The organism is Pseudomonas sp. PDM16 (genome assembly GCF_014851865.1).
Taxonomy (GTDB): Bacteria; Pseudomonadota; Gammaproteobacteria; order Pseudomonadales; family Pseudomonadaceae; genus Aquipseudomonas.
Genome location: NZ_JACVAM010000001.1, coordinates 1 through 57,671 on the forward strand (window position 1 = coordinate 1; position 57,671 = coordinate 57,671).

Here is a 57,671-nt window from a genome sequence, read left to right on the forward strand (position 1 = left end):
ATTCTACAGCGATCAAAACCACTGTCAACCACCTCTTTAAACCGCCTTCGATCAGAGCCGATCGAAGCGCCAACAAGACCAATCCAGCACCTTGTCAGCCCGGCGCATTCTACTCGAATTCGCCGCCGGCGCAACCCTTAATTTCGTATAACTTCTTGTTTATAAAGGAGTTTTCAGATCAGGCCGCGCCGGAACAGGTGCGCATTATAGGGAGACAAATCTAACCGTCAACACTTTTCTGAAAACGTTACTCAGACTTAAGCGTAATGCGCGCGAAGGCCTTCTTTCCAGCCTGGCAGACATGGTTGCAGCCCAGTTTAAAGACGAAGCCGCGCTCAACCACCTCACCATCGACCCTCACGCTACCCGCGCTCAGCAGGTCACGAGCCGCAGCAGCGTTCTTCACCAGGCCTGCCTTATTAAGGACAGATGAAATCAGCATATCTTCGGCAGAGAGCAGCACCACCTCAGGCAGATCATCTGGCAGCTCGCCATCCTTCAGGCGATTGCCCGCTGAACGATGGGCATTCGCCGCAGCCTCTTCACCGTGGAAGCGCGCAACAATCTCTTCGGCCAGCTTGATCTTGATGTCACGCGGATTGGCACCCGCCGCGACGTCGGCCTTAAACTGCTTAATCTCTTCCATAGAACGGAAGCTCAGCAGCTCGAAGTAACGCCACATCAGCGAGTCAGGCATCGACACCAGCTTGGTGTACATGACGCCTGGCGCTTCCTGGATGCCTATATAGTTGCCCAGCGACTTGGACATCTTCTTCACGCCATCCAACCCTTCCAGCAGCGGCATGGTGACGACGCACTGGGAAGACTGACCGTAGGCGCGCTGCAACTCACGCCCCATCAGCAGGTTGAATTTCTGATCAGTGCCGCCGAGTTCGACGTCTGCGCGCAGAGCCACCGAGTCATAGCCCTGCACCAGCGGGTAAAGGAACTCATGGATAGCAATCGGCTGGCTGCCTTCGTAGCGCTTCTGGAAGTCATCACGCTCGAGCATGCGCGCGACAGTGTACTGCGACGCCAAGCGAATGAAGTCAGCAGGAGTCAGCTTGTCCATCCACGTGGAGTTGAAAGCCACCTCGGTCTTGGAGGGATCAAGAATCTTGAACACCTGATTTTTGTAGGTCTCGGCGTTATCCAACACCTGCTCGCGGGTCAGCGGCGGGCGAGTAGCGCTCTTGCCACTGGGGTCGCCAATCATCCCGGTGAAGTCGCCTATAAGGAAGACCACCTGATGACCCAGCTCTTGGAACTGGCGCAGCTTATTAATAAGCACAGTGTGACCGAGATGGAGATCGGGAGCAGTGGGATCGAATCCCGCCTTGATGCGCAGTGGTTCACCGCGCTTGAGCTTTTCAACCAGCTCGGACTCGACTAGGACCTCTTCTGCACCGCGCTTGATCAGCGCCAGCTGCTCTTCAACCGACTTCATGACAGGACTCTTGCTACCCGCAGACCAAAAGGGAACCAACCATACAAGATCACTGACCAATTACAAGCTTTACGCCCCAGCAGCCGCTCGACAGACAGGGCAGGCTTAGGGTTGCCTACTGCGGATTATGATTATATTTTAGGCAGTTAATGCACTATTCCAAGAAACACCCCGAGCCATGACCCAATCCTCTTCAAAAGCCACGTCATATCCGCGGAGCCACTTGCTGGCCGCCAGCGGCATTGCAGCGCTACTGAGCCTGGCCTTGCTGGTGTTCCCATCCCGCGAGGTTGAAGCACGGAAGACCTACCTATCCATGGAGCTGGATAACGGTGCCGAACAAGCACCGCAGGGAAAAGAAGGCCTTCAGGCAGAGCAAGTGCTCGGAGCCAACGATGCATCCCCTTTTGCAACTGATTATGCAACGCCGGGCAGAGATGCTCTGGCCACTGACAACAAGGCGGAAGGCAGCCAGGCATCTCCGCTAGATCCGCTGCAGAAGAGCGTTATCGTCGCCAGCGGCGACACGCTCTCCACCGTATTTTCACGCGTTGGACTCAACGCGAATGCGCTGCATGAAGCTATCGATAGCAGCAAAGAGGCGAAGCGCTTCAGCCGCCTGCATGTCGGACAGACATTGGATTTCCGGCTGAGCACTGACGGCCGACTTGATCACCTGAGCAGCAAGCTCAACGATCTCGAGAGCATCTCTCTCACTCGCAGCGAAAGTGGTTTCTCCTTCAAGCACGAGCAGGTCAAGCCTGACGTGCGCACAAGCTATGCTCGCGGCGTCATCAATAGCTCGCTATTTCTTTCCGCCAAGCGAGCGGGGCTGTCACATAATCTGACCATGGATCTAGCCAATGTCTTTGGCTACGACATCGACTTCGCTCAGGACCTGAGAGAGGGTGATGAATTCGAGATGGTCTATGAAGAGCATGTGGTAGACGACAAGCGTGTCGGCAACGGCAACATCCTGTCCGCGCGCTTCACCAACCGAGGCAAGACCTACACGGCCGTCCGCTACACCAGCAAGCAGGGCGTGACGAACTACTACAACGCCGATGGCATGAGCATGCGCAAGGCGTTCATTCGTACCCCAGTGGACTTCGCGCGCATTAGCTCCAAGTTCTCCCTGGGCCGCAAGCATCCAATTCTGAACAAGATCCGCGCGCACAAGGGCGTCGACTACGCCGCACCGCGAGGCACGCCGATCAAGGCGGCCGGCGACGGTCGCGTATTGCTGGCAGGCCGCAAAGGCGGGTATGGCAACGCAGTGGTCATTCAGCATGGAAACAGCTACCGCACCCTCTATGGCCATATGCAGGGCTTTGCCAAGGGCGTGCGCACAGGTGTGAATGTCAAGCAGGGCCAGATCATCGGCTACATCGGTACCACCGGCCTCTCGACGGGACCACACCTGCACTACGAGTTCCAGGTCAATGGCCGCCATGTTGATCCGCTGAGCCAGAAGCTGCCGATGGCCGACCCCATCGCTCGCAATGAAAAACAGCGTTTCCTGGAGCAGAGCAAACCACTGATGGCTCGCATGGATCAGGAAAAAGCCACGATGCTGGCGGCCAACAAGCAGCCCTGATATGCCGCGCTATCTGGGGGTGATGTCCGGCACAAGCCTCGACGGACTGGACATCGCCCTGATCGATCTGGGCAGCCGCCCCACCCTTATCGCCCATCATTACCTTCCCATGCCCGACGCCTTGCGCGTCGAGTTGCTGTCACTCTGCACTTCCGGTTCTGACGAATTGGCGCGTACCGCTATCGCTGAACAAAACTGGGTCGAACTGGCAGCCACGGGCATCAATGCGCTGCTACGACGTGAAAGGTTAAGCGCCAGCGAGATCCGCGCCATTGGCAGCCATGGCCAGACCGTACGCCACGAACCGGCACGCGGCTTTACCATTCAAATCGGCAATCCTGCCTTGCTGGCAGAATTGACGGGCATCGACGTGATAGCTGACTTTCGGCGCCGAGATGTGGCTGCTGGCGGCCAGGGCGCGCCCTTGGTGCCGGCCTTCCACGAAGCCTTGTTCGAAAGCAGTGCACAGCCCAAAGCAGTGCTCAACATCGGCGGTTTCAGTAACCTCAGCCTGATCGAGGCCTATCAGCCAGTACGCGGCTTCGACTGCGGCCCGGGCAACGTACTGCTGGATGCCTGGATCGACAAACATCAGGGTAAGGCCTTCGACCGCGAGGGCGCCTGGGCGGCCGGCGGCACGCTGAACGATACGCTGCTGAACCGACTGCTGAGCGACCCCTATTTTGCCGGTCTGGGCCCGAAGAGCACTGGCCGCGAGCTGTTCAATCTGCCCTGGCTGGAAAACCATCTGAGCATGATTCCGACGCTGCCTGCGGCCGACGTTCAGCGCACACTGCTGGAGCTGACCGCACGCAGCATCGTCGACTCGCTACAACAGGCGCAGAACGGTACCGCCGAGCTGCTGGTCTGCGGTGGCGGCGCCCATAATTTTACGCTAATGCAGCGCCTGCAGGAGTTGCTGCCAGCCTGCCAGGTGGCCAGCACCGCCGCACGTGGTGTGCCTCCTGATTGGGTCGAAGCCATGGCCTTCGCCTGGCTGGCCCACTGCTGCCTGGAACGGATCCCCGCCAACCGCCCCAGCGTTACCGCCGCCAAGGGACTACGGGTGCTCGGCGCGATCTACCCGGCGTAACGAGCGCGCTAGATCAATCGAGCCCCAACAAAAAAGCCGCGCAGATGCGCGGCTTTTTCATGGCCTGAAACTCAGATCGAGAAGGACGAACCGCAACCGCACGTCGTGCTGGCGTTGGGGTTGTTGATCACGAAGCGCGAACCTTCCAGGCCTTCCTGATAGTCCACTTCGGCACCGGCCAGATACTGGAAGCTCATCGGGTCGACCACCAGGCTGACGCCCTCACGCTCGACGATCGTGTCGTCGTCGGCCACGTCCTCATCGAAGGTGAAGCCATACTGGAAGCCGGAGCAGCCACCACCGGTGACGAAAACACGCAGCTTCAGGCGCGAGTTGCCCTCTTCATCGACCAGGCTCTTCACCTTGTTCGCCGCGCCCTGGGTGAAAATCAGAGGGGTTGGAGTGAAGGTCTCGACGCTCATCTTGCTGCTCTCCTGGCGCCAGGCGCCATGTTACGTACCACACACGGGCGGCGATTATCCGCTTACCCGAGCAAATCGGTCAATTATTGGGCGACAACGCAGCCGCTGCCCAACTGCTTAGATGGGCGCGCCGGCGGCGAATTCAAGTCACCGCGGGCGCACAGGCTTAGGGCAGCATCGCGGCGTGGGACAGGCCCAGGCGTTCATCCAGATCGAAGAGAATGTTCATGTTCTGTACCGCCTGGCCGGACGCGCCCTTGACCAGGTTATCGATGGCCGAGAGCACGACCACCAGCTCACCGCCCTGGGGACGGTGCACGGCGATGCGGCAGACGTTGGCGCCCCGCACGCTGCGAGTCTCAGGGTGGCTACCGGCCGGCATCACGTCGACGAAGGGCTCGTTGGCGTAGCGCTTCTCGAACAACGCCTGCAGGTCCACGCCGCGGTCGGCGACGGTGGCGTACAGGGTGGCGTGGATGCCACGAATCATCGGCGCCAGGTGCGGCACGAAGGTCAGGCCGACCTGGCCACCCGCGGCGCGGCGCAGGCCCTGGCTGATTTCCGGCAGGTGACGGTGGCCCTTGACCGAGTAGGCCATCATGCTCTCACTGGCCTCGCACAGCAGCGAACCGACCTTGGCACCACGGCCGGCACCGCTGACGCCGGAGGCGCAGTTGGCAATCAGGCGGCTCGAATCAGCCAGGCCGGCCTCGAGCAGCGGCAGCAGGCCGAGCTGGGTGGCCGTCGGATAGCAGCCTGGCACGGCAATCAGGCGCGCGCTCTTGATCGCCTCGCGATTGACTTCGGGCAGGCCGTAAACCGCTTCCGGCAACAGGTCTGGCGCGCCGTGCGGCTGGCCGTACCACTTGGCCCACTCTTCGGCATCCTGTAGTCGGAAGTCGGCGGACAGGTCGATGACCTTGGTGCCAGCGGCCAGCAGCTCGCCGGCAAGGGCGTGGGCCACACCGTGCGGAGTGGCGAAGAACACCACGTCGCAGGCGCCCAAGGTGGCCACGTCCGGCACGCTGAAGGCCAGGTTGTCATAGTGGCCGCGCAGGTTGGGGTACATGTCGGCGACCTTGACCCCGGCCTCGGAGCGCGAGGTGATCACCGCCACCTCGGCCTGCGGGTGCTGGGCCAGCAGGCGCAGCAGCTCCACTCCGGTGTAACCCGTGCCGCCGACGATTCCGACCTTGACCATTGCATACTCCCGCTGCGTGACCGTTAAGAAAGACTGCCGATGATAAGGCCCAAGGCTGCGGCGGCCAACCTCAAGGGTGACGCGCGGCCATGGCTTTCTCTACTATCGGCGACAAATCTCTCGCTGGATGTCATCGATGCTCTATCTGTGGGTCAAGGCCCTGCACATCATCGCCCTGGTCTGCTGGTTCGCCGGCCTGTTCTACCTGCCGCGCCTGTTCGTCTACCACGCCATGGCCGAGGATCAGCCCAGCCACGAACGCTTCAGCGTGATGGAACGCAAGCTGTATCGCGGCATCATGAACCCCTCGATGATCGCCACCCTGCTGTTCGGCGCCTGGATGCTCTATCTCAATCCGGCCTGGCTGAAGATGGGCTGGCTGCATGCCAAGCTGCTGTTGGTGGCACTGTTGGTCGGCTATCACCATGTTTGTGGCGCCCAACTCAAGCGCTTCGCCCGCGGCAAGAATGCCCGCAGCCACGTGTTCTACCGCTGGTTCAACGAGGTGCCGGTGCTGTTCCTGCTGGCCATCGTGATATTGGTGGTGGTGAAACCCTTCTAATTAACGACAAGAGGAAAGCCCATGTCTCTGCCCGCTCTGTTCGACCAGCGTCTGCTCCTACCTGTGGTGGCCGCACCGATGTTCCTGGTGTCCACTCCGCCGCTGGTCCAGGCCTGTTGCAACAACGGCGTGGTCGGCAGCTTTCCGGCGCTGAACCAGCGCGAGAGCAGCGGCTTCAAGGCATGGCTGGAAGAGATCGAGGCGGGGCTCAAGCCGGACGCGGCGCCCTATGCGGTCAACCTCATCGTGCATGGCAGCAACCCGCGCCTGCAGGCCGACCTGGCCATCTGCGTCGAACACAAGGTACCGGTAGTCATCACCAGCCTCGGCGCGGTAAAAGAAGTGGTCGACGCCGTACACAGCTATGGTGGCCTGGTGTTCCACGACGTGACCACCCGCCGCCATGCGGAGAAGGCCGCCGAGGCCGGCGTCGATGGCCTGATCGCAGTGGCCGCTGGTGCCGGCGGCCATGCCGGCACCTGGAGCCCGTTCGCCCTGATTGCCGAAATCCGCCAGTTCTTCGACAAGACCCTGCTGCTCTCCGGCTGCCTCAACCACGGCCATGAGATTCTCGCCGCCCAGCTGCTGGGCGCCGACCTGGCCTACATGGGCACCCGCTTCATCGCCACCCAGGAGAGCAATGCCGACGGCGACTACAAGCAGATGATCCTCGACGCCCGCGCTGCCGACATCGTGCACACCCCGGCGGTGTCCGGTGTGCCGGCCAGCTTCATGCGCCAGAGTCTGGAGAAGGCTGGCTATGACCTGAAGCAGCTGCAGAACAAGGGCGACATCAACTACGGCGAGAAGCTCAAGCCGATCAACGACGAGGCCAAGGCCTGGAAGACCGTCTGGTCCGCGGGCCAAGGCGTGGGCGACATCAGCGACGTACCGACAGTTGCCGAGCTGATTGCCAGGCTCGACGCGGAGTACCGTGCAGCACACAGCCGCAGACAGCATCTGGCTGGAGCGTGGCCGCACTAAAAAACAGAGTTGCCGGACGCTTGTTCGCGCCCGGCAAAGCCCCTAGGCTCAACGCATTTAAAATACTGAACAGGGATGCAGCATGACCGACACACGCTACAAGATCGTCTTCGAAGGCCAACTGATGCCGGACCAATCACTGGAGACGGTGAAAGCCAATCTGGCCCGCCTCTTCAGAAGTGACCAGGCCAAGATTGATGTGCTCTTTACCGGCGGCCCGGTGGCTCTCAAGCGTGACCTGTCGGAAGCCGAGGCGGACAAGTACCTCGGCGCACTGCAGCAGGCAGGTGCCCAAGTGCGCAAGGAGCAGGACCTGGCGGCCAAACTGAGCCTGGTAGACATCGAGCAGGAAGCCGTGAGCAACGAGAGCATGGACTGCCCCAAATGTGGCACTCAGCAACCCAAGGCCGTCGCCTGCGCCTCCTGCGGCATCGTCATCGAGAAATACCTGACCCGTCAGGCCCAGATTGCGCAGAACCCACCAGAGCCAATTGCCAACGCATCACCCTACGGCACACCGAAGTCCGACGTGGGCGAGAGCATGCCGGAACATGGCCGGCTGAAAGTATTCACCACTGACGGACGCATCGGGCGCCTGCGCTATCTGGGTTGGTCGATGGCGCTCCTGCTGCTGGCCATGGTGGCCTATCTCATCGCCGCTGGTGCCATGGCCGTTTCGCCAATCGTCGGCGGCATCCTGATGATTCCTGTAGTGATAGGCACCGTAGTGATCAGCGTGATGATCGGAGTACAGCGTCTGCACGATATAGGCTGGTCCGGCTGGCTGTGGCTGCTCAACCTGGTGCCACTGATCGGCAGTATTTTTGCACTGTTGATGCTGGTTGTACCGGGTAGCCAATCTGCCAACCGCTACGGCCCGCCGCCGCCGCCAAACAGCCCCGGAGTGATTGCCATGGCTTGGGGTGGCCTGGTGCTCTGGCTAGTTGCAACAGTAGGCATTCTCGCGGCCGTCGCTATCCCCGCCTACCAGGATTACGTCGAGCGTGCGCAACAGAGCCAATCACTGCAATACACCCCAGAAGGCGAGGAGTAACCCGTTGAGTGGTTACGCCCTGATCACCGGCGCCTCAAGCGGCCTCGGTCTTTCATTGGCCGAGGCCCTGGCCCGGCGCGGGCATAACCTGATCCTGGTCGCTCGCCAGCGTGATGCTCTGGAGAGCATTGCCTGCGAGCTGAGTCAGCGCTTCGGTATCGAAGCGCTGTTCCGCGTCTGTGATCTTTCCGAGCCGCTGCAACTCACTGGACTGATCCAGGAGCTGGAGCAAGGCGAGCGGCAGATCGACCTGCTGGTGAACAATGCTGGCATTGGCAGCGCCGGGATTTTCGTGGACCAGGACTGGGCGCTCGAGCAGCAGCTGATCGAGCTCAATATCCTTGCCCTCGCCCGACTCTGCCATTCGCTCGGCCAAGACATGAAGCGCCGCGGCAGCGGACAGATTCTCAACGTAGCCTCACTGGCCGCCTTCCAGCCCGGTCCGCTGATGGGCAACTATTTCGCCAGCAAGGCCTACGTGTTGCACTTGTCGGAGGCACTGCGCAACGAGCTGGCACCGTTTGGCGTGAAGGTATCAGCTCTATGCCCGGGGCCGGTGGCCACCGCCTTCTTCCGTCGTGCCCAGCTGTACAGCGACGGCCTGGAACGGCACCAGCAGCTGGCCCGTCCCGAGGAGATCGCGCTGATAGCAATGAACGGCCTGGACAAGGATCAGGCCATCATCATTCCCGGCTGGCGCCACCGTCTGGTGCCACAGTTGCTGCGGCTCACTCCACGCGCGCTGGTAAGGCACATCGCCATGAAGATGGTTCGCCCGCTGCTGCCCCGGACAGGCACCGATCAGGCCTAGCTGGCGCTGACCGTACGACCGTCCGCCCAGGCACGCAGCGCCGCGAGATCCTCGGCCATGACCACGGACAACGGCGCCGTGCTCTGAATGTTGCTGAGCAGCAACCCTTGATCGACCGCTTGCTGACGCGCCTGGGCCGCGTAGAGCGCGCTAACCACGACCTGCTCGATTTCCGCCCCGGAGAAGCCATCACAAGCCGCAGCCAGCTCCGCCAGATCGAACTGCTTCGGCTCCAGCTCGCGACGGCGCAGGTGGATGGCGAAGATATCCGCACGCACCCCGGCATCCGGTAGGTCGACAAAGAATAATTCGTCGAAGCGCCCCTTGCGCACCAGCTCCGGCGGCAGGCGATGGATCGCGTTGGCGGTGGCAACCATGAATACCGGCGCCTTGCGCTCAGCCATCCAGGTCAGCAGGGTGCCGAGTACGCGCTGACTGACCCCATCGTCGTTGTCACCCGTGGCGAGTCCTTTCTCAATCTCGTCCATCCACAACACGCAGGGCGCCATCTGGCTGGCCAGCCTCAGGGCCTCTCGCAAGTTGCGCTCGGTCTCGCCGAAGAACTTGTTGTACAGGCTCGCGAAGTCCAGACGCAGCAGCGGGAGGCCCCACAGTCCGGCCACCGCCTTGGCGGCCAGACTCTTGCCGCCGCCCTGCACACCGACCAGTAGCATGCCGCGCGGCACATCAGCACCCTTGCCATTGAGGAAGATGTCCTGGCGCTCACCCAGCCAGCGCTTCAGGTTGCTCAGCCCTCCCACCTCGGCAAAGCGCGCGGTGTCGTACTCGAAACTGAGCACCCCCTCCAGGTCGAGCAGTTGGAACTTGGCTTTGTTCAGCTCGGGTATATCTTCCTGAGTAATCGCACCGTCATCACAAATAACATTGCGCGCCAACGCCCTGGCCTCGGCATGGGTCAGGCCTCGCAGATTCTTCACCATCTGCTGCAAGGTGCGGTTATCGGTACGAACCCGGGCCCCGCGGTTGCGCTCGCTCCATCGCGTAGCCTCCTCGCGCACGATGGCCAGCAGCTCGTCTTCGGTCGGCAGCGCCAGACTGAAGCGGGCCGCATAGCGCTGCACCTCGGCCGGCAGCTTCACGGCGTGCGACACCAGCACCAGAGTGGGCTTGTGCGCCGCCTCGCTCATGGCGACCTCCTTGAGCAGACGAACCAGCTTCGGGTTGTCGCCCAGGAACGGATGCAGATCGCACATCACGTAGAGATTGGGCGACGGATCGGCCTTGATCAGACGCAAGGCCTCCTCAGGCTCGCGGCTGTCCTGGCTTCCAATCGGATCTCCGCCAAAGGCCAGCCGCTGTAGCCCTTCCGTTACGGACCAGGTATGGATGCCCTGGCCGCGCCTGATCGCCAGTGAGGTGAGTGTTTCCAGAACCCTCGGTTCATCCCAGGACTCGATCACCACCAGCTTGACGCGGGACTCCAGGACCAGACTCAAATCGTGAACATCGTTCTTCAACACGCACTCCTTGTGCTGCCGGCATGCACTATTAAACTCGCAGGATATCCAAAGCGGCTGGAGGAAAGTGCATGGACTGCCTGTTCTGCAAGATAATCGACGGCTCCATTCCCGCCCGCAAGCTCTACGAGGATGATCAGGTACTGGCCTTCCATGACATCGGCCCGCAGGCGCCAGTGCATTTCCTGGTGATCCCCAAGCGACACATCGCCACTCTCCATGAGCTGAGCGAAGCAGATCGACCGCTGGCCGGGCACATTCTCTACACCGCTCAGCGCCTGGCCGCCGAGCAGGGTTGTGCAGAGGGATTCCGCGTGGTGATGAACTGCAACGACCTGGGCGGCCAGACCGTGCATCACATACACATGCATGTGCTCGGCCAGCGGCAGATGAACTGGCCACCGGGCTGAAGGACATATCCAGAGAACGGCCTTTCATTGATATTCGTGTGCCGCCTACGCCCCAGAGCAACATTGGCTCAGGGCCAGCGCCGGGGCATCTGGTCGCCAGACGGGTTTCTGCCTGGGGGTTCAGGTAAACTGCCGGCATGCTTTCCGTGGAGACGGCCATGACCAACGAACGCCAGTTTTCCCCCCTCGACCGCCTGCTGATCCAGGCCGACGCCGCCATGCGTACCCTGCTGCCGTTCAGTGGCGCACCGGCAAGGCCGTCTCCAGCCATCCTGCAAAACGAAATTGAGCTGAGCGACGAAGATGCTCGACACGTTGCCGGGCTGATGCGCATCAACCACACCGGCGAGGTGTGTGCCCAGGCGCTGTATCAGGGCCAGGCCCTGACCGCCAAGCTGCCGGAGGTGCGCAAAGCGATGGAGCATGCCGCCGATGAGGAAGTGGACCACCTGGCCTGGTGCGAGCAGCGTATTCGCGAACTGGGCAGCCACCCAAGCGTGCTCAACCCGCTGTTCTACGGCCTGTCCTTCGGCGTCGGAGCAGTCGCTGGCCTGATCAGCGACAAAGTCAGCCTGGGCTTCGTCGCGGCCACCGAGGATCAGGTGGTCAAGCATCTGGATGAGCATCTGGAGCAGATCCCAACCGATGATGCGAAGACCCGCGCCATCCTCGAACAGATGCGCGAGGACGAAGAGCAGCACGCCACCAGCGCCCTTGAGGCCGGAGGTCTGCGCTTCCCGGCACCGGTCAAGTTCGGCATGACTCTGTTGTCCAAGGTGATGACCAAGAGCACCTACCGCATCTGAATCGCAGGCATGAAAAAGGGCGCCAGACGGCGCCCTTTTTCATTGGTTCGCGCGAACGGATCAACCCAGCTCGACGATTTCGTAGTCGTGGGTGATTTCCACGCCGGCGCGGCCGAGCATGATCGAGGCCGAGCAGTACTTCTCCGCCGAGAGCTCCACCGCGCGCTTGACCTGGGGCTCCTTGAGGCCACGGCCCTTGACCACGAAGTGCAGGTGAATCTTGGTAAACACCTTGGGGTCTTCGTCGGCACGCTCGGCCTCGAGGAAGGCCTCGCAGCTTTCCACCGGCTGGCGTGCCTTCTTCAGGATGCTGACCACATCGAAATTGCTGCAACCGCCCAGGCCGATCAGCACCATCTCCATCGGACGCACGCCGAGATTACGACCACCGGCTTCTGGCGGACCATCCATGACCACCACATGACCGCTGCCGGACTCACCGAGGAACATGGCCTCACCGGCCCATTGAATGCGTGCTTTCATCACCTTGGCTCCACTACCGGAAAAAATGCGCGTCAGATTATCACAGCACTCTGAGCAGTCTTTTAGACCAACCGGTCAGCCATGCGCACCAAGGCACTGCAGACTGCGTCGCAAAATCGCATTGCCCCCGACCGCGCGTCTGTTAAGCTGCCGTCGGATAACTGGCACACTTGTTCGGATAACTAATAAGAAATTCGCCTGCTGGACAAAGGCTTACTCAAAAATTTCGGGACTCGGGCATGGTAGCTATTACCCTTACACCAAAGATCAAGAACATCGACAAGCTGCTCGCGCACTGTCACCGCCGTCGCTACACAGCCAAGAGCACCATCATTTATGCAGGGGATCGTTGCGAGACCCTGTTCTTCATCATCAAGGGCTCGGTCACCATTCTCATCGAGGATGATGACGGCCGCGAAATGATCATCGCCTATCTCAACGCCGGTGACTTCTTCGGCGAGATGGGCCTGTTCGAAAGGGAAGGTACCGAGAAGGAACGCAGCGCCTGGGTCCGCGCCAAGACCGAGTGCGAGGTGGCGGAGCTGAGCTACACCAAATTCCGCGAGCTGACCCAGCAGGACCCGGAGATCCTCTACGCCCTGGGCAGCCAGATGGCCGATCGCCTGCGCAACACCACGCGCAAGGTAGGCGACCTGGCTTTCCTCGACGTCACCGGGCGCGTAGCTCGCACCCTGCTCGACCTCTGCAAGCAGCCGGACGCTATGACCCACCCGGACGGCATGCAGATCAAGATCACCCGTCAGGAAATCGGCCGCATTGTCGGCTGCTCCCGCGAGATGGTCGGCCGCGTGCTCAAGTCCCTGGAGGAACAGGGCCTGGTGCATGTGAAAGGCAAGACCATGGTGGTATTCGGCACTCGCTGATCGGGCTGCTGCGCGTCGGCGAGTCGTTGTCGCAAGCTGCTTCGGGATGCTCATTTACTGCATGTAAACTCCGCTCCCTCAGCAGCTCGCTCCTAGCCTCGCTCTAGCTCGCGCTAGCCCGATGAATGAAAAAGCCCGCCAATCGGCGGGCTTTTTCATTCAGGACGGATCAGTCCGGGTCGACGCCCGGCACCACGCGGCTGCCAGCAAAGAACAGGCGCTTGAGTTCGGTGCCCGGTTCCTCTGCGCGCATGAAAGCCTCGCCAACCAGGAACGAGTACACCTCGTTGATCTCCATCAGCTCCACGTCGGCGCGGGTGAGGATGCCGCTCTCGGTGATCACCAGGCGGTCACGGGGAATGCGCGGCAGCAGGTCGAGGGTGGTCTCCAGGCTGACTTCGAAGCTGTGCAGGTTGCGGTTGTTGATGCCCACCAGAGGCGTATCGAGTGTATTCAGCGCACGCTCCAGCTCATTACCGTCATGCACTTCCACCAGCACATCGAGACCGACGTCCTTGGCGGTGGAGGCCAGCTCGGCCATGAGTACGTCGTCCAGCGCCGAGACGATCAGCAGCACGCAGTCGGCGCCCAGAGCACGGGCCTCAACGACCTGGTATGGGTCGATCATGAAATCCTTGCGGATCACCGGCAGCGAACAGGCCGCACGGGCCTGCTGCAGGTACTCGTCGGCGCCCTGGAAGAAGTCGATGTCGGTGAGCACCGACAGGCAGGCCGCACCACCTGCCTCGTAGCTCTTGGCGATCTCGGCCGGCACGAAGTGCTCGCGCAGAACGCCCTTGCTCGGCGAGGCCTTCTTCACCTCGGCGATCACCGCTGCCTGCTTCTGCGCCACACGCTCCTGCAGGGCACGGGCGAAGCCGCGCACAGGGTCGGCCTGACGGGCTGCAGACTCGACCTCCGCGAAGCTGACGCGGGCGCGGCGCTCGGCCACTTCCTCGGCCTTGCGGGCGAGGATCTTCTCCAGCACGGTTGGAATGCTCACCCTTCGTTCTCCACACGGAATACAGCGGTAAAGGACACCAGCTCTCCCAGTTTCTCCCAGGCCAGACCAGTATGCAGCGCGTCATGTGCAAGCTGCACACCTTCCTTGAGGCTAGTCGCCAGATCGGCAGCATAGAGCGCGGCACCCGCATTTAGCACGATCATGTCGGCGGCCTTCTGGCCATGCTCGGTCTTGCGCCGGCCGAGGGCGTCGCGGATCAGCGCCAGCGAGCCTTGGGCGTCTTCGACGGTCAGGCCCATCAGGGTCTGGCTCTTGATGCCGAAGTCCTCGGGCTGGATGCGGTACTCGCTGACCACGCCGTCCTTCAGCTCGGCGACATGGGTCGGCGCGGCCAGGCTGATCTCGTCCAGGCCATCCTGCGCATGCACTACCAGCACGTGCTGGCTGCCCAAGCGCTGCAGTACTTCGGCCATAGGCCGACACAAAGCCTGGCTGAACACGCCGATCACCTGATGCTTGACCCCGGCCGGGTTGGTCATCGGGCCGAGCATGTTGAAGATGGTGCGCAGGCCCAGCTCGCGGCGCGGGCCGATGGCATGCTTCATCGCGCCGTGATGGGCCGGGGCGAACATGAAGCCGACGCCGACGTTCTCGACGCAGCGCGCCACCTGTTCCGGCGTGAGGTTCAGGTAGACGCCAGCGGCTTCCAGCAGATCGGCGCTACCGCTCTTACCGGACACGGCGCGGTTGCCGTGCTTGGCCACACGCCCACCCGCTGCCGCGACCACGAAGGCCGCAGCGGTGGAGACGTTGAATACGTTCATGCCATCGCCACCGGTGCCGCAGGTATCGACCAAGCGCTCGGCATTGATGTTTACCGGCGAGGCCAGCTCGCGCATGACAGTGGCGGCACCGACGATCTCGTCAATGGTCTCGCTCTTCATGCGCATGCCCATGAGGAACGCGCCGATCTGCGCATCGGTGCACTGGCCAGTCATGATCAGGCGCATCACGTCCTGCATCTCGGCGGTGGTCAGATCCAACTGGGCGACCACCCGGTTAAGAGCTTCCTTGATGTCCATCAGCGCACCCCGCCCTGCTGCTTGAGGAAGTTGGCGAACAGTTCGTGGCCCTGCTCGGTAAGGATGGATTCCGGGTGGAACTGCACGCCCTCGATGTTCAAGGTCTTGTGGCGCAGGCCCATGATCTCGTCGACGCCGCCGTCAGCATGCTGGGTCCAGGCGGTGATCTCCAGGCAGTGCGGCAGCGTCTCTCGCTTGACCACCAGCGAGTGGTAGCGGGTCACGGTCAGCGGCTTGTTGAGGCCGGCGAACACGCCCGAGTCCTCATGGAACACCGGACTGGTCTTGCCGTGCATCACCTGGCGCGCGCGCACCACGTCGCCACCGAAGGCCTGGCCGATGCTCTGGTGGCCCAGGCACACGCCGAGGATCGGCAGCTTGCCGGCGAAGTGCAGGATGGTCTCGATGGACACACCCGCCTCGGTCGGCGTGCACGGGCCGGGCGAGACCACGATGCGCTCAGGCTTCAGCGCCTCGATCTCGGCGACCGTCAGTTCATCGTTGCGAATCACGTGGACATCGGCACCCAGCTCGCCCAGGTACTGCACCACGTTGTAGGTAAAGGAGTCGTAGTTGTCGATCATCAGCAGCATGGTTGGGCCCCTTACTCTACGGACTGTTCGGCGAGGCTGACCGCGCGGAACATGGCGCGGCGCTTGTTCAGGGTTTCTTCCCACTCCAGGGCCGGTTGCGAGTCGGCAACGATGCCGGCGCCGGCCTGCACGTGCAGCTCACCGTCCTTGATCACCGCGGTACGAATGGCGATGGCGGTGTCCATGTTGCCGTTCCAGGCGAGATAGCCGACGGCGCCGCCGTAGACACCACGCTTGACCGGCTCCAGCTCGTCGATGATCTCCATCGCCCGCACCTTGGGTGCGCCGGACAGGGTGCCGGCCGGCAGGATGGCGCGCAGAGCGTCCATCGCGCTCAGACCCTGCTTCAGCTGGCCGGTGACGTTGGAGACGATGTGCATGACGTTGGAGTAGCGCTCGATCACCATCTGCTCGGTGACCTTCACCGAACCAGTGGCCGACACGCGACCGGCATCGTTGCGTCCCAGGTCGATCAGCATCAGGTGCTCGGCGATCTCCTTGGCGTCGGACAGCAGGTCCTTCTCCAGCTCGATGTCGGCTTCCTCGGTAGCGCCGCGCGGACGGGTGCCGGCGATCGGCCGCACGGTGACCAGGTTGTCCTCGACACGCACCAGCACCTCCGGCGAGCTGCCCACCACGTGGAAGTCGCCGAAGTTGAAGAAGTACATGTAGGGCGTCGGGTTGATGCAGCGCAGCGCGCGATACAGGTCGATCGGCGCGGCTTGGAACGGGATCGACATGCGCTGGGAAATCACCACCTGCATGCAGTCGCCGGCCAGGATGTATTCCTTGATCGCGCCGACCGCGGCCTCGTAGTCGTCACGCTTGAAGCTGGAGACGAAGTCCGGCTCCTTGCCGGCCGGCTTGCTCAGGTCCACACCCAGGCGCGGCGTGATCGGCTGGCGCAGCTTGTTGAGCAGTTCGCGCAGCTGGGCCTGGCCTTGTTCGTAGGCGTCGGCCTGGGCCGGGTCGGCGAGGACGATGGCGTGCATCTTGCCGGCCAGGTTGTCGAACACCACCACGGCATCGGAGACCATCAGCAGGATATCCGGGGTGCCCAGCGGATCGGGGTTCGGGCACTGCGCCAGCTTCTTCTCCACGTAGCGCACGCTGTCATAGCCGAAGTAGCCGACCAGGCCGCCGTTGAAGCGCGGCAGACCGGCGATGGTCGGTACGTTGTAGCGCGCCTTGAACTGCTCGACGAAAGCCAGCGGGTCTTCGCTTTCCAGGCTCTCCACCTCGACGCCGTCGACACGCACGCTGACATGGTGGCCATGCACGCGCAGCACGGTGCGCGCCGGCAGGCCGATGATCGAGTAGCGGCCCCACTTCTCGCCGCCCTGCACGGATTCCAGCAGGTAGGAGTTGGGGGTGTCGGCCAGCTTGAGGTAGATCGACAGCGGGGTGTCGAAGTCAGCCAGGGTTTCGAATGCAAGCGGAATGCGATTAAAGCCGTCGGCGGCCAAACGCAGGAAGGCTTCGCGGGAAAGAGTTTCGCGGGTCATGCTCTGCCTCGTGGTATGAGGAGGTGAAACGGATGTTGGGCAAACGCGCCGGAACCAACCGGCCAGGACGAAATCAGGCGCGCCAGCGCCAGCGGGCCAGGGCCTTGATGACTTTCATCCATTGTTTGCTGGCAACTACCACGATGCTGTCTCGATGAGGCGGGTAATCGGAAGAGTCCGGCGACATTAGCGCAGCGCCATCGGCCGCGCAACCGGGGAGCAGCTGGCGCAGATCATCGAGCACCCGTGCGGGGTTCTCCTCGGCGATCGGCCGGCCATGGTTGTAGCCGTAGCTCAGGGCCACGCAGGGCACGCTGGCGGCGCGGGCGGCCAGCACATCGTTGCGCGAGTCGCCGATGAACAGCGCGCGCGCGGGCTCGACATTGGCCAGGCGCATGACGAACAGCAGCGCAGCCGGATCGGGCTTCTGCTGCGGCAGGGTGTCGCCACCGACGATCCAGCGGAAATAGCGGCCCAGCTTCATCTCGTCCAGCAGCGGGGCGACGAAACGCTCCGGCTTGTTGGTGATCAGCGCCAGCTCCACGCCCTGCTTCTTCAGCCACTTGAGGGTGGCGGTGACGCCTGGGTAGACGGTGCTCAGCGAGTGGCTGCCGGAGTAGGCCTCGTTGAACAGCTCGAGGGCCTGCTCGGTATCGGCGTCGCTCACCTCGGTGTGCTCGATGCCGCCGGCCAGGGCGCGGCGCACCAGCACGCGGGCGCCGTTGCCGACCCAGTCACGCACGCGCTCGACGCCGGCAGCCGGGCGACCGAGCTGCACCAGCATGCAGTCGATGGCGGCGGCCAGGTCGGGCACCGAATCCACCAGGGTGCCGTCCAGATCGAACATCACCAGGCGCGGCAGGCGCCCGTCGAACAGCTCGTGGATCACGCGCGCACCTGGGCCAGCTCGGCGCGCATGGCGTCGATCACCGCCTTGTAGTCGGGCTGGTTGAAGATGGCCGAGCCGGCGACGAAGGTGTCGGCGCCTGCCTCGGCGATCTCGCGGATGTTCTTGGCGCTGACCCCGCCGTCGATCTCCAGGCGGATGTCGTAGCCGGAGGCGTCGATCAGCGCGCGGGCTTCACGCAGCTTGTCCAGGGTGCCGGGGATGAACTTCTGCCCGCCGAAGCCGGGGTTGACGCTCATCAACAGGATCATGTCGACCTTGTCCATCACGTACTTCAGGCATTCCAGCGAGGTCGCCGGGTTGAACACCAGGCCGGACTTGGCGCCGCCGTCACGGATCAGCTGCAGCGAACGGTCGATGTGCTGGGTGGCTTCCGGGTGAAAGGTCACGTAGGTGGCGCCGGCGTCGATGAAGTCGCCGATGATGCGGTCGACCGGCGAGACCATCAGGTGCGCGTCGATCGGTGCGGTGATGCCGTACTTGCGCAGCGCCGAGCAGACCATCGGGCCGATGGTCAGGTTGGGCACGTAGTGGTTGTCCATCACATCGAAGTGGACGATGTCGGCGCCGGCGGCGAGCACCTTGTCGACTTCTTCGCCCAGGCGGGCGAAATCGGCGGACAGGATCGACGGAGCGATGGCGAAGGGTTGCATGGCGGCCTCAGGCTTCAATCACGGTGGTGCGATTGTAGCCTGAGAGCAATACGCAGCGGTTGTCGTACGTCAGTAAGGCGCTGCGACCATGGTCGAACGCCTTACTCGGGTACGGCGGTACGCATCTTCTCGCTGCGCCCGCGCAGCCATTCCAGGGTCAGCAGCATGACCACCGAGAAGGCGATCAGCAGGGTGGCGGCGGCGGCGATAGTCGGCGACAAGTTCTCGCGGATGCCGCTGAACATCTGCCGCGGCAGGGTGGCCTGCTCGGGGCCGGCAAGGAACAGAGTCACCACCACTTCGTCGAACGAGGTAGCGAAGGCGAATAGAGCACCGGAGATCACCCCAGGGGCGATCAGCGGCAGGGTCACCCGGCGGAACGCAGTGATCGGCGAGGCGCCCAGGCTGGCGGCGGCGCGCACCAGGTTGTAGTTGAAGCCCTGCAATGTCGCGGACACGGTGATGATGACGAAGGGTACGCCGAGCACGGCGTGCACCAAGATCAGCGAGGTGTAGCTGTTGCCCAAGCCCAGCGGGGCGAAGAACAGGTAGCTGGCCACACCGACGATGACCACCGGGGCGACCATCGGCGAGATCAGCAGGCTCATCACCAGCGCCTTGCCGCGGAACTCGCCACGGGTCAGGCCGATCGACGCCAGGGTGCCGAAGACCATCGCCAGCACCGTGGCGGCCGGCGCCACGATCATGCTGTTCTTCAGCGAGCGCATCCACTCGGCCGAGGTGAAGAACGACTCGTACCAGCGCAGGGAGAAACCTTGCAGCGGGTAGACCAGGAAGCTGCCGGAGTTGAACGACAGCGGGATGATCACCAGCACCGGCAGGATCAGGAACAGCAACACCAGCGCGCACAGGCTGCGATGGGTCCAGAACCAGGCGCGCTCGACGGGGGACTTGTAGGGGCTCAGCATTTCATTGTTCTCCTGATCAACCCAGACGCAGGCGGCTCGCGCCCACCAGCCAGCTATACACCACGTAGAGCAGCATGGTCGCCAGCAGCAGCAGGCCGCCCAGCGCCGTGGCCATGCCCCAGTTGATGGTGCTATTGGTGTAGAAGGCGACGAAGTAGCTGATCATCTGGTCGCCCGGGCTGCCCAGTAGCGCGGGGGTGATGTAGTAGCCGATGGACAGGATGAACACCAGCAGGCACCCGGCGCCAACGCCGGCCAGGGTCTGCGGGAAGTACACCCGCCAGAAGCTGGCGAACGGGTGGCAGCCGAGCGAGATGGCAGCACGCATATAGCTCGGCGAGATGCCCTTCATCACGCTGAAGATCGGCAGGATCATGAACGGCAGCATGATGTGCACCATGGCCACGTAGACGCCGGTGCGGTTGAACACCAGTTGCAACGGTTGATCGATCACGCCCATGGCGATCAGCGCGCTGTTGATCAGTCCACCGGACTGCAGCAGCACGATCCACGCCGCCACGCGCACCAGGATCGAGGTCCAGAACGGCAGCAGCACCAGAATCATCAGCAGGTTGCTGGTACGGGTCGGCAAGTTGGCCAGCAGGTAGGCCAGCGGGTAGGCCAGCACCAGGCAGATGGCGGTGATCACCAGGCCCATCCAGAAGGTACGCGCGAAGATGTCCAGGTAGATGGCCTGGTCCGGGGTAGCGGACGCCAGCTCGCCGAGATCGTCGATCCGGTGATCGAGGGACGCCAGCAGGAAATAGGGGGTGACACCACTGTCGTTGCGACGGATCACCTGCCAGTAGGCCGGGTCGCCCCAGCGCTCGTCGAGGTTCTCCAGCGCATCCTTGTAGGACACAGGCTCCTGCTTGAACGGCAGGGCACGACCGGTCTTGGCCAGCAGGCTACGGTAGCCGGCCAGCTCCATGTTCAGGCGTTTGGAAAGGTCGCCAATAGTCTGGTTCTTCCGTGCTTCGGCCAGGTCCTGGGCCAGGGCCTGGTACACCGGCTCGTCGGGCAGGCCGCGGCCATCCCAGGAAGAAATAGCCTCGACGGTGCGCGGCAAGCTGCCAACCACCTCGGGGTTCTCGACGCTCTTGTACAGCAGGATGCCGATGGGCAGCAGGAAGACCACGAAGAGAAACACCAGCAGCGGCAGGATCAGGCCCTGGGCCTTGAGCCGGTTGATGCGCTCGGCGCGGGCCAGCTTCTGCTTCAGCGTCAGGCCGGCGAATTCGGTGAGGGATACGGTAGTGGCCATCGCGGGCTCCAGAGGCACTGGGACAAAGCGCCCTCGCCCAAGGGCGGGCGAGGGTTCGGAGGGACGAGGGAGCGCCCCTCCACCAACTCCCCTTCACCAGGAAGGGGCACTGCACGGGATACTTACTTCGCCGCCCAGGCGTTGAAGCGCTGCTCGAGTTGCTCGCCGTAGTCGGCCCAGAAGGTCACGTTCATGGCCACCTGGTTGGCAATGTTCTCCGGTGTGGTCGGCATGTCCTTGAGCAGCGAGGGGTCGAGCAGCTCGACGGCCTTCTTGTTGGCCGGGCCATAGGCGATGTTCGACGAGTAGACCTTCTGCTGCTCGGGCTGCACGCTGAACGCGGCGAAGGCCTTGGCGGCGTCGGAATCCTTCGCACCACGCGGAATGGCCCAGGCGTCGAAGTCGTAGATGCCGCCGTTCCAAACCACCTTCAGGTTGCTCTCCTTCTGCACGGCAGCAATACGGCCGTTGTAGGCGGAACTCATGACCACGTCGCCGGAAGCGAGGAACTGCGGCGGCTGGGCGCCGGCCTCCCACCACTGGATGCTCGGCTTGATCTGGTCGAGCTTCTTGAACGCGCGGTCCTGGCCTTCCTGGGTGGCGAGCACGGTGTAGACGTCCTTCGGCGCCACACCATCGGCCATCAGGGCGAATTCCAGGGTGTACTTGGCGCCCTTGCGTAGGCCACGCTTGCCCGGGAACTTGGCTACGTCCCAGAAATCGGCCCAGCTGGCCGGCGCAGCCGACAACTTGTCGGCGTTGTAGGCGAGCACGGTGGACCAGACGAAGAAGCCGATGCCACAGGGCTGGATGGCGCCCTCGATGAAGTCTTCCTCGTTGCCGAACTGGGCCGGGTCCAGTTCCTCGAACAGGCCCTCGTCGCAACCGCGAGCCAGCTCGGGGGACTCCACTTCGACCAGGTGCCAGGACACGCTGTTGGTGTCGACCATGGCCTTCACCTTGGCCATCTCGCCATTGTATTCACCGGCGACGATCTTGCCTTTACCGGCCGCCTCCCATGGCTGGTAGAAGGCCTTGACCTGGGCGTCCTTGTTAGCACCACCGAAGGAGATCACGGTCAGGTCGGCGGCCATCGCCTGGGTGGCGCCCAGCAGGCCGATGGCCAGTGCGCTATGACGGAAGATGCTGCGGATGTTGCTCATTGTTGTTTTCTCCACTGTGCAGGGTTGGTGATACGCGGTGTCGTCACTCGACGACGAGTGGGTCTAACGCCCTTACGTGCTCCACATGCCAGCCGAGCGGCACCACGTCGCCCACACCCAAGGCGGGATCGAGCTCGGCGATCGGCTGCTTGACGAAGAAATTGGGGTTGCCACACACCTCCATGCGGATGCGTACGTGGTCGCCCAGGTAGATGAACTCGGCCACCCGGCCACTGAAGCGGTTGGCGCAGCTCTCGCTGGCGGCGTTGATGCGCACGCGCTCGGGACGGATCGACAAGCTGACCGGCTCACCGGTCGTTCCGACCTTCACCGCCAGCGCCTCGACCTGCTCGCCACGCGCGGTGCGCACGGTGCAACGCTCGCCGTCACGGCTGACCAGCTCACCGGCCAGGCGATTGTTCTCGCCGATGAAGTGGGCAACGAAGGTGTTGCTCGGCTCTTCGTAGAGGTCGCGCGGTGGGGCGATCTGCTGGATCTCGCCCTGGTGGAACACCGCCACGCGGTCGGACATGGTCAGCGCTTCGCCCTGGTCGTGGGTCACATAGACCACGGTCACGCCCAGGCGCTGATGGATGTGCTTGATCTCCATCTGCATGTGTTCGCGCAGCTGCTTGTCCAGCGCGCCGAGCGGCTCGTCCATCAGCACCAACTGCGGCTCGAACACCAGCGCGCGAGCCAGCGCCACGCGCTGCTGCTGGCCGCCGGAGAGTTGCGCCGGGTAGCGGTTGCGGAAGTTGTCGAGCTGGACCATGGACAGCGCGCGCTTTACCCGCTCGGTGATGTCGGTCTTGTTCATGCCGCGCACGGTGAGTGGGAAGGCCAGGTTCTCGGCCACCGTCATGTGCGGGAACAGCGCGTAGTTCTGGAACACCATGCCGATGTCGCGCTTGTGCGGCGGCACGTTGTTGATGGCACGCCCGGCCAGGAGGATCTCACCGGCGGTGGGCGTCTCGAAGCCGGCCAGCATCATCAGGCTGGTGGTCTTGCCGGAACCGGACGGCCCGAGCAGGGTGAGGAACTCACCCTTGCGGATATCCAGATTGAGGTCTTTGACGATCAGGCTTTCGCCGTCGTAGCTCTTCTGCACGCCCTTGAAACTGACGAGCACGTCGCTGGAAATATTCTCGGCCATCACCCACACCTTTGTTCTTGTTGCCGTGCTGTAAGACTAGAAAGCCCTGCAGCCGGCGCAAATCGGGCGGTATGAGAGATTGCTATAAGGCTTGCGGACGAGGCGCTGTAGGGATCGCCCTACAACACCTCTCCGCCAGTCACTGTTTGGCCCAGCGCTCGAAGCGCGCCTCCAGCGCCTCGCCGTTCGCGGCCCAGAACGCCGCATCCATGCCCACGCCTCCGGCCAGATTGGCCGGCGCGGTGGGCAAGTTGGCACTGATCTTCGGGTCCAGCGCGGCGATGGCGCGGCGGTTCACCGGACCGTAGGCGATATTTTCGGCAAAGCGCTGCTGCGGCTCGGGCTGGCTGGCAAAGACGACGAAGCCGCGCGCCTGCTCGGCCTTACCGACACCCTTGGGCAGCGCCCAGTAGTCGAAGTCATAGATGCCGCCGCCCCAACTCAGCGCCAGCTGCGGCTGCTCGGCCTGGGCGGCGGCGACCCGGCCGTTGTAGGCCGAACTCATGGCCACGCGACCATCAGCCAGCAGACGAATGGGCTCCACGCCAGTCTTCCACCAGTGCAACTGCGGTTTGAGCTCATCGAGCTTGCGGAAGGCACGATCCTGGCCTTCGACGCTGGCCAGCACGCCGTAAACGTCGCGCGCCGGCACGCCATCAGCCATCAAGGCAAACTCCAGGTTGTACTTGGCACCCCAGCGCAAAGCACGCTTGCCCGGGAAGCGCTTGGTGTCCCAGAAATCGGCCCAGCCCTGAGGCGCGCCTTTCACCTTGGCGCTGTTGTAGGCCAGTACCGTGGACCAGACGAAGATGCCGACGCCACAGGGCTGGATCGCACCCGGCAGAAAGTCCGCCGGATCGCCAAACTGGCTCGGGTCGAGCTTCTCGAACAGGCCCTCCTCACAACCACGCGCCAGCTCAGGTGCCTCCACCTCGACCACGTCCCAGGAAACATGGCTCATCTGCACCATCTTGCGCAGCTTGGCCAGGTCGCCGTTATAGGAGCCATGCACCACGCTGGTTCCGGTGGCCTGCTTGAAAGGAGCGTAAAAGGCCTTGCTTTGAGCCTCCTTGTTCGCGCCGCCAAAGGAAATCACCGTCACGTAGTCCGCGTAGGCGGGTAGCGTGGCGGCTAACAGGCTGGTCGCAAGGATCTTCTTGTACATCTTTTCCCTCATGCACAGAGCCCCGGACACACCGTCCAGACGGGCAAAAATGGCGCGCCAGAGCGGCCACCACAATGCTGACCAATCAGCCACGAAGCGAACGTCATGTAAAGAAATGAAACCAGCCAGATTGTCGCAGTGCATCCCCAAACCACGAGGCGCGGGGATGAGTCAGACCAGCTTGTGCTCGACGGCGTACTTCACCAGATCAGCCACCGAGTGCAGATTGAGCTTCTGCATCAGGCGCGCCTTGTGGGTACTGACAGTCTTGCTACTGACCGACAGCTGCTGGGCGATCTCGTTGACACCTTCGCCACGCACCAGGCGCTCGAACACCGAGAACTCGCGCTCGGACAGCAGCGAATGCGGCGGCCGCGAGTCGGTCAGGCCGACCTCGAAGACCATGCGGTCGGCCAGCTCCGGGTCGATGTAGCGACCACCGGCGGCGACCTTGCGGATAGCAGTCAGCAGCAGGGCAGGATCGCTGTCTTTGGTCGCATAGCCGGCTGCGCCGATCTTGAGCGCGCGGGCGGCCATCTGCGCCTCGTCGTGCATGGACAGCACCAGTACCGCCGGAGGCTCGCTGAGCGCACGGATGCGCGGAATCGCCTCAAGACCATTGACGCCCGGCATGGAGATATCCAGCAGCACCACCTCACAGGGCGTGTGGCGCAACGTCTCCATCAGCTGCTCGCCATTGCTCGCCTCGCCAACCACCGTCAGGTCCCTGGCCAGGCCGATCAGTTGCTTGATGCCCTCGCGGACGATGGTGTGGTCTTCGGCCACCAGCACTCGAATCACTTCACTCTCCCGTAGGGTGGATGGCCACCCCGTAACAAACCGCGCAGCGCTTTCCACCGCTGATGGTGGATGTGAACAGCGACATCCACCCTACTCCAGTGCCACTCGCACGCTCAGGGTGGTGCCCTCCCCCGGCATGCTGTCCAAGGCCAGGTTGCCGCCGAGCATCAGCACGCGCTCGCGCATGCCGACCAGGCCGAAGGATTGTGCGCGCTGCGCGGCTGTGTCGAAACCCCGACCATCGTCACTCACGGTCAGGCACAGTTCACCGCCCTGCACTTCCAGATTCACCTCGACGGTATGTGCTTCGGCATGTCTCAGCACATTGGTCAGTGCCTCCTGCAGCACACGAAACAGACCGATGGCCTTGGCATCGGAAAGCTGCGGCAGCTGTTCCGGCACCTGAACCAGGCATGGGATATGGCTGCGCGATTCGAAGCGCCGCGCCTGCCACTCGATGGCCGAGGCGATACCCGCGTCGAGGATCGGCGGGCGCAGGGCGGTAGCCACATCACGCACCAGCTGGAACAGGTTGGCGATCAGCTTCTTCATGCTGTCCAGGCGAGCCTGCAGGCCAGGATCAAGATCGGCGTAGGCCAGCTCACACATGGAAGTCTCCAGCTTGAGCACGGTCAGCACCTGGCCCAGCTCGTCATGCACCTCGCGGGCAATGCGTGCCTTCTCTTCCTCACGCACACTCTCCAGGTGGGCGGACAGCTCGCGCAATTGGGCGCGCGACTCGGCCAGTTCCAGCTCGATGGCCTTGTTGTCACTGATGTCCCACACCACGCCGTCCCACACCACATGGTCGGCACTCAGCTGGCGCGCGCTGGCTTTGATGTCGGCCCAGCGTACACGGCCGGCACTGGTGAGGATGCGCCCCTGCCACTGCCAGTCGCCAGATGCCTCGATGGCCGCATCCTGAGTCGCGTGATACCCCGCACGGTCCTGGGGATGGACCAGACTACGAATGCCGAAGTCGGCCGCCATGATGGTCGCCGCCGGGTAGCCGACAAGTTGCTCGCTGCCCTCGCTGATGAAAGCGAAGTCCACCGGCGCACCGGGAACCGGCCGCTCCAGGCGAAACACCAGCCCCGGCACATTGCCGGCGATGCCCTTGAGCCGCGCCTCGCTCTCCTCCAGCGCGGCATGGGCACGCCGCCGCTCGGTGACGTCGGTGAGGTAGACCACCAGATACTCGGCATCGCGAAAGCGCAGGAAGCCCAGGGTCACGTCGGCCGGCATCCAGCTACCGTCGGCACGTCGGCAGTTGCTCTCGAAACTCAGCGCACCCTCCTCATGCTGACGCACGCGCTTCCACAGGTTGAGCCAGCGGTCCATGCCCAGGTTTGGCTCGAACTGCTGCAACGGCTGGTCGACCATCGCGAGGCTGTCGTAGCCGAGCATCTCCGCCACCGCCTGGTTGGCATAACGCACCCGGCTGTCCCAATTGACCCAGAGAATACCGACGGTGCTGTGGTCGAGGGAGAACTGCGCCAAACGCAGTGCCTCCTCGGCCACCTCGCGCTGGGCCAGGGTGTGCCGTGCCTCCAGCAGGCGCCGCTCCAACCGGGCGCGCTGGCGCCGCAGCACGGTCAGCAGCAACAGGCTGATCAGCAGCACCGCCGCGAGCAGCATGCTCAGGCTGCGCCAGAACTGCGGCGACTCGCCGAGGCTCGGCGTCTTGGCGGTCAGCCAGCGCTGCTGGATCTGCTCCAGTTGCTCGCCCGGCAGCTGGCGCAGCCCCGTATCGAGAATGCCGGCCAGTTGCGGCCAGTCGCGGCGCGTGCCGAAGCGCAACAGCTGCGGCAGGCCCACGTCGGCCAGCACGGTAAGCCCGGCAAACTCGCTCTCCTGGCTCAGTCGGCTGAGCTGGGCCTGATCGATGGCCGCGTAGCGTGCCCGCTGTGCCAATACCGCCCGCAACGCCTCTCGGTCGGACGACTGGGCTTGCAGGCGCAGATTGAAGTAATTGCCACGCAGGTAATCGGCGACAGCACTGGGCTCGCGCACGGCAATTGGCTCGCGATCGCCGAGGTTCTCCAGTTCCACCCCCATTTCGCCCAGGCGCTCTCCCACCAGCAAGTGCGGAACACGCAGGTAAGGGTCGGAGAACTGCCACAGGCGCAATCCTGCAGGAGTCTGCGTCAGGCCTGGGGCGAAGTCGATGCGACCGGAACGCAGGGCCTGGTCCAGGGTGGCCTGGTCCGGGTAGCTGAGCCAGCTCAGTTCGACGCCGAGCACCTTCGCCAGTGCTTCGGTCAGTTCGATGTTGAGCCCGCTCAGCTGCTGCTGACGACGCTGGTACTCGGCATAGGGCGCCTGCAGCACCACCCCCGTCCGCAGCCGCGGGTGCTCGGCCAGCCAGGCACGCTGGTCCGCATCCAGCTCACCACCGCGCGCCAGCAGCGGGCACAGCAGCATCAGCCAACAGAGCACTCGAATCCTGCGCACAGCGTCGATCCACATCATCTCGGGTCCGCTTTCTACCTTACCTGACAAACCGCGACGAAGCGCTTAGGCTGCAAGAACCTTCCCGCTACCAGAAGTGCTGAGATGCGCCGTACAGTCCTGCCGACACTCCTGACTCTGTGCCTGAGCCTCGCCTTGCCCGCCGTGGCCGAAGAAGACCCACCAGCCAATCCCGAAACGCCTGCCGAGGAAAGTGCCGCCCCCGCCGAGCCGCCACGCATACCGCTGGAGGAGCGCAGCCAGGACAGCGCCCAGGGGCTGGAGCGCCAGCTTCCCAAAGACGAGCAGCAGACTCTGCAGGCCGACCAGGAGAGTTTTCTGGCCCTGTGGAAGCCTGCCAACGCACCGGAGGCAAAGGGGCTGGTGATTCTTGTGCCAGGTGCCGACGAAAGTGCCGACTGGCCACGTGCGATCCAGCCGTTGCGTCTCAAGCTGCCTGACGTAGGCTGGAGCAGCCTCAGTCTGACACTGCCGGACAGCAAGTCCGCGCCATTACCGGAGGCCGTTCTGCCACGCACGCCGGAGCCGGTCGCCGTCGATACCGAAGCAGCCGCAACCGAAGGTGACAAGCAACCCGCCCCCGAGGGCGACAGCGCTGCCACACCGCCCACGGAGCCCACCCCATCGGAAACACCAGCGCCCCCCCCGGTCGACCCGGCCGTACGGATCTTCGCGCGCATCCAGGCCGGTATCGCTTTCGCCGAGCAGCAGGACAGCAAAAACATCGTGCTGCTCGGCCATGGTGACGGAGGCTACTGGGCCGCTCTGTATCTCAAGGAGCACAAGCCCGAGCAGATCAAGCAGTTGGTCGTGGTCGCACCCCAGCTGCCGGCAGGCCAGACGCCATCGCTGGACGAGCTGATCCCTGGCCTCAAGCTGGCGACCGGCGACTTCTTCTACAAGGACCTGGCAGCTGACCGCGGCAATGCTGTGCGGCGCAAGCAGGCTAGCAAGCGCCTGGACCACGATGGCTACACGCAGATCGCGCTCAAGGCACTGCCAGGCAACCTGGAGGCCGAGCAGGAGCAGTTGTTCCGCCGGGTACGCGGCTGGCTGGACAAACAGTAGTCGCGGGAAGGCATGGGCAGGCCGCAGCGGCCACTCTGGTGGCCGTGCCCAAGAGAACGAGCGCGGCGAAGTAACGAGCAATAGCTTGCCTGTTGGGCGATTCGCAACTTGCGCACTGGCAGCGCCAACGCCCCAGCCAAGGCCCATCAACGCAGGAGGCTTTCCGACAGGCGGCTAGCGGAAACCGCGACGCTGGCGCACCACTTCATAAGCGACCTGCAACTCGCGGGTCTTATCGGTAGCCGCGCGCAGCTGTGCTGGGGTCGCACCGGAGCCGCTCAGCTTGTCGGGATGGTGACGACTGAGAAGCCGGCGATAGGCGCGCTTAATGGTCGCCGGTTCGCTATCAGCCTGCACGCCCAGCAGGCGCATGGCAGCCTGATAGTCCCCGGCCTTCACCTCCGTCGTCTTGCGAGCCGGCTCGTACTCGTCAGCCAGGGTATCCAATGCCTCGCGCTTCCAGCCCAGCCAGCCCCCCCACATCTGGATCATCTCATACTCGCGCTCGCTGACTCTCCCGTCGGCCCAAGCCATGCGCCAGCAAGTACGCAACAACGTCTCGGCGCGTTCCGGGCGTTTGTGTAGCCCACGCAGCGCCCTGCGCAACGGTTTATCCTCGGCTTGCTTGCCACGATTGAATGCCAGCATGGCCTGACGCCGCGCCTGCTCGTCCAGGCCCAGGCGCAGCATCTCGTTGCGGGCGGCCTGGAGATGGCTGTCGAGTACCCGACCATCGCTTTTGGCCAGGCGTCCGATCAACATGAACAGCAGTTCCTCATCGTCCAGAGACTCGCGTTTGCTGCTCAGCAGATCGCGAAGATGCTCGAAGGACTGAAGACGCAATCGACGATCCAGCACCTGTCCGAGCAGCCCTCCAAGCAGCGCACCAGGGATACTGGCGACAGCCATCCCGGCGACTGCGCCGACCAGCGTCACCGGCCAGAGCATGTCAGGCCTCCGCCGCCAGCAGGCGCTCGACGTCTGCCAGGCGCTCGTGGGTACCTACATCGATCCAGCGGCCCACAAAATGCTCTCCGCTGACCCGGCCATCGGCCATGGCGGCACGCAGCAACGGCGCGAGCTTGAAGGCACCTGGCTGGCTATCGGCAAACAGCTGCGGGTGCAACACCGCCATGCCGCTATAGGTCAGCGAGGGCTCGCCAGCGACGGCGTCGCTCACCCGCCCCTCATGCAGGCGGAAATCACCGGCCTGGTGATGATCCGGGTTGTCCACCAGCACCAGATGGGCGAGGCCTCTTGGCGGCAGGCGCAGATCGGCGAACTCATAGTTAGTCCAGATATCGCCATTGACCACTAGGAAGGGCTTCTCGCCGAGCAACGGCAACGCCTTGAAGATACCGCCGCCGGTTTCCAGAGGCTCACCCTCGGCCGAGTAGTCGATACGCACACCGAAGCGTTTGCCATCGCCCAGATAGTCCTCGATCTGCTGACCAAGCCAGGCGTGATTGATCACCAGCTCGGTGAAACCGGCAACCGCCAGGGCACGCACATGAAACTCGATCAGCGGTATACCACCGGCACGCACCAGGGGCTTCGGCGTATGCAGGGTCAGCGGGCGTAGGCGCTCACCTTTGCCTGCCGCAAGGATCATCGCCTTCATGCCGGCTGTGCCTCACGCGCCGGCAGGCTTGCCAGCAACTGGCCGAGCACCGCCAGCTCCGGCCTCCGCGCCAGAACTGCTTCTATATATGAGAAGAAACGTGGCACGTCGGCCAGATACTTGGGCTTGCCGTCGCGGTGGCAGATCCGCGCAAAGATGCCGATCACCTTGAGATGGCGTTGCACCCCCATCAGGTCGCTCATGCGGTGGAACTCTGAAAAGTCGGCCGGCACCGCCAGGCCCGAGTCACGCGCCAACTGCCAGTAGCGCTCCAGCCAGCCGCGCACCCGCTCCTCCGGCCAACTGAGGAAGGCGTCCTTGAACAGACTGGTGACGTCATAGCTGATCGGGCCGTATACCGCGTCCTGAAAGTCCAAGATGCCGGGGTTGGGCTGGCTGAGCATCAGGTTGCGGGGCATGTAGTCCCTATGAACGAATACCCGAGTCTGCGCCAGGGCACTGCCTACCAGCACGTCACAGACCTGCCGCCACTGCTCGCGCTGCGCGTCATCCATCTCTAGGTCCAGGTGGCGCTGCAGGTACCAATCCGGAAATAGCTGCAGCTCGCGACGCAGCAACGCCTCATCGTAAGACGGCAGCATGTCGTCGATGGGTCTCTGCTGACAGGCGATCAAGGCATGCAGCGCCACCTCGAACAGCTCGTCGGCGTTCTCCGGGTCCAGCACCTCGAGCCAGGTTCGCGAGCCCAGGTCGTCCAGCACCAGGAAGCCGCGCTCCAGATCATGAGCAAGAATCCGCGGCACGTGCACGCCTGCCTCTGCCAGCATGGCGGCGACCTTAACGAAGGGGCGGCAGTCCTCCTGAGGCGGTGGCGCATCCATCAGGATCAGGCTGCGGCCCTCGGCCAGCCAGCGGAAATAGCGGCGAAAACTGGCATCGCTACTGGCCGGCGCCAGGCTCGCGGCAGGTACCTCGCCCCAGCCCTCACGTTCGAAAAGGGCAGGCAAACAGTCTTCCAGCCAGCTCTCCAGGAGCTGGAGACGCACATCTTGATCAGGCATTACAGGGGTCTCCGACGGCGCTAGCCGTTGCGCGGGTCATGCTTTATTATCCAGCATCTTTTTCAGCCCATCGAGAGGCGTGCGGCCCCCGCGGGTCGAAGGCGCGCAGGAAGCCCGGACTAACAAGATGGCAGTAAACCTCCCCCTGTTCCGTAAAAAATTCCCGTTGCTGGTTACCGGCGGCCTGCTGGCTCTGCAACCCCTGGCCTCGTCCTTTGTCGTCGCCGCGGAGCAGTACGACTGCTCCGCCTCCGCTACGGGCGGCTGGGCCTGCTCGCCGAAGTCCAGCGCATCCAACCCGTTGCCGCGCCCTCAGCACAGTGAGTCGGCCGTCAGCTCAGTGGCTGGTACCGGCACCACGCAGTCGAGCAAAGGCCAGGCGCAGGGCGAGCAGGCAACACTCGTCACCGAGAGCGGTGGCCGTGCTTTGAGCAGCCGCAGCGCCGATTACAGCCACCTGGACTGGGTGCCTCGCGACCAGTTGACCACCGCCCAGCTGGCAGAAGTCGGCCCTTACTGTGCAGGCTCCTATATCGAGCCGATCCGCCCGGGCATGAGCGACGATGCGCCGATGGACGAATCACCGATGTTCGTCTCGGCCAAGGCCTCTCGCTATGAACAGGAGAAGCAGACTGCAACGCTGGCCGGTGACGTCGTCCTGCGTCAGTCGAGCATGCAGGTTGAGGCTGACGAAGCCAGCCTGCATCAGGCCGAGAACCGCGGCGAGCTGAAAGGCAACGTACGCATTCGTGACAATGGCATGCTGGTGGTCGGCGACCGTGCCGAGATCCAGCTGGATAACGGCGAGGCGAAGGTCGAGAACGCCGAATACGTGATCCACAAGGGTCATGTCCGTGGCAGCGCGCTCTACGCCAAACGCGAAGAGAGCGCCATCGTCCGTCTCAAGGACGGCACCTATACCCGTTGTGAACCGGGCAGCAACGCCTGGCACCTGAAAGGCAACAACATCAAGCTGAACCCGGCCACCGGTTTTGGCACGGCGACCAACGTGACGCTGCGGGTAAAGGACATTCCGGTCTTCTACACGCCGTACATCTACTTCCCGATCGATGATCGTCGCCAATCCGGCTTCCTCGCTCCGGGCATCAGTACCTCCAGCGATACCGGTTTCTCGCTGTCGACCCCGTACTACTTCAACCTCGCGCCGAACTATGACGCCACCCTCTACCCCACCTACATGGCCAAGCGTGGCCTGCTGATGGAGGGCGAGTTCCGCTACCTGACCAAGAACAGCGAAGGCCAGGTCGGCGGTGCATGGCTGGACGACAAGGAAGACGAGCGCGAGCTGCAGTCCGACTACGAAGATCAGCGCTGGATGTACAACTGGCAGCACCGTGGCGGCCTGAATGATCGCCTGCTGGCTGAAGTCGACTACACCGCCATCAGCGACCCCTACTACTTCCAGGATCTGGACAGCGATCTGGAAAACCTGGAAACGCCAGACTTCCTCAATCAGCGTGGCACGCTGACCTGGCGTGGAGACACCTTCACCGCCCGTCTGAACGCCCACGCGTATGAGCCGACCAGCGTAATCGACATCACGCCTTACGAGCGCCTGCCCCAGCTCACCCTGGACGGCAAACTGCCCTTCCAGCCAGGCGGCCTGAACTTCGCCTACAGCACCGAGTACGTTCGCTTCGATCGTGACCTGCGCAGCGGCAACTTCGTGGACGAGGACGGCAACCCCGAGCCCTGGTACGACAACAACGTGTACGGACTCGCCCGCTCGACCGGTGATCGCCTGCATCTGGAGCCCTCCGTCAGCCTGCCGCTGGACTGGACCTGGGGCTTCATCAAGCCGACGCTCAAATACGCCTACACACAGTACGATCTGGATCTGGACTCCATCGGCAAGGCCCAGGTGGGCAACAACTTCGAAGACGCCCCCGATCGCAGCGTACCGATCGCGAGCATCGACAGCGGTCTTTACTTCGACCGCAACACCCAGCTCTTCGGCACGGCGTTCCGCCAGACTCTGGAGCCACGCGCCTACTACCTGTACGTGCCCAAGGAAGACCAGGAAGAAATCCCGGTATTCGATACCGGTGAAAACACCTTCAACTACGCGTCCCTGTTCCGCGACAACCGTTTCTCCGGTCGCGACCGTATCGGTGACGAGAACAAGCTGTCGCTCGGCGCGACCAGCCGCTGGATCGAAAACAACGGTTTCGAGCGTCAGCGCTTCAGCATCGGTCAGGCGATCTATTTCGCCGACCGCAAGGTGCAGATGCCGGACATCGACTACCGCACCCGCGATGACGCCACTGCCGACCTCTCGCCGTATGCGCTGGAGTACATGTACCGCTTCAACCGCGACTGGCACCTGACCTCGGACTTCAACTGGGACGGCGAGACGCACAGCACTCGCTCCGGCAGCCTGATGTTCCACTATCAGCCTGAAGACAACCCGAACAAGGTCATCAACGCCGGCTATCGCTATCGTAACGATACCATTCGCTACGACCAGGCCAGCGGTACCTGGACCTACGGCAGCGACTTCGGCACTCCGGGCAGCCCGAACTACATCAAGGATTACTACAAGATCCAGCAGCACGACTTCTCGGCCATCTGGCCAATCGTGCCGCAATGGAACGTGATCGCACGCTGGCAGCACGACTATGCCCGTAGCCGTACGCTGGAGGCCTTCGGCGGCTTCGAATACGACAGTTGCTGCTGGAAGCTGCGCCTGATCAACCGTTACTGGATCGACTACGACGAAACCAGTCTCAACCCCGACACCAACGAAGAGCCGGATCGCGGCATCTTCCTGCAGATCGTCCTCAAGGGCCTCGGCAACGTACTGGGCGGCAAGACCGACAGTTTCCTCGAGCAAGGCATTCAAGGTTATCGTGAACGTGAAGAACAAGCTTTCTGATTGCCTGCGCCCGCTGTTGCTGGGCGCAGTTTTTCTGGCCTCTGGCGCTCAGGCGCAGTTCCAGTCCCTCGATCGCGTAGTCGCCATCGTCGACAACGACGTCATCATGTACAGCCAGCTGGACCAGCGCCTGCGTGAAGTCGAGCAAACCATCGACAAGCGCGGCGGCCAGCTCCCACCCCAGGACGTTCTGCAGCAGCAGGTCCTGGAGCGCTTGATCGTCGAGAACCTGCAGCTGCAGATCGGTGATCGCTCCGGTATCCGCATTACGGATGAAGAGCTGAATCAGGCGATGGCCAGCATTGCGCAGCGCAACAACCTGACCCTCGATCAGTTCCGTGCGGCGCTCTCACGCGATGGATTGTCCTTTGAGGACGCGCGCGAGCAGATTCGCCGGGAAATGGTCATCAGCCGCGTGCGCCAACGCCGTGTGGCTGAGCGGATCCAGGTCACCAATCAGGAAGTGCAGAATTTTCTCGCCTCGGATCTCGGCCAGATGCAACTGTCCGAGGAGTTCCGCCTCGCCAATATTCTGATCCCGGTGCCGGAAGCCGCCTCGCCCGAGCAGATCCGCGCCGCGGCGCAGAAGACCTCTGACGTCTACGACCAGCTACGTTCGGGTGCCGATTTCGCCCAGACAGCGATCTCCAACTCCGCCAGCGAAAATGCCCTTGAGGGCGGGGAGATCGGCTGGCGCAAGTCCGCTCAACTACCACCAGCCTTCTCCGACATGATCCGTGACCTGCCCGTAGGCGGCATCACCGAGCCCGTGCGCACACCCGGCGGCTTCATGATCGTCAAGCTGTTGGAGAAACGCGGCGGCGACACTCTGGTGCGCGACGAAGTTCATGTGCGCCACATCCTGATCAAGCCCAACGAAGTGCGTAGTGAGGCGGAGACTCGTCGCTTGGTGGAGCGCCTGCACCAGCGCATCGCCTCCGGCGAAGACTTTGCCGAACTGGCGAAGAGCTTCTCGGAAGACCCAGGTTCGGCCCTCAATGGCGGCGACCTCAACTGGATCGACCCCAACAGCCTTGTTCCGGAGTTCCGCGAGGTAATGGCCAAAACCCCAAGTGGCCAGCTGTCCGAGCCGTTCAAGAGCCCTTACGGCTGGCACGTGCTGGAAGTCCTTGGCCGCCGCGCCACTGACAGCAGCGAGCAGTACCGCGAGCAGCAGGCGATGAACGTCCTGCGCAACCGCAAGTACGACGAAGAGCTGCAGGCCTGGCTGCGCCAGATCCGTGACGAAGCCTATGTCGAGATCAAGCTCTGATAGCCTGATCGACAAAGAAAGAGCCCGGCACCGCCGGGCTTTTTTTCGTCCACGCCTTTGCGCGTAAAGTATTCCCCTCCGACCCGGTATTCCTACGAGGCCGACCATGACCATTCCACGCCTGTTTGCCCTGACCCCCGGCGAGCCCGCCGGCATCGGCCCGGATCTCTGTCTACTGCTGGCCCGCGAAGCCCAACCCGAGGCGCTGGTCGCCGTCGCCAGCTGCGACCTGCTGGCCGAGCGTGCCATCCAGCTGGGCCTGAGCATCGAGCTACACTCGGTCGGGCCGAATAACTGGCCAGACAGCCCGGCTCGGGCTGGCAGCCTATATGTCTGGGATACCCCGCTGGCTGCGGAGGTCAGCCCAGGACAGCTGGATCAGAACAACGCCGCCTATGTGCTGGAGACCCTGACCCGAGCTGGTCAGGGCTGCATCGACGGCAACTTCGCCGGGATGATCACTGCGCCAGTGCACAAGGGCGTGATCAACGAGGCCGGCATTCCCTTCTCCGGGCATACCGAGTTCCTCGCCGAACTGACCAGCACCGAGCAGGTGGTGATGATGCTCGCCACCCGCGGCCTGCGCGTGGCCCTGGTAACTACCCACCTGCCGCTCAAGGACGTCGCTGCCGCCATCACTGCCGAGCGCCTGGCGCGGGTCACCCGCATCCTGCACACGGATCTGGTGAAAAAATTCGGTATCGCCAAACCGCGCATCCTGGTCTGCGGCCTCAACCCGCACGCGGGCGAAGGCGGTCACCTTGGGCGCGAAGAAATCGAAGTGATCGAGCCAACCCTGGAGCTATTGCGCGGTGAAGGCCTGAATCTGATCGGCCCGCTGCCGGCCGACACTCTGTTCACCCCCAAGCATCTCGAACATTGCGACGCGGTGCTAGCCATGTACCACGACCAGGGCCTGCCGGTGCTCAAGTACAAGGGCTTCGGCGCAGCGGTGAATGTCACCCTGGGGCTGCCGATCATCCGCACCTCGGTCGACCACGGCACCGCCTTGGACCTTGCCGGTACTGGCCGGGTCGACAGCGGCAGCCTGCAGGTCGCCCTGGAGACTGCTTACCAGATGGCCGCCGCACGCCAGGCTTAGAGCCTGGCCACTTGGCTGCTAAACTGCCGCTCTTTGCATTGCGCTTTGAGCTTGTGGCTTGAAGCTTGGAGCCGTACCCATGTCCGAATACCAACACCGCGCGCGTAAGCGCTTCGGCCAGAACTTCCTGCACGATGCCGGCGTGATCCATCGCATCCTGCGCGCCATCCACGCCAAGGAGGGTGAGCGCCTGCTGGAGATAGGCCCAGGCCAGGGCGCCCTCACCGAGGGCTTGCTGGGCAGCGGTGCACAGCTCGACGTGATCGAGTTGGACCTCGACCTGATCCCCATCCTGCAGAGCAAGTTCGGCGGCAATCCCAACTTCCGCCTGAACCAGGGCGACGCGCTGAAGTTCGACTTCAATCGCCTGGAAGCTGCGCCACACAGCCTGCGCGTGGTCGGCAACCTGCCGTACAACATCTCCACGCCGCTGATCTTCCACCTGCTGGATAACGCCCCGCTGATCCGCGACATGCACTTCATGCTGCAGAAGGAAGTGGTCGAGCGCCTGGCCGCCGAGCCGGGTGGTGGCGACTGGGGCCGCCTGTCGATCATGGTCCAGTACCACTGCCGCGTGGAGCACCTGCTCAACGTCGGCCCAGGCGCCTTCAACCCGCCGCCCAAGGTCGACTCGGCCATCGTCCGCCTGGTGCCGCACGAGACCCTGCCGCACCCGGCCAAGGACCATCGCCTGCTCGAGCGCGTGGTGCGCGAGGCCTTCAACATGCGCCGCAAGACCCTGCGCAACACCCTCAAGCAGCTGCTGCCGGCCGAGGCTATCGAGGCCGCTGGCGTGGATGGCGGACTGCGCCCGGAACAGCTGGACCTGGCAGCCTTCGTCCGCCTGGCCGACCAGCTGGCCGAACGCCAGCCCGCCGATCAAGCGGACTAAACTGCCCTTTCAGCCTGCCGAGTTTGTACAGATGGCCGACCCGCGTTACCAGATCGACGTCAGCGTCGAGACCCGCTACCTGCCGGAGCAATCCACCCCGGAGCAGAACCGCTACGCCTTCGCCTACACGGTGACCATCCACAACGGCGGCAACGAGGCAGCCAAGCTGCTCAGCCGCCACTGGATCATCACCGACGGCGACGGCCGCGTGCAGGAAGTCCGCGGTGCCGGCGTGGTCGGCCAGCAGCCGCACCTGCAGCCGGGCGAAAGCCACACCTACAGCAGCGGCACCGTGATGGCGACCAAGGTCGGCAACATGCACGGCAGCTACCAGATGGTCGCTGACGACGGCAAACGCTTCGACGCGACCATCGCGCCGTTCCGCCTTGCCGTGCCTGGAGCTCTGCACTGATGGCGACCTACGCCGTCGGCGACCTGCAGGGTTGCCTGCAGCCGCTGAAATGCCTACTCGAACGGGTCGCCTTCGACCCGGCCCAGGACAAGCTGTGGCTAGTCGGCGACCTGGTCAACCGCGGTCCGGAGTCCCTGGAGACCCTGCGTTTCCTTTATTCGATCCGCGACTCCCTGGTCTGCGTGCTAGGCAACCACGACCTGCACCTGCTGGCCGCCGCGCACAATATCGAGCGCCTGAAGAAGCACGACACCCTGCAGGAAATCCTCGACGCCCCCGACCGTAAAGAGCTGCTTGAGTGGCTGCGGCAGCAGAAGCTGGTACACCATGACGAGCAACGCGACATCGCCCTGGTGCATGCCGGCATCCCGCCGCAGTGGACGCTGAAGAAGGCGCTCAGACGCGGCGCCGAGGTCGAGGAAGTGCTGCGTGATGATGCCCGCCTGCTGCTGTTCCTAGACGGCATGTACGGCAACGAGCCGGCCAAGTGGGATAGCGACCTGCAGGGCGTCACCCGCCTGCGGGTGATCACCAACTACTTCACCCGCATGCGCTTCTGCACCGCCGACGGCACCCTCGACCTGAAGAGCAAGGAAGGCGTGGGCACCGCCCCGCCGGGCTATGCGCCCTGGTTCGCCTGGCCCGAACGCAAGGCGCGCGGGCAGAAGATCATCTTCGGCCACTGGGCGGCGCTGGAAGGCAACTGCGACGAACCCGGCCTGTTCGCCCTCGACAGCGGCTGCGTGTGGGGCGGCGCCATGACCCTGATGAACATCGACAGCGGCGAGAAATTCCGCTGCGACTGCAAGGAGATCGCCCAATGAGCGAATTCAAACGTATTCCCCCGGAACAGGCCCAGTCCCTGCGAGAGCAAGGCGCCGTGGTCGTGGACATCCGCGACCCGCAGAGCTTCGCCAACGGCCATATCAGCGGCTCACGCCATCTGGACAACCACAGCCTGCCGGACTTCATCGCCAAAGCAGATTTCGATGCGCCGCTGATCGTCTCCTGCTACCACGGCAACTCCAGTCAGAGCGCTGCCGCCTACCTGGCGCACCAGGGTTTCGCCGAGGTCTACAGTCTCGACGGCGGCTTCGAACTGTGGCGCAGCCAGTACCCTGATCAGGTATCGCAAGGCGACGCCGAGTAAAAAAATCTGCCGCGGCGCAAAGCCGCGGCCTGCGCCGCTTGCGGGTGACTTACCGACGAGCGGCAACACCTTGTCACCCTCCTGCAACGCTTGACGACCGAGAAACCGAACTACTCTTAGGACGAGGCCATCCAGAAGGGAGAGCCGGCACACCGGTTCCGGGCCATCGGTAGCGTTTTTGTGGTGTCTGGGGGATTTCCAACGGCTGAGCAGCCGTATTCCCGCGCACCCGCCCGAATGACCCGCGCCGGCTCCACGCAAGCGAGCGAGGTGCAGTCATGAGTATTTTCAGCCACTTCCAGCAACGATTCGAGGCGACTCGGCAGGAAGAATATTCCCTGCAGGAATATCTGGAACTGTGCAAAACGGACCGCAGCGCCTATGCCACCGCTGCCGAACGCATGCTGATGGCAATTGGCTCGCCCGAGCTGCTGGACACCTCGGTCGACCCCAGGCTGTCGCGGATCTTCTCCAACAAGGTGATCCGCCGCTACCCGGCCTTCGCCGACTTCCACGGCATGGAAGAGTGCATCGACCAGATCGTCTCCTACTTCCGCCATGCCGCTCAGGGCCTGGAGGAGAAGAAACAGATCCTCTACCTACTGGGCCCGGTAGGCGGCGGCAAGTCCTCGCTGGCCGAGAAGCTCAAGCAACTGATGGAGCACATCCCCTTCTACGCCATCAAGGGCTCGCCAGTGTTCGAGTCACCGCTCGGCCTGTTCAACGCCGATGAGGACGGCAAGATCCTCGAAGAGGAATACGGCATTCCGCAGCGCTACCTGCGCTCGATCATGTCGCCCTGGGCCACCAAGCGTCTCAATGAGTTCGGCGGCGACATCAGCAAGTTCCGCGTGGTCAAGCTGCATCCCTCGATCCTCAACCAGATCGCCATCGCCAAGACCGAGCCGGGCGACGAGAACAACCAGGACATCTCCGCCCTGGTCGGCAAGGTGGATATCCGCAAGCTCGAGGAATTCCCGCAGAACGACGCCGACGCCTACAGCTATTCGGGCGCCCTGTGCCGGGCCAACCAGGGCCTGATGGAATTCGTCGAGATGTTCAAGGCGCCGATCAAGGTGCTGCACCCGCTGCTGACCGCCACCCAGGAGGGCAACTACAACAGCACCGAGGGCCTCGGTGGCCTGCCCTACAGCGGCATCATCCTGGCCCACTCCAACGAATCCGAGTGGCACAGCTTCCGCAACAACAAGAACAACGAGGCGTTCATCGACCGCATCTACATCGTCAAGGTGCCCTACTGCCTGCGCGTCACCGACGAGATCAAGATCTACGACAAGCTGCTCACCCACAGCTCGCTGGCCAACGCCCACTGCGCCCCCGACACCCTGAAGATGCTCGCCCAGTTCTCCACCCTGTCGCGCCTGAAGGACCCGGAGAACTCCAACATCTACTCGAAGATGCGCGTCTATGACGGCGAGAACCTCAAGGACACCGATCCCAAGGCCAAGTCGATTCAGGAATACCGCGACAGCGCCGGTGTCGACGAGGGTATGAACGGCCTGTCGACCCGCTTCGCCTTCAAGATCCTGTCCAAGGTATTCAACTTCGACCCGCACGAGATAGCCGCCAACCCGGTGCACCTGCTCTACGTGCTGGAGCAGCAGATCGAACAAGAGCAGTTCCCCGCCGAGGTGCGCGAGCGCTACCTGCGCTACATCAAGGAATACCTGGCGCCGCGCTACATCGAGTTCATCGGCAAGGAGATCCAGACCGCCTACCTCGAGTCCTACAGCGAGTACGGCCAGAACATCTTCGACCGCTACGTGCTGTACGCCGACTTCTGGATCCAGGATCAGGAGTACCGCGACCCGGAGACCGGCGAGATCCTCAACCGCGTGGCCCTCAACGAGGAGCTGGAGAAAATCGAGAAACCGGCCGGCATCAGCAACCCGAAGGATTTCCGCAACGAGATCGTCAACTTCGTGCTGCGCGCCCGTGCCAACAACAACGGCAAGAACCCCACCTGGCTCAGCTACGAGAAGCTGCGCGTGGTGATCGAGAAGAAGATGTTCTCCAACACCGAGGACCTGTTGCCGGTCATCAGCTTCAACGCCAAGGCCAGCAAGGAGGATCAGCAGAAGCACAACGACTTCGTCAAACGCATGGTCGAACGTGGCTACACCGAGAAGCAGGTACGCCTGCTGTCCGAGTGGTATCTGCGGGTTCGCAAGTCGCAGTAACCCGCCGTCGGCGCGCCGTGTCAGGCGCGCCGGCTGCCATACGCCCGCAAGGGCGTATGCGCTAAGGAGACGCTATGAGCTATGTGATAGACCGGCGCCTGAACGGCAAGAACAAGAGCACGGTGAACCGCCAGCGCTTCCTGCGGCGTTACCGTGAGCACATCAAGAAGGCCGTCGAGGAGGCGGTCAGCCGGCGCTCCATCACCGACATGGAGCACGGCGAGCAGATCAGCATTCCCGGCCGCGACATCGACGAGCCGGTGCTGCACCACGGCCGTGGCGGGCGGCAGACCATCGTTCACCCCGGCAACAAGGAGTTCAGCTCCGGCGACCATGTGCCACGTCCGCAGGGCGGTGGTGGCGGGCGCGGCCCCGGCAAGGCGAGCAACTCCGGCGAGGGCATGGATGAGTTCGTGTTCCAGATCACCCAGGAGGAATTCCTCGACTTCATGTTCGAGGACCTGGAGCTGCCCAACCTGATCAAGCGTCACCTGACCGGCACCGACACCTTCAAGACGGTGCGCGCCGGCATCAGCAACGAGGGCAACCCGGCCCGCATCAACATCGTCCGCACCCTGCGCTCGGCCCATGCCCGGCGCATCGCCCTGTCCGGTTCCAGCCGCAGCAAGCTGCGCGAGGCCAAGGCCGAACTGGAGCGACTCAAGCGCGAGGAACCGGACAACTTCGGCGACATCCAGGCGCTGCAGGAGGAGATCGAGCGGCTCAGCGCGCGCATCCACCGCATCCCGTTCCTCGACACCTTCGACCTCAAGTACAACCTGCTGGTCAAGCAGCCCAACCCCAGCTCCAAGGCGGTGATGTTCTGCCTGATGGACGTTTCCGGCTCGATGACCCAGGCGACCAAGGACATCGCCAAGCGCTTCTTCATCCTCCTGTACCTGTTCCTCAAGCGGAACTACGAGCGCATCGAGGTGGTGTTCATCCGCCACCACACCAGCGCGAAAGAGGTCGACGAGGAGGAGTTCTTCTACTCCCGCGAGACCGGCGGCACCATCGTCTCCAGCGCCCTCAAGCTGATGCAGGAGATCATGGCCGCGCGCTACCCGACCAACGAGTGGAACATCTACGGCGCCCAGGCGTCGGACGGTGACAACTGGAACGACGACTCGCCGGTGTGCCGCGACATCCTGATCAACCAGATCATGCCGTTCATGCAGTACTTCACCTACGTCGAGATCACCCCGCGCGAGCACCAGGCGCTGTGGTACGAGTACGAACAGGTCAGCGATACCTTCGCCCAATCCTTCGCCCAGCAGCAGCTGGTCTCCGCCGCGGACATCTATCCGGTGTTCCGCGAGCTGTTCCAGCGCCGCATGGTCACCTGAGGGCCGCACCATGAGCGCAGCCGAGAAACGACGCCAGCCGCTGTCCACCGGTTCGGAGTGGACCTTCGAGCTGATCCGCCAGTACGACCGCGAGATCGCGCGCATCGCCGAGCGCTACGCGCTGGACACCTACCCCAACCAGATCGAGGTGATCACCGCCGAGCAGATGATGGATGCCTACGCCTCGGTGGGTATGCCGCTGGGCTACCACCATTGGTCCTACGGCAAACACTTCCTGGCCACGGAGAAGGGCTATTCGCGCGGGCAGATGGGCCTGGCCTACGAGATCGTGATCAACTCCGACCCATGCATCGCCTACCTGATGGAAGAGAACACCATCTGCATGCAGGCACTGGTGATCGCCCACGCCTGCTACGGCCACAACAGCTTCTTCAAGGGCAACTACCTGTTCCGCACCTGGACCGACGCCAGCTCGATCATCGACTACCTGGTGTTCGCCAAGCAGTACATCATGCAGTGCGAGGAGCGCCACGGCATCGACGCGGTGGAGGAGCTGCTGGACTCCTGCCACGCCCTGATGAACTACGGCGTGGACCGCTACAAGCGCCCCTACCCGATCTCCGCCGAGGAGGAGCGACGCCGGCAGAAGGACCGCGAGGAACACCTGCAGAAGCAGATCAACGACCTCTGGCGCACCATTCCCAAGGGCAGCGGCAAGGGCGTTGATCAGGACAACAAGCGCTGGCCGGCCGAACCGCAGGAGAACATCCTGTACTTCCTGGAGAAGCACGCGCCGCTGCTGGAACCCTGGCAGCGCGAGGTGGTGCGCATCGTGCGCAAGATCGCCCAGTACTTCTACCCGCAACGCCAGACCCAGGTGATGAACGAGGGCTGGGCCACCTTCTGGCACTACACCCTGATGAACGACCTGTACGACGAGGGCCTGGTCACCGAAGGCTTCATGATGGAGTTCCTGCAGTCGCACACCGGCGTGGTCTACCAACCCGGCTTCGACAGCCCCTACTACAGCGGCATCAACCCCTACACCCTGGGCTTCGCCATCTACAGCGACCTGCGCCGCATGTGCGAAAAACCCACCGAGGAGGACAAGCGCTGGTTCCCGGACATCGCCGGTAGCGACTGGCTGTCCACCCTCAAGTTCGCCATGGCCAACTTCAAGGACGAGAGCTTCATCCTGCAGTTCCTCTCACCCAAGGTGATCCGCGACCTCAAGCTGTTCAGCGTGCTCGACGACGACCAAAAGGACGACCTGCTGATTCCCGCCATCCACGACGAGCCGGGCTACCGGCAGATTCGCGAGACCCTGGCCGCGCAGTACAACCTGGGCAACCGCGAGCCCAATATCCAGATATTCAGCGTCGATCGCCGCGGCGACCGCTCGCTGACCTTGCGCCACTACCAGCACGATCGCAAACCGCTGGGCGACTCCACCACCGAGGTGCTCAAGCACCTGCATCGCCTGTGGGGCTTCGACATCCATCTGGAGAGCATACGCGGCGAGCAGGTGGTCGGCGTGCAGCACGTGCCCCCGAAAAACGAGCAGGACAGCGACAACGAGTACCCACGCCTGGACCTGGTGATCCCGCCCATCTGAGCCCTTCCGCCTGAGCACCGGAAGAGGCGAAGCAGCATAGCCAGGCGCTTTCGCTTATCCTCCGCGGCAATGGAGGAATCGACATGCAGATCTACAAGGTTGGCGGCGCCGTGCGCGACCGCCTGCTCGGCCGCGACGTCAGTGACATCGACTGGGTAGTGGTGGGCGCTACCGCCGAGGCCATGCAGGCCCAGGGTTTTCGCCCGGTTGGCAGCGACTTCCCGGTATTCCTCCACCCCAGCAGCGGCGAGGAGTACGCCCTGGCTCGCACCGAGCGCAAATCGGGCAAGGGCTATGGCGGTTTCACCTTCCACGCCAGCCCGGACGTGACCCTCGAAGAAGACCTGATCCGCCGCGACCTGACCATCAATGCCATGGCCGAGGACGACCAGGGCCGCATCACCGACCCCTACGGCGGCCAGCGCGACCTCGCCGAACGCGTGCTGCGCCACGTCTCCCCCGCCTTCGCCGAAGATCCGCTACGCGTACTGCGCGTGGCGCGCTTCGCTGCACGCTATGCCCCACTGGGCTTTCGCGTGGCGGACGAGACCCTGGCGCTGATGCGCCAGCTGGCCGATTCCGGCGAGCTGGAAGCGCTGACGCCCGAGCGCAGCTGGAAGGAAATCTCCCGCGCCCTGCTGGAGCCACGCCCGGATGTATTCATCCAGGTGCTGCGCGACTGCGGCGCCCTCGCCCATTTGCTGCCGGAGCTCGATGCGCTGTTCGGCATACCGCAGCCCGAGGCGCACCATCCCGAGGTGGATACCGGCACGCATTGCCTGATGGTTCTGCAGCAGTGCGCCCTGCATGAGCAGCCGCTGACCGTGCGCTGGGCCTGCTTGCTGCACGATCTGGGCAAGGGCCGTACTCCGCAAAGCGAATGGCCGCGGCATATCGCCCACGAGCATCGCGGCCTCAAGCTGATCGACACGGTGAATCGGCGCTGCAAGGTACCGAAGGACTGCGCCGAGCTGGCCCTGCTGGTCGGCGAGTATCACACCCATAGCCATCGCGCCCTGGAGCTGCGCGCCAATACCCTGCTGGAGCTGCTGCAGAGCTTCGACGTCTATCGCCGGCCACAGCGCTTCGAGGAGTTTCTCGCCGCCTGCGAGATGGACGCCCGCGGCCGCCTCGGCCTGGAGCAGCGCGACTACCCACAGGCGGCCTATCTGCGCGGCGCCATGCAGGCCGCCCGCGCAGTCGCAGTGCAGCCTTTGGTCGAGCGAGGCCTGAAGGGAGCGGAGCTGGGCGAGGCGCTCAAAGGCGAGCGCCTGAAAGCATTGAAGGCCTACAAGGCGCAGGCCGAGGCCTAGAGCGGCGCGGGATTGTCCTGGATCAGCGCTGCCGGAGTCAGCTCGGCGCCGCGCCACTGGAAGGCCACCGGCCACAGCTGCTGCTCGATCTGCGCCTCGCGCCACAGCTCGGCGAAGGCCCTGTGGGTGCCGGAATGCCGCACCGCAGGCGCTAATAGCGCCAACGGCCAAAGCACGAAGGCGTTCTTCAGGATCTCCGCGCGCGGCAGCACCAGGCCATCGAAACTGCCGACCTGATCGCCATACATCAGCACGTCGATATCCAGCGGCAAGCCTTTGCGCTCCGGCGCGTAACGGCCGTTGTCGGCCTCGATACACTTGAGCCGGCGATCCAGCTCCGCCAGCGGCAGATCGGTACGGGCGCTGACCGCCAGGTTGTAGAAGTTGCCGCTCTTGATGCCGACCGGGCGGCTCTCGAACACTGGAGAACAACGCAGATCGACAAGAAATTCGGCCAGGGCGTCGAGCCCCGCACTCAGGTGCAGCTCGCGCTCGGTATTGCTGCCAAGGCCGAGGAGGATCGCAGTCATGGCTGGCTGCGCTCGATTTCCACGCCGACGGCGCGGGCCTGCGGGTTGGCGCCCGGCTTGGTCACCTTGAGGCGCAGCCAGGGCATGCCGAACTCCTGCAGCAGTTGTTCGGCCAGGCGCTCGGCAAAGGTTTCCACCAGTTCGAAACGCGCGGCGTTGGCGAAGGCCTGGACGCTCTGGTTCACCGCGGCGTAATCGAGTGCCTTGCTCAGGTCGTCATCAGCGGCGGCCGGGCGAATGTCCCAGGCAAACGTCAGGTCGAGCAACAGGCACTGACGAATGCCACGCTCCCAGTCGTAGGCACCGATCAGGGTGTCGACTTCCAGACCCTCGATGAAAACCTTGTCCAAACCTTGTCTCCGCTGCACGACAAGACCCTGGTCCCGCCGCTAGAATCGGGACTCTCTCGCCCCGGAATGGATACCATGTTCTGGCTGCTGGCACTGCTCGCCTATCTGCTCGGCTCGCTGTCCTTCGCCATCCTGCTCAGCCGTCTGGCTGGCGGCCCAGACCCTCGCGCCAGCGGCTCGGGTAATCCAGGCGCCACCAACATGCTGCGGGTAGCAGGCAAGAGGCTCGCCGTACTCACCCTGCTCGGCGATCTGGCCAAAGGCCTGCTGCCGGTCATGGTCGCCTATCTGCTCGGCCTCTCGATTCAAGAGCAGGCCTGGATCGGTCTGGCCGCGGTGATCGGCCACCTTTATCCCATCTACTTCCGCTTCCGCGGCGGCAAGGGCGTGGCCACCGCCGCCGGCATGCTGCTCGGCCTCTATCCACCAGCCGCCCTGCTGGCCCTCGCCGCCTGGGCGCTGACCTTCTTTCTCACGCGGACCAGTTCGCTGGCTTCGCTGATCGCCACACCACTGACCCTGCCCTTGCTAGCCTGGCAGCAGCCGGCGGCGTTACTGCCGATGTGCGTGCTGACCGGGCTGATCGTCTGGCGTCATCGCGGCAATCTACGCGACCTGTTGGCCGGACGCGAACGACATTTCTAATCGCTGAGCTGAGCCCGGCTCATATCGCCGGCAGCTGCTCCATCGGCCAGCGCGCCTGTACCTTGATCTCCGGCCCTTCGTGCTGGCCGGCCAGCAGGCGCTGGCAACCGGCGTAGGCGATCATCGCGCCGTTGTCGGTGCAGAAACGCGGCCGGGCGTAGAACACCTTGCCCTTGAGCCCGGCCAGCATGCTTTCCAGCGACTGACGCAGGGCCGAGTTGGCACTCACCCCGCCAGCGATCACCAGGCTGTTAAGGCCGGTCTGCTTGAGCGCGCGCTTGCACTTGATGGTCAGGGTGTCGACCACCGCCTCCTGGAAGGCACGGGCGATGTCGGCGCGAGTCTGCTCGCTAGCATCACCGGCGTCGCGGCATTGCTGCCAGGTGTTCAGGGTGAAGGTCTTCAGGCCGCTGAAGCTGAAGTCCAGGCCCGGTCGGTCGGTCATCGGACGCGGGAAGGTGAAGCGCCCCGGCGTGCCCTGCTCGGCCAGGCGAGCGATCTCCGGGCCGCCCGGATAACGCAGGCCCATCAGCTTGGCCGTCTTGTCGAAGGCCTCACCGGCAGCGTCGTCCAGCGACTCGCCGAGCAGCTGATAGCGACCGATGCCATCGACCCGCACCAGCTGGGTATGACCGCCGGAAACCAACAAAGCGACGAACGGGAAGGCCGGCGGTGTTTCTTCCAGCATGGGCGCCAGCAGGTGGCCCTCCATGTGGTGCACACCCACCGCCGGAATGCCCCAGGCGAATGCCAGAGCCTGGGAGCAGGCGGCGCCAACCAGCAAGGCGCCGACCAGGCCGGGGCCGGAGGTATAGGCGATTGCCTCGATCTGCTCACGCGTCGCGCCAGCCTCGTCCAGCACCTGGCGGATCAGCGGCAGCATACGCTTGACGTGATCGCGCGAGGCCAGCTCCGGCACCACGCCGCCATAGACGCGGTGCAGGTCGATCTGGCTAAACAAGGCATCGGCCAACAGGCCGCGCTCGCTGTCATAAAGAGCGACACCGGTTTCGTCGCAGGAGGTTTCCAGTCCCAGCACTAGCATGGGTTCAAACCTTCAACACTGGGCTAATAAAGAAGGCGCGCATGATAGTCGCCGCCTCAGAGACCGGCCAGCGCTTTTCGATCAGAGGCTTTGCATTCCGTGGCGCGAGGCGTTAATATCCGCAGCCCTTGAAAACCGACGTATTCCCGTGCCCTTGCCGGATCGCGTCGTCCATTCGGTAAAACAGTGAAGGTACGACCTGGATGCCAGCCGTCAAAGTAAAAGAGAACGAACCCTTCGACGTAGCTCTGCGTCGCTTCAAGCGCTCCTGTGAAAAAGCCGGCGTTCTGGCCGAAGTTCGCAGCCGCGAGTTCTACGAGAAGCCCACCACCGAGCGCAAGCGCAAGGCAGCTGCTGCTGTTAAGCGTCACGCCAAGAAAGTGCAGCGCGAGCAGCGTCGCCGCGAGCGCCTGTACTGAGTTATCAGCTACACCGCTAAGGCTTCCGCGATACCCGGCTTAGGCCGGGTTTTGCATTTCAGGCTTCCATCGACTCCGCTTCGCCAACCGGCGAATGATCGGAGTTTTTTCGTTTATGCTCCCGCCTCTGGCAACCGCACGCTGACAACCCCATGGCCGGCCTGATCCCACAATCCTTCATCGATGACCTGCTCAACCGCACCGACATCGTCGAAGTGGTGAGTTCACGCATCCAGCTGAAGAAAGCAGGCAAGAACTACACGGCCTGCTGCCCGTTCCACAAGGAGAAGACCCCCTCCTTCAGCGTCAGCCCGGACAAGCAGTTCTACTACTGCTTCGGCTGCGGCGCCGGCGGCAATGCCCTCGGCTTCATCATGGATCACGACAGCCTGGACTTCCTCCAGGCCGTCGAGGACCTGGCCAAGCGCGCCGGCATGGACATCCCGCGCGAGGAAAGCGGCCGCGGCCGCACTCCGCGCCAGCCGACCGATTCGCCGCTCTACCCGCTGCTGACCGCCGCCGCCGATTACTATCGGCAGGCCCTGAAGAGCCACCCAACCCGCAAGTCGGCAGTCGACTACCTCAAGGGCCGCGGCCTGACCGGAGAGATCGCCCGCGATTTCGGCCTCGGCTTCGCCCCGCCAGGCTGGGACAACCTGCACAAGCATCTGGCCGGCGACAAGCTGCAACAGAAGGCCATGATCGATGCCGGCCTGCTGATCGAAAACGCCGAGAACGGCCGCATCTACGACCGCTTTCGCGACCGCGTGATGTTCCCCATCCGCGACAGCCGCGGGCGCATCATCGCTTTCGGCGGTCGCGTGCTGGGCGACGACAAGCCCAAGTACCTGAATTCCCCCGAGACCCCGGTATTCCACAAGGGCCAGGAACTCTACGGCCTGTATGAGGCACGCAAGAACAACCGCGACCTCGACGAGATCATGGTGGTCGAGGGCTACATGGACGTCATCGCCCTGGCCCAGCAAGGCCTGCGCAACGCGGTGGCGACCCTCGGCACGGCCACCAGCGAGGAACACCTCAAGCGCCTGTTCCGCCTGGTGCCGAGCGTACTGTTCTGCTTCGACGGTGACGCCGCCGGACGCAAGGCTGCCTGGCGCGCCTTGGAAGCCACCCTGCCCAACCTGCAGGACGGCCGCCGCGCGCGCTTCCTATTCCTGCCCGAGGGCGAGGACCCGGACACCCTGGTCCGCAGTGAAGGCACCGATGCTTTCCGCGCACGCATCAACCAGCACGCCCAGCCGCTGGCCGACTATTTCTTCCAGCAACTCTCGGAAGAAGCCGACCCGCGTTCGCTAGAAGGCAAGGCGCACCTGGTGACCCTGGCCGCCCCGCTGATCGAGAGGATTCCCGGCAACCACCTGCGCGCCCTGATGCGCCAGCGCCTGTCCGAGATCACCGGTCTCTCCGGCGAAATGCTGATGCAAGTCGCGCAGAGCGCACCGCCCACCCCCAGCACACCCGCCAGTCACGAGCCGGCAGCGGACTATGGCCACTACTACGAGTCTCAGCCGGACTACGGCGATATCGCCGACTATGCCAACCACATCGAGCCGCCCGCCGAAGCCTACGAGCAGAAAAAAACCTGGCAGAAGGGCGAGGGCAAATCCTGGAAGAAGGATGGCGACTGGAAGAAGGGCTCGCGCGACGGCGCGCCGCCGCGCAAGCCGGTGCATGTCGAATTGCCGACCCTGACCGCCCTGCGCACCCTGCTGCACCACCCAAAACTGGCCCAGAAGGTCGAGGATGTCAGCCACTTCTCCGACGAAAACGATACCTACGCCCAACTGCTAGCCGCCTTGGTCGGCACCCTGCAAAAGAGCCCCAAGCTGCGCTCGCTGCAGTTGATCGCCCGCTGGCACGGCACCGAACAGGGCCGCCTGCTACGCGCCCTGGCAGAGAAGGAATGGCTGATCGAAGGCGACAATCTTGAAAAGCAGTTCTTCGACACCATTACTACACTTGCCAATGGCCAGCTGAAGAAACGGCGCGACCAGCTACTGCGGAGTGTCATGCACAAGAGCCCCAGCGAACTGAGCGATGAAGAGAAGGCCCTGCTAAGAGAGCACTTCAGCCACGCGTCATCACCCGAAAGCAAGCCCCCAACTGGCGCGTGACGCGCCTGATCTGGTATAATCCTCGGCTTATTTTCAGCCCGCCAAGACCTTCAGTGGATAGGGTTTTATGTCCAAAGAACAGCAGTCACGCCTAAAAGAGTTGATCACCCGCGGCCGCGAGCAGGGCTACCTGACGTACGCCGAGGTCAACGACCACCTGCCGGAAGATATCTCCGATCCGGAACAGGTCGAAGACATCATCCGCATGATCAACGACATGGGCATCAACGTCTTCGAGAGCGCACCGGATGCTGATGCGTTGTTGCTTGCCGAAGCCGACACCGACGAAGCCGCCGCTGAAGAAGCCGCAGCCGCCCTTGCCGCAGTGGAGACCGATATCGGTCGTACCACCGACCCGGTGCGCATGTACATGCGCGAAATGGGTACCGTTGAACTGCTGACCCGCGAAGGCGAGATCGAGATCGCCAAGCGCATCGAGGAAGGCATTCGCGAAGTGATGGGGGCCATCTCCCTGTTCCCCGGCACCGTCGACAGCATCATTGCCGAATACCAGCGCGTCACCACCGAGGGCGGTCGTCTCTCTGATGTTTTCAGCGGCTACATCGACCCGGATGACGGCATCCTGCCAGCCGAGGAAGTCGAGCCAGAGCTGAAGGAAGCCGCTGCCGAGACCAAGGATGACGAGGACGAGGAAGAGGAAAGTGACAGCGACTCCGATGACGAGGGCGATGGCGGCCCGGATCCGGAAGAAGCCGCTCGCCGCTTCGGCGCAGTTGCCGAGCAGCTGGAAAAGACTCGTAAAGCTCTGAAGAAGCACGGCCGCGGTAGTAAACAGGCCAATCAGGAGCAGGCGCTCCTGGCCGAGTTGTTCATGCCGATCAAGCTGGTACCCAAGCAGTTCGACGTACTGGTCGAGCGTGTACGCGGCTCGCTGGAGCAGGTTCGCGCCCAGGAACGCGCCATCATGCAGCTGTGCGTACGAGATGCCCGCATGCCGCGCGCCGACTTCCTCAAGCTGTTCCCCGGCAACGAAGTCTCCCAGGACTGGGCCGCCGGCCTGGCCAAGGGCAAGGCCAAGTACGCCGAAGCCATCGGCAACCTGCTGGCCGACATCCAGCGCTGCCAGGAAAAGATGTCTGCCATCGAAGCCGACGCCGGCCTGGTGATCGCCGAGATCAAGGACATCAACCGCCGCATGTCCATCGGTGAAGCAAAAGCTCGCCGGGCGAAGAAAGAGATGGTCGAGGCCAACCTGCGTCTCGTGATCTCCATCGCCAAGAAGTACACCAACCGTGGCTTGCAGTTCCTCGACCTGATCCAGGAAGGCAACATCGGCCTGATGAAGGCGGTGGACAAGTTCGAATACCGTCGCGGCTACAAGTTCTCGACCTACGCCACCTGGTGGATTCGTCAGGCGATCACCCGCTCGATTGCCGACCAGGCGCGCACCATCCGTATTCCGGTGCACATGATCGAGACGATCAACAAGCTCAACCGCATCTCCCGTCAGATGCTGCAGGAGATGGGCCGCGAGCCGACTCCGGAAGAGCTTGGCGAGCGCATGGAGATGCCTGAGGACAAGATCCGCAAAGTCCTGAAGATCGCCAAAGAGCCGATCTCCATGGAAACGCCGATCGGCGACGACGAAGATTCGCACCTGGGCGACTTCATCGAGGACTCCACCATGCAGTCGCCGATCGAGGTGGCTACCGTGGAAAGCCTCAAGGAAGCCACCCGCGAAGTTCTGGCCGGGCTGACCGCTCGCGAAGCCAAGGTCCTGCGTATGCGCTTCGGCATCGACATGAACACCGACCACACCCTCGAGGAAGTGGGCAAGCAGTTCGATGTCACCCGCGAGCGTATCCGCCAGATCGAGGCCAAGGCGTTGCGCAAGCTGCGCCACCCGACTCGCAGCGAACACCTCCGCTCGTTCCTCGACGAGTGATCCAGAAACCCCGGCCAACGCCGGGGTTTTTGTTTCTGTCGGCAAAAGCTCGCGGCTACACTGCAACCATCTTCGGCGCCTCCGGAACCTCATGCATGTCGCGTCACCTGGCCACTCTCCTGTCGTGTCTGGCTCTCTGGTCGTTGCCAGCGACTGCTCTAGAGCTGACGACGGAAGAACAGGCATGGCTGGCCGACCACCCGCAACTGCAACTGGGTATAGATACCTCCTGGCCTCCCTTCGAGTTCCGCGATGAGCAGGGCCGTTACAAAGGACTGAGCGCCAGCTATGTCGAGCTGATTGAAAAGCGCCTGAAAGTACGACTGCTACCCGTTGAGTCGAACAGCTGGAGCGAGGTGCTGGACGGGGCAAGGAAAGGCCGACTGGATCTGCTACCCGGCATCATGTCGACGCCCGCTCGCCAGCGCGACCTGGCCTTTACCCGCCCCTATCTGGACTTCCCCATTGTCATTCTCGCCCACCGGAATGGTCCGCAGCCGCGCAAGCTGGAGCAGCTATACCGCCTGAAGATCGCCGTGGTGCAGGACTATGCCCCGCACGAGCTCCTGCGCAGCCGCCACCCCGACCTCACACTGCTACCGCTACCCACCGTCGATGCCGCCTTACAGGCATTGGCAACCGGTCAGGCAGACGCAATGGTCGGCGACCTTGCTTCCAGCGTCTGGAGCCTGCGTGAGCTCAAGCTCGAAGGCCTGAGTATCAGTGGCGAAACCCCTTATCGCTATCAACTGGCCATGGCCACTCCGCCCGCCAACGCTCCGCTGATCGGCATCCTGGACAAGGTTTTCGCCGAACTGACACCAGAGGAGATTGCTCGACTGCAGGAGCCCTGGGTAGGTAGCGTGCTGGACCAGCGCGGAGCCTGGCAGGATGTGCTGCCGTACGGCATTCCGGCGCTGCTGCTGGCATCTTTGATATTGATCGCCGTGTTGCGCGTCAATCGTCGACTGCGGCAGGAGATGGACAAGCGCAAGGCTCTCGAAGAGCGCCTTCGCTCAAGCGAACAGCACTATCGGGGCCTGGTCGAAAGCCTCAGCGCTGTAGCCTGGCAGATGCGCCTGACTGACCAGTGTTTCACCTATGTATCGCCACACGCCGAGAAGTTGCTCGGCTACCCGCTGGATGAATGGAGAGTACCCGGATTTTGGCAGCGAACCCTGCATCCGGAGGATGCCGAATGGGTAGAGCAGTATTGCCTGAGGGAGAGCCTGGCAGGGCGCGACCACAGTCTGAGCTATCGCATGCTCGCGGCAGATGGCCGGACGGTATGGATTCGCGACATCGTCACCCTCATGCCTGATGAAGAAGGCCCTCTGCTGCGAGGGCTGATGGTCGATATCAGCGAGGCCAAGCGAGTGGAACAGGCCCAGCGACTGTCCGAGGAGAAGTTTGCCAAGGCCTTTCACGCCTCCCCTGACGGCCTGCTGATCACGCGCTCGCGTGACGGCATGATTCTGGAGGCTAATGAAGGCTTTACCCGAATTACGGGCTACAGCTCCGCAGAGGCACTCGGGCAAACAACCCGGCAATTGAACCTGTGGGCACAGCCCAGCGATCGACTCCACATGGTCGAACAGGTATTGAGCCACGGCCGACTCGGAAATCTTCGCGCCTGGATCAACACCCGCAATGGACAGCTGCGCCTGGGCGAGCTTTCAGTGCAGGCAATCATGATCGAGGACGAGCCCTGCATGCTGACCATTGCTCGCGACATTACCGACAAGGAGCAGATGGAAGAGCGTTTGCATCTGGCCGCAACCGTCTTCGAAAGCACAGCGGAGGGCGTGATGATCACCGACCTCGAGCAGCGTATTACTGCGGTCAACCGAGCATTCAGCGAAATCACCGGCTACAGCGAGGCCGAGGCGCTCGGCCAGAAGCCAAGTCTTTTCGCCTCTGGGAGGCATGACAGCGCGTTCTACAAAACCATGTGGCAGCAGCTGACATCCGAAGGCCACTGGCAGGGCGAAATATGGAATCAACGCAAGGACGGTGAAGTATTTCCGGAGTGGCTGACCATCAGCGCGGTAAGTGACCACGACGGACACATCACTCACTTCGTGGGAGTATTCGCCGACATCAGCTCACTCAAGCAAGCACAAGCCCGACTGGACTACCAGGCGCATCACGACCCCCTCACCGACCTACCCAACAGGATCCTGTTCGAGCAACGCCTTCTCAGTGCGCTGCAGGATGCAAGCGCCGAGCAGAACCAAGGTGCGCTCCTATTCCTCGATCTCGACCGCTTCAAGCACATTAACGACAGCCTGGGCCACCCGGTCGGCGATCAGCTACTTCAAGGCATCGCCCAGCGCCTGCGCGACCAACTTCGAGATATCGACACTATTGCCCGACTGGGCGGCGATGAATTCATCATCCTGCTTCCCGGTGTGAAGCTTCCCGATGAAGCCGAGCGCGTGGCAACCAAGATGCTGACCTGCTTCAGCAACCCCTTCCATGCGGAGAGTAGCGAGTTCTTCATCAGCGCCAGCATCGGAGTGAGCCTGTACCCCAAAGATGGAGCGGACGTGGCGACCCTGGTGAAGAATGCCGATGCCGCCATGTACAGCTCCAAGGCCAAGGGCCGCAACCGGATCGAGTTCTACACCAGCGACCTGACCTCCCAGGCTACCGAGCGCATGAGGCTGGGCCTAGAGTTGCACAGGGCCGCCGAGCGCAATGAGCTGAGCCTGCATTACCAACCCAAGCAGTGCCTGCGCACTGGCCAACTGGTAGGAGCGGAGGCCCTTTTGCGCTGGAACCATCCAGAGCTAGGGGCCATTCCGCCTGATCGCTTCATTCCGCTGGCCGAAGATAACGGCATGATCCTGGCTCTAGGCGAATGGGTGCTACGAGAAGCCTGCCGACAGATGCAGCTCTGGCGCGCCAGTTATGCCCCTTTTGGTCCACTGTCCGTCAACCTGTCCGGCAACCAGCTGCGCCAACCCCAACTGGCCAGCCGCATCGCCAGCACGCTCGCAGAGTTCGGGCTGCCTGCAGACAGCCTGCAACTGGAGATAACCGAAGGCTTCATCATGACTCAGACCGAGGACTCGCTTCTGGTCCTGCATGAACTCAAGGCGCTCGGCCTGCAACTGGCCATCGACGACTTCGGCACCGGATACTCGTCGCTGAGCTATCTCAAACGCCTGCCGCTGGACGTCCTGAAAATAGACAAGTCCTTCGTCAGAGGCCTACCCGACGCATCGGAGGACGTCGCCATCACCCGCGCCATCCTTGCCCTGGCGCGCAGTCTGCAGATGAGCGTCATCGCCGAGGGCGTCGAGTCCGAGGCACAACGCAACTTCCTCGCCAGAGAAGGGTGCGAGCAGATCCAAGGCTATGTGGTAAGCCACCCACTCTCGGCCGCTGCATTCGCCGCGAGCTTCTTGGCTCCATTGCCAATTGGCAGCATGGAAAATGCGCCGGTATAATCCGCCGCTCCTTCTGAGGGCCTATAGCTCAGTCGGTTAGAGCAGAGGACTCATAATCCTTTGGTCCACGGTTCGAGTCCGTGTGGGCCCACCACCAAAACGAAGAAGCCGCGCAGATGCGCGGCTTTTTTACGCCTATAGGAAAACTACTCAAGGCGGCGCTGAGCCGAATAGCAGGCTTAATCGGCTCAATCAGTGAGCCGAATAGGCTCGCACGGGCTAATCCACCATCAGGCTAGCAACTGATCTACATCAGTAATTAGTAGCGGGGCTATTGAGCTAACGCAGGCGATTGGCCATTATCCGAGCCAATGCCAAGCAGCTCACATATTGGCAGTGGGCTAGCACCGCCGACTTTGCGTTGTTCAAGGAAGAAATCGCATGGAATTGCTCCTAGCTGCAGCCCTCATCTGTGTTTCCGCCTTTGCGGTCAGGAATTATCTAGCCGCTCGAGATGATCGAAAAGTTCATGTCCGAGAGCGTGCAATACACGACCTGCGCATCCACGAGTCCGAACAGAGCCTCGCTCAGCAAAGCTCGCAGATAAAACTGCTGAAGCTAGAAATCACCCTCCTTTCTCAAGAGCGTAATGAGCTTCTTCAGCGCATCGCGGCGCTCTCTCGTTATACGCAGATAGTTGATGCTGAAGCTGCAGCCCGAGGAATCGCGGCAGACGCAGAAGAGCTGCTTCAGAAAGCCCAGCGTGAAGCCGAACACTTGCGCCTGCAAGCCAGCCAGACGGCCAAAAACACAATAGACCAAGCCAACCAGAAGTCTTGGGCGACACTGGAGCAGGTCGAGCGGCGCATAGAGGCGGCAGGGCAGGAGGCGGCAAAAATCATAGAAGCCGCACGACTGCACGCCGATGAAATTGCGGGCGACGCATATACAGCAATGAGCCGTGCCAAAGAGTTTTCCAGTACAGCTCAAGCGATGAAGAACCTCATCGACGGGTATGGCAACGCTTACATCGTACCCACCTACAACCTGCTAGATGACCTTGCCGACGAGTTCAGCTTCACGGATGCAGGGCAAAAGCTGAAAGACGCTCGCAACACCAGCCGAATGATGGTGAGAAGCGGTCTGGCAGCTACCTGCGACTACGTTGAGCCCAATCGAAAAGAGACCGCAATTCGCTTCGTCATTGACGCCTTCAACGGCAAGGTCGACTCGATCCTTTCGCGCAGCAAAACCGATAACCACGGCAAGCTCGAGCAAGAAATCAAGGATGCCTTCTCTCTGGTCAACCACAACGGGATGGCGTTCCGCAGCGCAAGAATCACGAGCAGCTATCTGGCCGCCCGTCTTGATGAGCTGAGATGGGCCGTCACTGCCAAAGTTCTCAAAGATGAAGAGCGCGAGGAGCAGCGGCGACTTCGCGAACAAATGCGTGAGGAAGAAAAAGCCCGCAAGGAATACGAGCTCGCCCTC

51 protein-coding genes, 1 tRNA gene and 1 pseudogene (1 of these 53 running past the window's edge) are annotated in these 57,671 nt (G+C 63.0%); 29 read left to right on the top strand and 24 right to left on the bottom strand.

What is annotated here, in order from left to right:
- Positions 1-224, top strand: a pseudogene (locus IB234_RS23855) (hypothetical protein); the annotation flags it as partial.
- Positions 225-247: 23 nt separating this feature from the next.
- On the opposite strand, the gene tyrS reads toward IB234_RS23855, so the two are convergent.
- A complete protein-coding gene (gene tyrS / locus IB234_RS00005; protein ID WP_192312138.1) occupies positions 248-1,447 on the bottom strand; it encodes a tyrosine--tRNA ligase in 1,200 nt (399 codons plus the stop codon).
- 178 nt (positions 1,448-1,625) lie between these two features.
- Here tyrS and IB234_RS00010 point away from each other — a divergent pair, with 178 nt between their 5' ends.
- Both IB234_RS00010 and IB234_RS00015 read left to right on the top strand, forming a co-directional pair.
- On the top strand, positions 1,626-3,044 hold the full coding sequence (locus IB234_RS00010; protein WP_192312140.1) for a peptidoglycan DD-metalloendopeptidase family protein: 1,419 nt from the start codon (positions 1,626-1,628) through the stop codon (positions 3,042-3,044).
- 1 nt (position 3,045) lies between these two features.
- Positions 3,046-4,137, top strand: coding sequence for an anhydro-N-acetylmuramic acid kinase (locus tag IB234_RS00015; RefSeq protein ID WP_192312142.1), 1,092 nt, complete (start codon positions 3,046-3,048; stop codon positions 4,135-4,137).
- Between the two features lie 71 nt (positions 4,138-4,208).
- Here the strand turns inward: IB234_RS00015 and erpA are convergent, their stop codons facing one another.
- Complete coding sequence (gene erpA / locus IB234_RS00020) at positions 4,209-4,559, bottom strand: iron-sulfur cluster insertion protein ErpA (protein WP_192312145.1); 351 nt, start codon at positions 4,557-4,559, stop codon at positions 4,209-4,211.
- Between the two features lie 166 nt (positions 4,560-4,725).
- A complete protein-coding gene (argC, locus tag IB234_RS00025; RefSeq protein WP_192312147.1) occupies positions 4,726-5,760 on the bottom strand; it encodes an N-acetyl-gamma-glutamyl-phosphate reductase in 1,035 nt (344 codons plus the stop codon).
- Between the two features lie 136 nt (positions 5,761-5,896).
- On the opposite strand from argC, the gene hemJ reads away from it, so the two are divergent.
- The 4 genes from hemJ (at position 5,897) to IB234_RS00045 (ending at position 9,171) form a co-directional block, all read left to right on the top strand.
- Positions 5,897-6,322, top strand: coding sequence for a protoporphyrinogen oxidase HemJ (gene hemJ, locus IB234_RS00030; protein ID WP_192312149.1), 426 nt, complete (start codon positions 5,897-5,899; stop codon positions 6,320-6,322).
- 21 nt (positions 6,323-6,343) lie between these two features.
- Positions 6,344-7,306, top strand: coding sequence for an NAD(P)H-dependent flavin oxidoreductase (locus IB234_RS00035; protein ID WP_192312151.1), 963 nt, complete (start codon positions 6,344-6,346; stop codon positions 7,304-7,306).
- A gap of 82 nt (positions 7,307-7,388) precedes the next feature.
- A complete protein-coding gene (locus tag IB234_RS00040) occupies positions 7,389-8,360 on the top strand; it encodes a DUF805 domain-containing protein (protein ID WP_192312153.1) in 972 nt (323 codons plus the stop codon).
- A 4-nt stretch (positions 8,361-8,364) separates the two neighbouring features.
- On the top strand, positions 8,365-9,171 hold the full coding sequence (locus IB234_RS00045; RefSeq protein WP_192312156.1) for an SDR family NAD(P)-dependent oxidoreductase: 807 nt from the start codon (positions 8,365-8,367) through the stop codon (positions 9,169-9,171).
- On the opposite strand, the gene IB234_RS00050 is transcribed toward IB234_RS00045, so the two are convergent.
- A complete protein-coding gene (locus tag IB234_RS00050; protein WP_192312158.1) occupies positions 9,168-10,649 on the bottom strand; it encodes an AAA family ATPase in 1,482 nt (493 codons plus the stop codon). The genes IB234_RS00045 and IB234_RS00050 overlap by 4 nt on opposite strands.
- A 71-nt stretch (positions 10,650-10,720) precedes the next feature.
- On the opposite strand from IB234_RS00050, the gene IB234_RS00055 reads away from it, so the two are divergent.
- Positions 10,721-11,059 (top strand): histidine triad nucleotide-binding protein, encoded by a 339-nt coding sequence (locus IB234_RS00055; protein WP_192312160.1) that lies wholly within the window; start codon positions 10,721-10,723, stop codon positions 11,057-11,059.
- Positions 11,060-11,217: 158 nt separating this feature from the next.
- Positions 11,218-11,865, top strand: coding sequence for a 2-polyprenyl-3-methyl-6-methoxy-1,4-benzoquinone monooxygenase (gene coq7 / locus IB234_RS00060; protein WP_192312162.1), 648 nt, complete (start codon positions 11,218-11,220; stop codon positions 11,863-11,865).
- Between the two features lie 60 nt (positions 11,866-11,925).
- Here the strand turns inward: coq7 and IB234_RS00065 are convergent, their stop codons facing one another.
- Positions 11,926-12,348: an OsmC family protein gene (locus IB234_RS00065; RefSeq protein ID WP_021702473.1), complete on the bottom strand. Its 423-nt coding sequence runs from the start codon at positions 12,346-12,348 to the stop codon at positions 11,926-11,928.
- A 239-nt stretch (positions 12,349-12,587) separates the two neighbouring features.
- On the opposite strand from IB234_RS00065, the gene crp reads away from it, so the two are divergent.
- Entirely contained in the window at positions 12,588-13,232 is a 645-nt protein-coding gene (crp, locus tag IB234_RS00070; RefSeq protein WP_192312171.1) for a cAMP-activated global transcriptional regulator CRP, read from the top strand.
- Positions 13,233-13,401: 169 nt separating this feature from the next.
- Here the strand turns inward: crp and trpC are convergent, their stop codons facing one another.
- From trpC to IB234_RS00135, 13 genes are all read right to left on the bottom strand, one after another.
- Entirely contained in the window at positions 13,402-14,235 is an 834-nt protein-coding gene (gene trpC / locus IB234_RS00075) for an indole-3-glycerol phosphate synthase TrpC (RefSeq protein WP_192312173.1), read from the bottom strand.
- Positions 14,232-15,278 (bottom strand): anthranilate phosphoribosyltransferase, encoded by a 1,047-nt coding sequence (trpD, locus tag IB234_RS00080; RefSeq protein WP_192312175.1) that lies wholly within the window; start codon positions 15,276-15,278, stop codon positions 14,232-14,234. The genes trpC and trpD overlap by 4 nt, the downstream gene beginning before the upstream one ends.
- Positions 15,278-15,871: an aminodeoxychorismate/anthranilate synthase component II gene (locus tag IB234_RS00085; RefSeq protein ID WP_192312177.1), complete on the bottom strand. Its 594-nt coding sequence runs from the start codon at positions 15,869-15,871 to the stop codon at positions 15,278-15,280. Before IB234_RS00085 ends, trpD begins: the two co-directional genes overlap by 1 nt.
- Positions 15,872-15,882: 11 nt before the next feature.
- Positions 15,883-17,376, bottom strand: a complete 1,494-nt coding sequence (gene trpE, locus IB234_RS00090; protein ID WP_192312179.1) for an anthranilate synthase component I — start codon at positions 17,374-17,376, stop codon at positions 15,883-15,885.
- 73 nt (positions 17,377-17,449) lie between these two features.
- Positions 17,450-18,223, bottom strand: coding sequence for a phosphoglycolate phosphatase (locus tag IB234_RS00095; protein WP_192315495.1), 774 nt, complete (start codon positions 18,221-18,223; stop codon positions 17,450-17,452).
- A gap of 38 nt (positions 18,224-18,261) precedes the next feature.
- A complete protein-coding gene (rpe, locus tag IB234_RS00100) occupies positions 18,262-18,936 on the bottom strand; it encodes a ribulose-phosphate 3-epimerase (protein WP_192312181.1) in 675 nt (224 codons plus the stop codon).
- 101 nt (positions 18,937-19,037) lie between these two features.
- Positions 19,038-19,865 carry an ABC transporter permease gene (locus IB234_RS00105; RefSeq protein WP_192312183.1) on the bottom strand — a complete coding sequence of 276 codons (828 nt, stop codon included), beginning with the start codon at positions 19,863-19,865 and terminating at the stop codon, positions 19,038-19,040.
- A 16-nt stretch (positions 19,866-19,881) separates the two neighbouring features.
- Positions 19,882-21,129 (bottom strand): ABC transporter permease, encoded by a 1,248-nt coding sequence (locus tag IB234_RS00110; protein WP_192312185.1) that lies wholly within the window; start codon positions 21,127-21,129, stop codon positions 19,882-19,884.
- Positions 21,130-21,251: 122 nt separating this feature from the next.
- Positions 21,252-22,292, bottom strand: a complete 1,041-nt coding sequence (locus tag IB234_RS00115) for an ABC transporter substrate-binding protein (RefSeq protein ID WP_192312188.1) — start codon at positions 22,290-22,292, stop codon at positions 21,252-21,254.
- A gap of 43 nt (positions 22,293-22,335) precedes the next feature.
- Positions 22,336-23,445: an ABC transporter ATP-binding protein gene (locus IB234_RS00120; RefSeq protein ID WP_192312190.1), complete on the bottom strand. Its 1,110-nt coding sequence runs from the start codon at positions 23,443-23,445 to the stop codon at positions 22,336-22,338.
- Positions 23,446-23,584: 139 nt separating this feature from the next.
- Positions 23,585-24,610: an ABC transporter substrate-binding protein gene (locus IB234_RS00125; protein WP_192312192.1), complete on the bottom strand. Its 1,026-nt coding sequence runs from the start codon at positions 24,608-24,610 to the stop codon at positions 23,585-23,587.
- Between the two features lie 171 nt (positions 24,611-24,781).
- On the bottom strand, positions 24,782-25,411 hold the full coding sequence (locus IB234_RS00130; RefSeq protein ID WP_192312194.1) for a response regulator: 630 nt from the start codon (positions 25,409-25,411) through the stop codon (positions 24,782-24,784).
- A 90-nt stretch (positions 25,412-25,501) separates the two neighbouring features.
- Complete coding sequence (locus tag IB234_RS00135; protein ID WP_412547889.1) at positions 25,502-27,883, bottom strand: PAS domain S-box protein; 2,382 nt, start codon at positions 27,881-27,883, stop codon at positions 25,502-25,504.
- Positions 27,884-27,967: 84 nt separating this feature from the next.
- On the opposite strand from IB234_RS00135, the gene IB234_RS00140 reads away from it, so the two are divergent.
- Positions 27,968-28,951: an alpha/beta hydrolase family protein gene (locus IB234_RS00140; protein ID WP_192312196.1), complete on the top strand. Its 984-nt coding sequence runs from the start codon at positions 27,968-27,970 to the stop codon at positions 28,949-28,951.
- A 174-nt stretch (positions 28,952-29,125) separates the two neighbouring features.
- On the opposite strand, the gene IB234_RS00145 is transcribed toward IB234_RS00140, so the two are convergent.
- Genes IB234_RS00145 through IB234_RS00155 form a run of 3 tightly spaced genes read right to left on the bottom strand, consistent with a single transcriptional unit; the run spans position 29,126 to position 31,594 of the window.
- On the bottom strand, positions 29,126-29,899 hold the full coding sequence (locus tag IB234_RS00145) for a TerB family tellurite resistance protein (RefSeq protein ID WP_192312198.1): 774 nt from the start codon (positions 29,897-29,899) through the stop codon (positions 29,126-29,128).
- 1 nt (position 29,900) lies between these two features.
- Positions 29,901-30,572, bottom strand: coding sequence for an N-acetylmuramate alpha-1-phosphate uridylyltransferase MurU (murU, locus tag IB234_RS00150; protein WP_192312200.1), 672 nt, complete (start codon positions 30,570-30,572; stop codon positions 29,901-29,903).
- The gene (locus tag IB234_RS00155) at positions 30,569-31,594 is read right to left on the bottom strand and encodes an aminoglycoside phosphotransferase family protein (protein ID WP_192312202.1); all 1,026 of its coding nucleotides are present in this window, start codon (positions 31,592-31,594) and stop codon (positions 30,569-30,571) included. Before IB234_RS00155 ends, murU begins: the two co-directional genes overlap by 4 nt.
- Positions 31,595-31,721: 127 nt before the next feature.
- On the opposite strand from IB234_RS00155, the gene IB234_RS00160 reads away from it, so the two are divergent.
- From IB234_RS00160 to IB234_RS00210, 11 genes are all read left to right on the top strand, one after another.
- Positions 31,722-34,490: an LPS-assembly protein LptD gene (locus tag IB234_RS00160; protein ID WP_192312204.1), complete on the top strand. Its 2,769-nt coding sequence runs from the start codon at positions 31,722-31,724 to the stop codon at positions 34,488-34,490.
- Positions 34,471-35,763: a peptidylprolyl isomerase gene (locus IB234_RS00165; protein WP_192312206.1), complete on the top strand. Its 1,293-nt coding sequence runs from the start codon at positions 34,471-34,473 to the stop codon at positions 35,761-35,763. The genes IB234_RS00160 and IB234_RS00165 overlap by 20 nt, the downstream gene beginning before the upstream one ends.
- 106 nt (positions 35,764-35,869) lie before the next feature.
- Positions 35,870-36,865 carry a 4-hydroxythreonine-4-phosphate dehydrogenase PdxA gene (gene pdxA, locus IB234_RS00170; RefSeq protein ID WP_225580189.1) on the top strand — a complete coding sequence of 332 codons (996 nt, stop codon included), beginning with the start codon at positions 35,870-35,872 and terminating at the stop codon, positions 36,863-36,865.
- A 79-nt stretch (positions 36,866-36,944) separates the two neighbouring features.
- Positions 36,945-37,757 (top strand): 16S rRNA (adenine(1518)-N(6)/adenine(1519)-N(6))-dimethyltransferase RsmA, encoded by an 813-nt coding sequence (gene rsmA / locus IB234_RS00175; RefSeq protein WP_192312208.1) that lies wholly within the window; start codon positions 36,945-36,947, stop codon positions 37,755-37,757.
- Between the two features lie 31 nt (positions 37,758-37,788).
- Positions 37,789-38,169, top strand: a complete 381-nt coding sequence (gene apaG / locus IB234_RS00180; protein WP_192312210.1) for a Co2+/Mg2+ efflux protein ApaG — start codon at positions 37,789-37,791, stop codon at positions 38,167-38,169.
- Positions 38,169-38,993 carry a symmetrical bis(5'-nucleosyl)-tetraphosphatase gene (locus tag IB234_RS00185; RefSeq protein ID WP_192312212.1) on the top strand — a complete coding sequence of 275 codons (825 nt, stop codon included), beginning with the start codon at positions 38,169-38,171 and terminating at the stop codon, positions 38,991-38,993. The genes apaG and IB234_RS00185 overlap by 1 nt, the downstream gene beginning before the upstream one ends.
- The gene (gene glpE / locus IB234_RS00190; RefSeq protein ID WP_192312214.1) at positions 38,990-39,319 is read left to right on the top strand and encodes a thiosulfate sulfurtransferase GlpE; all 330 of its coding nucleotides are present in this window, start codon (positions 38,990-38,992) and stop codon (positions 39,317-39,319) included. The genes IB234_RS00185 and glpE overlap by 4 nt, the downstream gene beginning before the upstream one ends.
- Before the next feature lie 278 nt (positions 39,320-39,597).
- Complete coding sequence (locus IB234_RS00195; RefSeq protein ID WP_043308143.1) at positions 39,598-41,520, top strand: PrkA family serine protein kinase; 1,923 nt, start codon at positions 39,598-39,600, stop codon at positions 41,518-41,520.
- A 74-nt stretch (positions 41,521-41,594) separates the two neighbouring features.
- The gene (locus IB234_RS00200) at positions 41,595-42,866 is read left to right on the top strand and encodes a YeaH/YhbH family protein (protein ID WP_192312216.1); all 1,272 of its coding nucleotides are present in this window, start codon (positions 41,595-41,597) and stop codon (positions 42,864-42,866) included.
- Between the two features lie 10 nt (positions 42,867-42,876).
- A complete protein-coding gene (locus tag IB234_RS00205) occupies positions 42,877-44,442 on the top strand; it encodes a SpoVR family protein (RefSeq protein WP_192312218.1) in 1,566 nt (521 codons plus the stop codon).
- A gap of 83 nt (positions 44,443-44,525) precedes the next feature.
- Complete coding sequence (locus IB234_RS00210; RefSeq protein ID WP_192312220.1) at positions 44,526-45,755, top strand: multifunctional CCA addition/repair protein; 1,230 nt, start codon at positions 44,526-44,528, stop codon at positions 45,753-45,755.
- Here the strand turns inward: IB234_RS00210 and folK are convergent.
- Positions 45,752-46,285, bottom strand: coding sequence for a 2-amino-4-hydroxy-6-hydroxymethyldihydropteridine diphosphokinase (gene folK, locus IB234_RS00215; RefSeq protein ID WP_192312222.1), 534 nt, complete (start codon positions 46,283-46,285; stop codon positions 45,752-45,754). The two genes, IB234_RS00210 and folK, sit on opposite strands and share 4 nt — an antisense overlap.
- Positions 46,282-46,635: a dihydroneopterin aldolase gene (folB, locus tag IB234_RS00220; RefSeq protein ID WP_192312224.1), complete on the bottom strand. Its 354-nt coding sequence runs from the start codon at positions 46,633-46,635 to the stop codon at positions 46,282-46,284. The genes folK and folB overlap by 4 nt, the downstream gene beginning before the upstream one ends.
- Before the next feature lie 75 nt (positions 46,636-46,710).
- Between folB and plsY the strand changes: the two genes are divergently transcribed.
- Positions 46,711-47,280, top strand: coding sequence for a glycerol-3-phosphate 1-O-acyltransferase PlsY (gene plsY / locus IB234_RS00225; RefSeq protein ID WP_192312226.1), 570 nt, complete (start codon positions 46,711-46,713; stop codon positions 47,278-47,280).
- Between the two features lie 19 nt (positions 47,281-47,299).
- Here plsY and tsaD read toward each other — a convergent pair whose 3' ends face one another.
- Positions 47,300-48,325 carry a tRNA (adenosine(37)-N6)-threonylcarbamoyltransferase complex transferase subunit TsaD gene (gene tsaD, locus IB234_RS00230; protein WP_192312228.1) on the bottom strand — a complete coding sequence of 342 codons (1,026 nt, stop codon included), beginning with the start codon at positions 48,323-48,325 and terminating at the stop codon, positions 47,300-47,302.
- Between the two features lie 203 nt (positions 48,326-48,528).
- Between tsaD and rpsU the strand changes: the two genes are divergently transcribed.
- From rpsU to IB234_RS00260, 6 genes are all read left to right on the top strand, one after another.
- Positions 48,529-48,744 carry a 30S ribosomal protein S21 gene (gene rpsU, locus IB234_RS00235; RefSeq protein ID WP_021702507.1) on the top strand — a complete coding sequence of 72 codons (216 nt, stop codon included), beginning with the start codon at positions 48,529-48,531 and terminating at the stop codon, positions 48,742-48,744.
- Between the two features lie 152 nt (positions 48,745-48,896).
- The gene (gene dnaG, locus IB234_RS00240) at positions 48,897-50,879 is read left to right on the top strand and encodes a DNA primase (protein WP_192312230.1); all 1,983 of its coding nucleotides are present in this window, start codon (positions 48,897-48,899) and stop codon (positions 50,877-50,879) included.
- Between the two features lie 67 nt (positions 50,880-50,946).
- Positions 50,947-52,785 (top strand): RNA polymerase sigma factor RpoD, encoded by a 1,839-nt coding sequence (gene rpoD / locus IB234_RS00245; RefSeq protein WP_192312232.1) that lies wholly within the window; start codon positions 50,947-50,949, stop codon positions 52,783-52,785.
- 95 nt (positions 52,786-52,880) lie between these two features.
- A complete protein-coding gene (locus tag IB234_RS00250; RefSeq protein ID WP_192312234.1) occupies positions 52,881-56,240 on the top strand; it encodes a bifunctional diguanylate cyclase/phosphodiesterase in 3,360 nt (1,119 codons plus the stop codon).
- 17 nt (positions 56,241-56,257) lie between these two features.
- Positions 56,258-56,334: transfer RNA gene (locus tag IB234_RS00255), tRNA-Ile, on the top strand.
- Positions 56,335-56,621: 287 nt separating this feature from the next.
- Positions 56,622-57,671, top strand: partial view of a DUF4041 domain-containing protein gene (locus IB234_RS00260; protein ID WP_192312236.1) — the 5' portion only. Its footprint extends 636 nt past the window's final position; 1,050 of the gene's 1,686 nt are visible here — the first part of the coding sequence; its start codon is at positions 56,622-56,624; the stop codon falls past the right edge of the window.

Coding starts and splice junctions, on each gene's coding strand:
- IB234_RS00105 (WP_192312183.1), bottom strand. CDS start 19,865: ATGCTGAGCCCCTACAAGTCCCCCGTCGAGCGCGCCTGGTTCTGGACC.
- argC (WP_192312147.1), bottom strand. CDS start 5,760: ATGGTCAAGGTCGGAATCGTCGGCGGCACGGGTTACACCGGAGTGGAG.
- IB234_RS00250 (WP_192312234.1), top strand. CDS start 52,881: ATGTCGCGTCACCTGGCCACTCTCCTGTCGTGTCTGGCTCTCTGGTCG.
- IB234_RS00035 (WP_192312151.1), top strand. CDS start 6,344: ATGTCTCTGCCCGCTCTGTTCGACCAGCGTCTGCTCCTACCTGTGGTG.
- IB234_RS00145 (WP_192312198.1), bottom strand. CDS start 29,899: ATGCTCTGGCCGGTGACGCTGGTCGGCGCAGTCGCCGGGATGGCTGTC.
- apaG (WP_192312210.1), top strand. CDS start 37,789: ATGGCCGACCCGCGTTACCAGATCGACGTCAGCGTCGAGACCCGCTAC.
- murU (WP_192312200.1), bottom strand. CDS start 30,572: ATGAAGGCGATGATCCTTGCGGCAGGCAAAGGTGAGCGCCTACGCCCG.
- rpe (WP_192312181.1), bottom strand. CDS start 18,936: ATGCAACCCTTCGCCATCGCTCCGTCGATCCTGTCCGCCGATTTCGCC.
- tyrS (WP_192312138.1), bottom strand. CDS start 1,447: ATGAAGTCGGTTGAAGAGCAGCTGGCGCTGATCAAGCGCGGTGCAGAA.
- plsY (WP_192312226.1), top strand. CDS start 46,711: ATGTTCTGGCTGCTGGCACTGCTCGCCTATCTGCTCGGCTCGCTGTCC.
- IB234_RS00120 (WP_192312190.1), bottom strand. CDS start 23,445: ATGGCCGAGAATATTTCCAGCGACGTGCTCGTCAGTTTCAAGGGCGTG.
- coq7 (WP_192312162.1), top strand. CDS start 11,218: ATGACCAACGAACGCCAGTTTTCCCCCCTCGACCGCCTGCTGATCCAG.
- IB234_RS00095 (WP_192315495.1), bottom strand. CDS start 18,223: ATGTTCGATCTGGACGGCACCCTGGTGGATTCGGTGCCCGACCTGGCC.
- IB234_RS00155 (WP_192312202.1), bottom strand. CDS start 31,594: ATGCCTGATCAAGATGTGCGTCTCCAGCTCCTGGAGAGCTGGCTGGAA.
- IB234_RS00115 (WP_192312188.1), bottom strand. CDS start 22,292: ATGAGCAACATCCGCAGCATCTTCCGTCATAGCGCACTGGCCATCGGC.
- IB234_RS00210 (WP_192312220.1), top strand. CDS start 44,526: ATGCAGATCTACAAGGTTGGCGGCGCCGTGCGCGACCGCCTGCTCGGC.
- IB234_RS00125 (WP_192312192.1), bottom strand. CDS start 24,610: ATGTACAAGAAGATCCTTGCGACCAGCCTGTTAGCCGCCACGCTACCC.
- IB234_RS00110 (WP_192312185.1), bottom strand. CDS start 21,129: ATGGCCACTACCGTATCCCTCACCGAATTCGCCGGCCTGACGCTGAAG.
- rpsU (WP_021702507.1), top strand. CDS start 48,529: ATGCCAGCCGTCAAAGTAAAAGAGAACGAACCCTTCGACGTAGCTCTG.
- hemJ (WP_192312149.1), top strand. CDS start 5,897: ATGCTCTATCTGTGGGTCAAGGCCCTGCACATCATCGCCCTGGTCTGC.
- rpoD (WP_192312232.1), top strand. CDS start 50,947: ATGTCCAAAGAACAGCAGTCACGCCTAAAAGAGTTGATCACCCGCGGC.
- rsmA (WP_192312208.1), top strand. CDS start 36,945: ATGTCCGAATACCAACACCGCGCGCGTAAGCGCTTCGGCCAGAACTTC.
- tsaD (WP_192312228.1), bottom strand. CDS start 48,325: ATGCTAGTGCTGGGACTGGAAACCTCCTGCGACGAAACCGGTGTCGCT.
- IB234_RS00135 (WP_412547889.1), bottom strand. CDS start 27,883: ATGATGTGGATCGACGCTGTGCGCAGGATTCGAGTGCTCTGTTGGCTG.
- IB234_RS00040 (WP_192312153.1), top strand. CDS start 7,389: ATGACCGACACACGCTACAAGATCGTCTTCGAAGGCCAACTGATGCCG.
- pdxA (WP_225580189.1), top strand. CDS start 35,870: ATGACCATTCCACGCCTGTTTGCCCTGACCCCCGGCGAGCCCGCCGGC.
- IB234_RS00055 (WP_192312160.1), top strand. CDS start 10,721: ATGGACTGCCTGTTCTGCAAGATAATCGACGGCTCCATTCCCGCCCGC.
- trpE (WP_192312179.1), bottom strand. CDS start 17,376: ATGACCCGCGAAACTCTTTCCCGCGAAGCCTTCCTGCGTTTGGCCGCC.
- IB234_RS00010 (WP_192312140.1), top strand. CDS start 1,626: ATGACCCAATCCTCTTCAAAAGCCACGTCATATCCGCGGAGCCACTTG.
- IB234_RS00015 (WP_192312142.1), top strand. CDS start 3,046: ATGCCGCGCTATCTGGGGGTGATGTCCGGCACAAGCCTCGACGGACTG.
- IB234_RS00200 (WP_192312216.1), top strand. CDS start 41,595: ATGAGCTATGTGATAGACCGGCGCCTGAACGGCAAGAACAAGAGCACG.
- IB234_RS00160 (WP_192312204.1), top strand. CDS start 31,722: ATGGCAGTAAACCTCCCCCTGTTCCGTAAAAAATTCCCGTTGCTGGTT.
- erpA (WP_192312145.1), bottom strand. CDS start 4,559: ATGAGCGTCGAGACCTTCACTCCAACCCCTCTGATTTTCACCCAGGGC.
- dnaG (WP_192312230.1), top strand. CDS start 48,897: ATGGCCGGCCTGATCCCACAATCCTTCATCGATGACCTGCTCAACCGC.
- IB234_RS00195 (WP_043308143.1), top strand. CDS start 39,598: ATGAGTATTTTCAGCCACTTCCAGCAACGATTCGAGGCGACTCGGCAG.
- crp (WP_192312171.1), top strand. CDS start 12,588: ATGGTAGCTATTACCCTTACACCAAAGATCAAGAACATCGACAAGCTG.
- folK (WP_192312222.1), bottom strand. CDS start 46,285: ATGACTGCGATCCTCCTCGGCCTTGGCAGCAATACCGAGCGCGAGCTG.
- IB234_RS00140 (WP_192312196.1), top strand. CDS start 27,968: ATGCGCCGTACAGTCCTGCCGACACTCCTGACTCTGTGCCTGAGCCTC.
- IB234_RS00185 (WP_192312212.1), top strand. CDS start 38,169: ATGGCGACCTACGCCGTCGGCGACCTGCAGGGTTGCCTGCAGCCGCTG.
- glpE (WP_192312214.1), top strand. CDS start 38,990: ATGAGCGAATTCAAACGTATTCCCCCGGAACAGGCCCAGTCCCTGCGA.
- IB234_RS00065 (WP_021702473.1), bottom strand. CDS start 12,348: ATGAAAGCACGCATTCAATGGGCCGGTGAGGCCATGTTCCTCGGTGAG.
- IB234_RS00085 (WP_192312177.1), bottom strand. CDS start 15,871: ATGCTGCTGATGATCGACAACTACGACTCCTTTACCTACAACGTGGTG.
- trpD (WP_192312175.1), bottom strand. CDS start 15,278: ATGGACATCAAGGAAGCTCTTAACCGGGTGGTCGCCCAGTTGGATCTG.
- IB234_RS00205 (WP_192312218.1), top strand. CDS start 42,877: ATGAGCGCAGCCGAGAAACGACGCCAGCCGCTGTCCACCGGTTCGGAG.